This is a genomic window from Streptomyces solitudinis (genome assembly GCF_036323765.1).
Taxonomy (GTDB): Bacteria; Actinomycetota; Actinomycetes; order Streptomycetales; family Streptomycetaceae; genus Streptomyces.
In genome coordinates this window covers 570,905-626,077 of sequence record NZ_JAZDCW010000001.1, presented here as the reverse complement: position 1 = coordinate 626,077, position 55,173 = coordinate 570,905, and the positions used below count along the sequence as shown (strand labels likewise).

Below are 55,173 nucleotides of genomic sequence, written 5' to 3'. Positions count from 1 at the left end.
GACGCACAGGGTGAGTCCGTCCAGACCGGCCGCGCCCCGGCCGGAGCTGAGCAGTTCGTTGCCCGCGACGAGCACGGGCAGGTCGGCCGCGGCGATGTGCCGCAGCGGCGCGGGGCGCGGGGCGGTGCCGGTCATGCGGCGCTCTCCACGCACCGGCCGCTGCCGGCGCGGACCTGGAGGCGGTAGATGCGCAGGTACCCCACGGGTGTCGCGGAGGAGCGGACGATGCGGGCGCTGCCCGGTTCGGCGCCGTGCGCGGCCACCAGTCCGAGGGCCCGCTGCTCGGCCTGCGCCTGCACCTCCTCCAGGCTCTCGGCCGCGCCCACGGGCACGAGCAGGTCCAGCCAGGCGCTCGGCTCGGTGCCCGCCGCGCCGGTGGCGGCGAGGTCGGCCTCGGGGCGCAGCAGCACGGTCGCGCTCCGGGACAGCCGCACGATCTCCTCGGCCACCCGGAGGCCCGGCGCGTCGAGGGCGGCGATGACGTCGGCGGTGTGCCGGGTGCGGGCGGCCAGCAGCGTGGTCCCCGCGGTGCGGGCCGGTGCGGTGGTGAGCACCGGCTGCGGCGCGGCGGTGCGGACCCCGGCGACGCCGGGGAGGTCGGACTCCACGTGCGGCAGGCCCTCGCGGACCTGCCCGGCGGCGACGCGCTCGCCCTCGACGAGGACGACCAGCGCGTCGGCCGTGCCCGCCAGCCGGGCGGCGGCGGCGAGCGCGGTCGCGGGGGTCGCCGCGAGGCCGAGCACGGGCAGCCAGCACAGCCGGCGTCCCGAGACGCGTCCGCCGTCCCCGGTGGCGAACCAGCAGGCGGGGCGGCCCGGCAGGGCGGCGGTGAGCTGCTCGCAGCCGGATATCAGGGTGTCGGCCGGGTCCAGGAGAGCCGCGTTGATGACCGTGGTCGCCTCGCGTTCGAGCAGTCCGAGGCCGCCCGTCTCGTGGGACAGGCACAGCCGCAGTTCCGGGAAGCGCTCCAGCAGCGCGGCGGCGACGGCGACCTCGTGGTCGGCGCGGGCGGTGGCTCCGGTGGCGGTGACGGCCACGGTGGTGAGCCCGGCGGCGATGACGGCCTCGGCGCAGCGCAGGGCGGCGTCCACCCCGGGCGGGGCGAGTTCGGTGCCGAACAGGTCGTGGCCGCCGGGGGCGGTCCCGCGCCAGGCGACGAGCGAGCGGATCAGCCCGGCGGGGTGGGCGCCGGCGGCCGGGACCGCGGGCGGGCGCGGGACCAGGCGCAGCGCGGCCACCGGCCGGGCCCGCGGCACCGTGCCGGACGGCGCCCCGGCGGCGGGCGCGGTGAGCGCCGCCTCCAGGGGGGCGGAGATGTCCCAGGTCACGGAGGTGATGGTGGACGGGGCGGTGGCGGCCGTCCCGCGCAGCACCCGTCCGGCCGCCTCCAGTGTGGCCGCCTCCAGCCCGGCCGCCCGCGGCCCGGACGGCGCGGCGTGCGGGGCGGAGGCGGCGCCGGCGAGACGCGCCCCGTGCAGCAGTGCGGCGTGGACCTCGCGGGTGCCCAGCCGGACCCCGATGCGCATGCTTTCCCTTCGTACAGGTCGTGACGGCGGCGCCCGGCCGCCTCTCAGGACGTCCAGCGGCGGCACAGGTCGTAGGGGTCGTACGGGTCGTGCGGCCCGTCCGGCCCCCGGGCGGCGGACCACTCGTGCGGCCCGGCCGGTGATTCTTCCGGAACCGCCCCCTGCGCGAGGACCCTTCGGTGCCGGCCGGACGGCGCGCGCCGCCGCAGCGACCGGACGCGGCAGAGGGTGTCGTACAGGGCGGGGCCGTCGGTGAGCCGCTGCGGGGTGTCGGGCGGCAGCAGCCAGAAGCGGCCCGAGCAGGGCCGGTAGCCCAGGTCGCTGCCGTCAGGGGCGCCGCAGCGGGTCGTGCGCCGCCGGCACAGGGTGGTGCTCGGCGGCCAGCGCCAGGGACCCTCGTCGGGGGTGATCGGGATGTGCAGGACCTGGTGCACCAGGCAGACGAGCACCGCGCCGACCGGGAGTCCGTGCTGCCGCATGGCCGAGAGGGAGTCCAGGGCGCTGCGGCGCGGGGCCTGCACCACGCCGCCCTGGTGACCGCGCAGTTCGCGCGGGGCTTCCTCGCCGCAGCGGACCAGCCAGGGTAACTCGACGGCACCGGTCATCGGCGGCACCGCCGCGGGTGGGCACGGTCCCTCCCCCGGTAGGGTGACGCCGGGCCTCCCCCGCGGCCGGTCCACTTGTCAGTTGACGGCTCAACCATTCGCTGCATGACTCCCCCCAGGGACGGCGCAGCGGCCGGCCCGGGCGTCGGCCGGCCCGATGCGCTGCTGGTGTGCGGTACGAGGTCCGTGCGGACGCTAGTGGGAGACCGCCCACCACCCCTGTGCGCCGCGCACAGGCGGCGGCGCGCGGGATGTGCCGCACGCCCAGGCGCGCGCTCCGCGGCACGGCGCCGTCGGCGTCGTCGCAGGAAGCACGGGGTGCCCGGCCGCCCGTACGCAACGAGAAGCCTTCTCCACCTTCCGTGACCGCGCCCCGCCGGACCCCGGGAGACGGCCGCTCAGCCGCGCAGCCGGGGTGCCAGGTCCGCCGCGCCGGGAGCGGCCGGGGCCCCGGGCAGCTCCCGGGCGAGCGCCGCCGCCCAGGCGCCGAGCCCCGCCACGTCCACGCCGTGCGGCGGCGCCTCCTCGTACGGCGCGATGGAACCCGCGCCGCGCCGCAGCAGCGTGACGGCGCCCGCGGTGTTCCCGCGCGCCGCGTGCGTCACCCCGACGGCGAGCTGGGCCAGCCCGCGCCACAGCTCCCGTTCCGCCTCCGGGCCGGACTTCCAGGCGTCCTCCAGCACCTCGTGGGCGTGGAAGGGACGTCCCGCGTCCAGCAGCCGCTGCGCCTCGGCCAGCGACTCCCGGGGGGCGCGCACCACCGCCTCGGGCTGGCGCTCGACCCCGCGGTGCCCGTAGGGCAGCGGGCGGCCGAGGCCGTCCCGCGGGCGGGCGTTGCGGGCGCGGCCCTCCTCGTCCCGGTCCCGGGCGCGGCGCCCTCCCGGCTCAGCCATCGGCGCGCCGTCCCGGTCCGGCCGGTGCGGCGCCGCCGGAGGCGTACTGCTGTCCCATGGGCCCGTGTATAGCACAACGTTCCCGGCGCGGGCAGCGGTCCCGCGCCCCTTGCCGGCGCGCCCGTGCGGGCCCGCCGCGTCCGGGTCAGGATGGGAGCATGCTGCTCGCCGACCTCGCCCGGACGTCGAACGCCGTCGCGGCCACCTCCTCCCGGGCCGCCAAGGTCGCCCTGCTGGCGGAGCTGTTCCGCGCCATCGCTCCCGACGAGGCCCCCGTCGCCGTCACCTACCTGGCCGGGCGGCTGCCGCAGCGCCGCATCGGCGTGGGCTGGCGCACGCTCACCGGGCACACCGGGCCGGCCGGCGCGCCGAGCCTGACCGTGTCCCGGGTGGACGCCGCGCTGGCGGCCATCGCCGCCGTGCGCGGCCGGGGCGCCCAGGCGGAGCGGCAGCGGCTGCTGCGGGAGCTCATGGGCGCCGCCACCGAGGAGGAGCAGCACTTCCTGGTCCGGCTGATCACCGGGGAGCTGCGCCAGGGCGCCCTGGACGCCCTGGCGGTGGAGGGCCTCGCGGCGGCGGCGGACGCCGACGCGGCCGGGGTGCGCCGGGCGGTGATGCTGGGCGGTTCGCTCGGCGCGGTGGCGCGGGCCCTGCTCGCCCGCGGCCCCGGGGCGCTGGCGGACTTCCGGCTCACCGTGGGCCGTCCGGTGCAGCCGATGCTGGCCCAGACGGCGCGGGACGTGGACGAGGCGCTGGACCGGCTCGGCCCCTGCGCCGTGGAGGAGAAGCTCGACGGCATCCGGGTCCAGGTGCACCGGGACGGCGCGGAGGTGCGCGTCTACACCCGGACGCTGGACGACATCACCGGCCGGCTGCCCGAGGTCACCGACGCGGCACGGCGGTGGCGCACGGAGCAGGCCGTGCTGGACGGCGAGGTCATCGCGCTCGACGCGGACGGCCGCCCCCGCCCGTTCCAGGACGTCGCGGGCCGGGTCGGCTCCCGCGTCGACGTGGGGGCCGCGCGGCGGGCGCTGCCGCTGTGCGCCGTCTTCTTCGACCTGCTGGCCGTGGAGGGGCGCGACCTGCTCGGCCTGCCCGCGCGCGAGCGGCACGCCGCCCTGGCCGCCACCGTGCCCGAGCCGCTGCGGGTGCGGCGCCTGACCGTTCTGGACCCGGACGGCGCCGCGCACCGGGAGGCGGCCCGGCGCTTCGCCGGGGAGGTGCTCGCCCGCGGGCACGAGGGCGTCGTCGTCAAGGCGCTGGACGCGCCCTACAGCGCGGGTCGGCGCGGCGCCTCCTGGCTGAAGGTGAAGCCGGTGCACACCCTCGACCTGGTGGTCCTGGCGGCCGAGTGGGGCAGCGGGCGCCGCAGCGGCACGCTGTCGAACCTGCACCTGGGCGCGCGGCGGCCCGACGGTTCCTTCGCCATGCTCGGCAAGACGTTCAAGGGGCTCACGGACGCGCTGCTGGCCTGGCAGACCGAGCGGTTGCAGGAGCTGGCGGCCGCCCGGGAGCCGTGGGGCGTGCGGGTGCGGCCCGAACTGGTGGTGGAGATCGCGCTGGACGGCGTGCAGCGCTCGCCCCGCTACCCCGAGGGCCTGGCGCTGCGGTTCGCCCGCGTCGTGCGCTACCGCGAGGACAAGCGCCCCGAGCAGGCGGACACGGTGGACGCCGTGCGCCGCCTGCACACCCGCGCCCCGGTTCCGGAGGACGGCGGGGCGCCCGGGAGTCCCGCCCCCGGCGGCGGGCCGGGCTGAGGCGGCCCGCCGGCCGCCGCGCGGATGAGGCCGCGGCCGGGACGGCGGGCCCGAAGGCCCGGCGCCCCGGCCGCCGCGCTCAGGCGGCCCGGTAGGCGGCGGTCAGCTTGGCGACCGCCCCGGTCAGGTCACCGGTGAGCAGGAGGTGGTCCGCCTCCGCGAACGGCTTGGCGACCGCCGCGGTGACGTCCTGCCCGATCTTCTCCTGGACGAGCACCCGGGCCCTGCCGACCAGGTCCCTGCCGTGCTCGGAGTCGCCGAGACCGGCCGCCTCCAGCACCTTGGCCACCAGGCCGATGGCGCGGAGCGTGACCGCGCCGCCGGCGGGCTTGCGGTCCAGCGTGGTCAGGCCCCAGCCGTAGGGGTACTGCGGGGCGTACTCGGCGTCGCCGACGTTGACCGGGAGCTGCGCCTCGGACTTCGGCCACGTGACGGGGAGCTGCCCGGTGAAGGGGCGCTCGCCGTACAGGACGTCGGCCACGCCGTCGCCCTCGCTGCCCGGCAGCCAGGAGGCGACCAGCGCGTCGATGCCGGGCAGGCGGTCGCCGATGAGCTGCGGGCGCCCGGAGACCACGAGCACCGCGCACTTCATCGCGCCGCAGACCGTGTCGACCGCGGCCTGGTCGGCGTCCGACAGCTCCAGGTCGTGCCCGTTGCCGACGTCGCCGATGCCCTCGGCGTAGGGCGTCTCACCGACGACCACCACACCGACGTCGTACCCGTCGGTGGCCGCGGAGGCGTCCCTGGAGTAGTCGATGTCCGCGTCCGGCGCGGCCTTGCGCATCCCGTCGAGGATGGTCGTGCCGGTGGTGGTGTTCCCGGAGGCCCCCTGCCAGCTGATGGTCCAGCCCCCGGCCTGGTTGCCGATGTCGTCGGCGTTGGACCCGGCGACGTACACCTTCTGCGAACGCTTCAGCGGCAGCACGCCGCCCTCGTTCTTCAGCAGCACCTGGGAGGCGGCGGCGGCCTCGCGGGCCACGGCGCGGTGCCGGGACGAACCGATGGAGTCCAGGTGCGTGGTGTCGGCGTAGGGCTCCTCGAACAGGCCCAGCCGGAACTTCTGCGTCAGGATGCGGGACACGGCGTCGTCGACGCGCTCCTCGCTGACGCGCCCGGCCCCGACCTCGTCCGTGAGGACACTGGTGAAGTTCTGGTAGTCGGTCGGGACCATCACCATGTCCACCCCGGCGTTGACGGAGGTGCGCACGTCGCTCGGGTAGTCCCCGGGGATCTGGTCGATGGCCTGCCAGTCGCTGATCACGAAGCCCTCGAAGCCCATGCGGTCCTTGAGGACGCCGTTGATCATCTCGGCGTGGGCGTGCATCTTCACCGGGCCCTGGCCGTCACCGATGACGTCCAGCGACGAGTAGGACGGCATGACCGTCCCGGCGCCGCGCTCGACCGCCTCGGCGAACGGGGAGAGGTGCACCGCCTCCAGCTCCTCGCGGGTGACCCGCGTGACGCCCTGGTCGATCGTGTACGAACCGGTGGTGGACGAGCCGAACTCGGTGCCGCCGTCGCCGACGAAGTGCTTGGCGCTGGTGAGGACCTTGTCGTTGCGGTCCAGGTCCCTGCCGTCGCGCCTGCCCTGCATGCCGTCGATGACGGTGGCCATGGCGTTGACCAGCGCCGGGTCCTCACCGAACGCCTCGTAGGAGCGTCCCCAGCGCTCGTCGCGGGTGACGCACACACACGGCGCGAAGTTCCACGGGACGCCGGTGGCGCGCACCTCCTTGGCGGTCACCGCCGCCGTCTTCCGCGCGAGCTGCGGGTCGCGCCCCGCGCCGAGGCCGATGTTGTGCGGCATGATCGTCGCCCCGACGACGTTGTTGTGGCCGTGCACCGCGTCCACGCCGTAGACCAGCGGGATCTGGTGGCGGGTCGCCTGGGCGCGCAGCTGGTAGGCGTCGATCATCTCAGCCCACGCCTGCGGCGTGTTGGGCGTGGGCACCGAGCCGCCGCCGGAGAGCAGCGAGCCCAGCGCGTAGCGCGCGATGTCGCCCCCGGAGCGCAGCGCGTTCCGCTCGGCCTGGGTCATCTGGCCGACCTTCTCCTCCAGCGACATGCGGGAGAGCAGGTCGGCGACGCGCTTCTCCACCGGCAGCCTGGCGTCGAGGTACGGCAGGCCGTGGGCGTTCACGACGACCTGCGGGTCCTCGGCCGGGGGCCGGGCGCCGGTCACGGTGAGCCGCAGCGGGATGGTCTCGGCGGCCTCCGCCGAACGGTCCCGGGAGGTGGCGACGGTGACGGTGCGGCTCGCGCCCGAGGGCGTGCCGGCCGGGAAGGTGAGGGTGCCGGAGACGGGCGTGTAGTCCTCGCCGGACGTGGCGGTGCCGCCCTCGGTGGTGTAGCCGACCGTGACGGGGGCGTCGAGCGGGACGGAGCCGGTGGTGGCGACGGAGACGTCCACCCGGGCGGTACCGCCCTCGTCCACCGGGTGGACGGCCGCGCCGGTGCCGACCCGGACGTTGAGGCCCGGGTCGGCCTCCCCGTACAGCTCCACGCCGTCCATGGCGAAGGCGCCGGGTGCCCCGGTCGGCAGCGTCAGGGCGTAGCCCCACATCTCGTCCAGTCCGAGGACCTGGTCGATCCCTCCGACGGGCTGGTAGTCGGCCCGGTAGTGGAAGTCGGCGAAGGGGATCTCGACGAGGTGCCAGCCCTCCCAGTCGTCGGTGAAGGACGTGGTCCACAGCTCCGACGCCCCGCCGCCGGTGCCGCCGTCCTTGATCTCGAAGTGCACCCGCTTGCCCGAACCGGGCGGCAGGGGCGCTGTGTTCTGGCCGTACCACCAGAAGCGGACGCCCTCGTGGGCGCTCCAGTCGTGGGCGGGCTCGTCGGTGGCGAACTCGTGGCTGAAGCCGCCCCAGCCGCTGATGTCGTAGGTGCCCGCGAGGACGCTCTCGCCCTCGGGGGCGTCCTCGCGTGCCTCGAGCTCCAGCGCGGGGTGGTCGTCGGTGTCGCCGCCCCAGGTGAAGAGGGCGTCGGCCGGCGGCTGGCCGAAGGGCACCTCGCCCTCGAACCGGTCGATGGGCACGGGCGCGGGCTCCTCGGCGGCGGCGCTGGGCAGCGCACCGGCGAGCAGCGAGCCGAGCACGGCGGTGGCGGCGGCCACCGCCGTCCCCGCTCTCCTTCTCACACGTGGTCGTGGCATTGCGGCTCCTTGGGGTGGGACCGGGGGCGGGCACGGGAACGCGGGCGACGGCTCGCCGGCGGGGGGCCGCAACGGGCGCGGAGCTTGGCCGGAACCGCCGCCGGAACCGGTTCCGGCAACGCCGGTGAGTCAACCGGCCGGGCCCGCCGCCGTCAATACTTCGCACCGGAATCCGGAACCCGGCGCGCTCCGCGTGCACAGGGTGAAAGCACCACCGTCCGGGGCGGGTTCACCGTGCCCGGCCCGCGGCCCCGTCCTGGCGTGCGCGGCCCGGGCCCGTCGGCCCCGGAGGTCCGTCCCCGGTCCCGGCGCCACCGCCAACCCGCCAGGCGGCGGCTCGTGTTGAAGCCCTGGAGGCACCGGGGTCCGCCCGTCGGCGGGGGCTACCGCTCCTCGTCCGGCGGGATGTCGGCCAGGGCGCCGCGGACCCGGTCCGCGGCCGCCTCGGCGTCGCGGTCGCCGTCGTAGCGGGTGCGGGGCCAGAAGAAACCGCGCAGGCCGTCCTTCGGGTTGCGCGGCACGACGTGCACGTGGAGGTGCGGGACCGACTGGCTGACCCGGTTGTTGGCGGCGACGAACGTGCCGGCCGCCGCCATGCCCCGCTCCACGGCCCCCGCCAGGAGCCGCACCCGGGCGAACAGCGGGCCGACGTCCGCCGGCGGCACGTCGGTCAGGGTGGCGTGGTGGGCGCGCGGGACGACGAGCACGTGCCCGGGGAACAGCGGCCGCACGTCCAGGAACGCGACCGCCACCTCGTCCCCGAAGACCCGGTGCGCCGGTTCCCGTCCGGCGGCGATGGCGCAGAAGAGACAGCTCATGCGGCCAGTCAACCGCTCCCGCGCGGCGGCTGCGTCCGGGCGGCGGTACCGGCCGCGCCCGGACGGGTGGCCGGCGTCGGCCGGTCGGGCGCAGCCGCCGCGTCGCGGGGTCCGGGCCCGGCCGCGGCGGCCATGCTGGGCGGCAGCGGTGGGCGCCTGCCGGCCCGCCGCCTGCCCAAGCCACGAGGAGTGCTGGTCATGGCCGTCTGCGAAGTGTGCAGCAACGACTACGAGATGTCCTTCGAGGTGCACGCCGCCGGGGCCGTCCACGTGTTCGACAGCCTGGAGTGCGCCGCGCAGCGGATGGCCCCCATCTGCGAGAACTGCGCGTGCCGCATCCTGGGCCACGGCGTGGAGTCGGACGGGCGGTTCTTCTGCTGTGCGCACTGCGCGCGCGTCCAGGGGCACGCGCGGCTCGTCGACCACGCCTGAGAGCGCCCGCGCCGGGGGCTAACCGCCGTAGAGGGCCTCAATCTCCGCCTGGTACGCCTGGGCCACGGCGTGCCGCTTGACCTTCAGGGAGGGCGTCAGCAGGCCGTTGTCCTCGGTGAACTCGCCCTCCACGAGGCGGAACGCCCGGATGGACTCGGCGCGGGAGACGGCCTCGTTGGCGTAGGCGACGGCGCTGCCCACGTCGGCCAGCAGTTCGGGGTCCTCGCGCAGCTCGGCGAAGGGGGTGTCCTTCGGACGCTTGCGGACGGCGAGCCAGTGCTCCAGCGCCTCGGGTTCGAGCGTGACCAGCGCGCCGACGAACGGCCGGTTGTCGCCGACCACGATGCACTGGCCCACGGGCGGACGGCTGCGCAGCCGGTCCTCCAGGACGCTCGGGGAGACGTTCTTGCCGCCGGAGGTGACCAGGATGTCCTTCTTGCGGCCGGTGATGAGGAGGTAGCCGTCCTCGTCCAGCCGCCCGAGGTCGCCGGTGGCGAACCACTCGTCCGTCAGCGCGGCCCGGGTGGCCGCTTCGTTGTTCCAATAGGCGCTGGAGACGATGCCGCCCTTGATGAGGACCTCGCCGTCGTCGGCGATGCGCACGGCGGTGCCGGGCACGGGCTGGCCCACGGTGCCCGGGCGCGGGCCGAGCGGGGGGATGACGGTGGCGGCGGCGGTCGTCTCGGTGAGGCCGTAGCCCTCGTAGATGACGATGCCGCAGGCGAGGAAGAACAGGTTGAGCCGCCGGTCCAGCGGGGAGCCGCCGCTGATGGCGTAGCGCAGCCGTCCGCCCAGCTCGGCGCGCACGCGGCGGTAGACGAGCAGGTCGTACAGCTTCCAGGCCAGGGCGAGCCCGGCGCCCGGTTTGCGCCCGGTGCCCAGGAACTCGCCGAGCACCGCCTCGGCGAACCGCACGGCGACGCCGTCGGCGCGGTCGAAGGAGGTGCCCCGGCCCATCCTCTCGGCGGTGGCCCGCCCGGTGTCGTGGATCTTCTCGAACAGGTAGGGCACGCCGACGACGAACGTGGGCCTGAAGCGGCGCAGTTCGGGCCGCAGCTCGTCGGGTTTGATGCTCGGCCAGTGACCGACCTCGATGCGCGCCAGCATGCAGGCGATCTGGATGGTGCGGCCGAGTATGTGGGCGAGCGGCAGGAACAGCAGGGTGGAGGCCGTCTGCCCGGTGACCGCCTCGAAGACGGGGTGCAGCAGTTCGACGGTGTTGGCCGCCTCGGCGTGCAGGTTGGCGTGGGTGATGACGCAGCCCTTGGGCTGGCCCGTGGTGCCGGAGGTGTAGCAGAGCGTGGCGATGGTGTCCGGGGTGAGAGCGGCGCGCCGCTTCGTCACCTCCGCGTCGGGTACGTCCGCTCCCAGCGCGGTGAGTTCGGCCAGTGCCCCGGCCTCGATCTGCCACACCCGCGGCCGCGCGGGGAGCCCCTCGGCCGCGGCGCGGGCGGTGGCGCGGTGGCCGGCGTCCTCCACTACGGCGAACCGGGCGCCGGAGTCGCGCAGGATCCACTCGACCTGGTCGGCTGACGAGGTCGGGTAGACGGGGACGCTCTGGCCCCCCGCGGCCCACACGGCGAAGTCGAGGACGGCCCACTCGTAGCGGGTGCGCGACATCACCGCGACCCGGCCGCCGGGTTCGAGTCCGGCGGCGATCAGGCCCTTGGCCACGTCGGTGACCTCGCGGGCGAACCCGGCCGCGGTGACCGGGAGCCAGGCGTCACCCGACTTGCGCCGCACGACGACGGTGTCCGGGGCCTCCCGCGCGTTGTCGAAGGGGATGTCGGCGGTGCTGCCGGAGACCGGCGGGGTGGCGAGGGGTGCGCTGCGGGCCTCTCGCACCACTCCGTTCTCGCGGATCACTTCCACGCAGACGCGGGCGGCCAGGTCGCCTCGTCGCCGCGCTGTCTTCAGATCCTTGCGTACGCCCATGGGTCGGCTCCTGTTCACGGCTCGCGGCACGGGGAGGGAAGGGCACGGGAAGGCGGGGGTGCCCGGTGGTCGGTGCGGGGGGGGTCAGCGCTCCAGGAGGGCCGTGACGCCCTGGCCCCCGGCGGCGCAGACGGAGATCAGGCCGCGGGCGGTGGCCTGGCCGTCCCGGGCCGGGCCGCCGCGCTCCCGCACCCGCTCGTCGAGCAGTTTGGCGAGCGTGGCGACGATGCGGCCGCCGGTGGCCGCGAAGGGGTGCCCGACGGCGAGGGAGGAGCCGGTGACGTTGAGCCGGTCGCGGTCCACCGGGCCCAGCGGCACCGCCCGGCCCAGGCGCTCCGCGCAGAAGGCCGGGTCCTCCCAGGCGGCGAGGGTGGCGAGCACCTGGGAGGCGAACGCCTCGTGGATCTCGTAGAGGTCCAGGTCGGCCAGGGTGAGCCCGGCCGCGTCCAGCAGGCCGGGCACGGCGTGGACGGGCGCCATGAGCAGGCCGTCGGTTCCGCTGACGAAGTCGACGGCGGCGGTGCGGGAGTGGCTGAACCAGGCGAGGACGGGCAGGCCGCGGGCGGCGGCCCACTCCTCGCTGGCCAGCAGCACGGTGGCGGCGCCGTCGGTCAGCGGGGTGGAGTTGCCCGCGGTCATGGTGGCGCCGGGGTGGTCCGTCCCGAAGACGGGCCGCAGGCGGGCCAGTTTGGCGGGTGTGCTGTCCGGGCGGAGGTTCTGGTCGCGGTCCAGGCCGCGGAAGGGGGTGAGGAGGTCGTCGAAGAAGCCGCGGTCGTAGGCGGCGGACAGGCGCTGGTGGCTGGTGGCGGCCAGGGCGTCCTGATCGGCGCGGGCGATGTCCCACTGCGCCGCGGTACGGGCGGCGTGCTCGCCCATGGACAGGCCGGTGCGCGGCTCGGCGTTGCGCGGGATGTCGGGGACGGCGTGACGGGGGCGCAGCCCGCGGAACGCGCCGATCCGCTGCCTCAGCGTGCGGCCCCGGCGCGCTTCCAGCAGGATGCGGCGCAGGTCGTCGTTGACGCCGAGCGGGGCGTCGCTCGCGGTGTCCACGCCGCCGGCGACGCCGCACTCGATCTGCCCGAGGGCGATCTTGTTGGCGACGAGGATGACGGCCTCCAGCCCGGTGCCGCAGGCCTGCTGGATGTCGTAGGCCGGGGTGCGGTGGTCCAGGGCGCTGCCGAGGACGACCTCGCGGGCGAGGTTGAAGTCCCGGCTGTGCTTGAGGACGGCACCGGCGACGAACTCCCCCAGCCGCTGGCCGGCCAGGCCGTGCCGTTCGACGAGACCGGCCAGCGCCGCGCCCAGCATGTCCTGGTTCCCGGCGGTGGCGTAGGGGCCGTCCGCCCGTGCGAACGGGATGCGGTTGCCTCCGACGACGGCGACGCGGCGCCCGGGAGATGTCATGTCCGGCACTCCTTGTGATCCGCGGACCCACTTCTTACTCTTGGGTAAACTTACTCGTGCGTAAGGAGAAAATCCATGGCCGACCGCTACCAAAGGCTGACGGCCCGGGGGCCGGGCGCCTTCGTTGCCCGGCAGCTCGGACTGCCGCGCCCCGAGCCGCTGGAGCGGCACCGGCCGGGCCGCCCCGTCACCGCGGGCCCCGTCGCGCTCGGCGGCGCCGAGGGCGGGCGCGTGCGGAAACCGCTGCGTGCCGTCCTGGACGGGCTCGGGGCCACCGTTACCGAGGACGGCACCGAGGAGGGCACCGGCGACCGCCCGGCCGCCCTCGTCTTCGACGCCACCGGCATCACCGACAGCGGGCGCCTGCGCGAACTGCACGCCTATCTCCACCCACGCGTCCGCTCCCTGGCGCCCTGCGGACGGCTCGTGGTCCTCGGCACGCCGCCGGAGCAGGCCGGCGGCGTGGCCGAGGCCGCCGCCCAGCGGGCGCTGGAGGGCTTCACGCGGTCGGCGGGCAAGGAGCTGCGGCGCGGGTCGACCGCGCACCTGCTGCTCGTCGGCCACGGCGCCGAGCAGGCACTGGAGTCGACGGTGCGCTTCGTCCTGTCCGCGCGTTCGGCCTACGTCTCCGGGCAGACCCTGCGCGTCACCGGACCGGCCGCGCCGGACGCCGGGCCCGCCGACTGGGAGCGCCCGCTGGACGGCCGGGTGGCCGTGGTGACCGGCGCCTCCCGGGGCATCGGCGCCGTGGTGGCGCAGACCCTGGCCAGGGACGGGGCGCACGTGGTGTGCCTGGACGTCCCCCAGCAGGGCGCGGCGCTGCGCGGTGTGGCGCAGCGCTGCGCCGGCAGCGCGCTGGAGCTGGACGTCACCGCCGCCGACGCGGGGGCCGTGCTGGCCGGGCACCTGCGCGAGCGGCACGGCGGGGTGGACGTGGTGGTGCACAACGCGGGCGTCACCCGGGACAAGACGCTCGGGCGGATGGACGCCGGCCGCTGGGACGCCGTGATGGCGGTCAACCTCACCTCCGTGGAACGGCTGACCGAGGCGCTGCTCGACGGGGACGAGCCGGTCCTGCGCGGGGGCGGGCGCGTCGTGTGCACGTCCTCGATCAGCGGCATCGCCGGGAACGCCGGGCAGACCAACTACGCGGCGAGCAAGGCGGGGCTGATCGGCCTGGTGCAGGCGCTCGCGCCGCGGGTGGCCGCGCGGGGCGTCACCGTCAACGCGGTCGCCCCCGGCTTCATCGAGACGCAGATGACGGCGGCCGTGCCGCTGTTCCTCCGGGAGGCCGGGCGGCGTATGAACAGCCTCGCCCAGGGCGGGCAGCCGGTGGACGTCGCGGAGGCCGTCGCGTACTTCGCCTCACCGGGCAGTTCGGCCGTCAGCGGGCAGGTGCTGCGCGTGTGCGGCCAGTCCCTGCTGGGAGCGTGAGCGGCATGGTGTCCCGGCCCACCTCCCCGGCGCCGCAGCCCGCCGGCCCCCCGCCGCACACCAGGCGGCTCGACGCGGTGCCGCCGCTGGCCCCGCTGTACGCGCGGGCGGTGCTGCCCCGGCGCGGCGGCGGCCCGCTCCCCCGGCGGGAGCTGGTGGTGCGGGCCCGCGCCGACGACCGGCGGCTGCGCCGGTACGCGCAGGTCTGCGGTTTCGCCCGGGGCGGCCCGCTGCCCCTGACCTATCCGCACCTCGTCGCCTTCCCGCTGGCGGTGGCGCTGATGACGCGCCGCGACTTCCCCCACCCGCTGCTGGGCCTGGTCCACGTCGGCAACCGGGTGGAGCGGCTGCGTCCGCTGCGGCCGGACGAGACGCTGACCTACCGGGTGCGCACCGGCGAGGCGGTGCCGCACCCCCGGGGGACGGCGTTCGAGATGGTGGCCGAGGCGTCGGACGGCGACGGCCCGGTGTGGCGGTCGGCGAGCACCTACCTGCGCCGGGGCCCGGCCACCGGGGAGCGGGAGGCCGCCGCGTCCGCGCGGGAGGAGCACCGCGCGGGCGAGGGGCAGCACGGGGGGCGCACCGAGCGGTGGGAGGTGCCCGCCGCCACCGGACGGGCCTACGCCGCCGTCTCCGGGGACCGCAACCCGATCCACCTGCACCCGCTGACCGCCCGGGCGTTCGGCTTCCCCCGCGCCATCGCCCACGGCATGTGGACCAAGGCGCGCTGCCTCGCGGCGCTGGAGGGCGAACTGCCGGACGCCTGCCGGGCGGAGGTCGCCTTCCGCGCGCCGGTGCTGCTGCCCGCGCCGGTGGTGTTCACCTCGGCCGGCGACGCGGACGGGGGGCTGGAGTTCGCCCTGCGCTCCGCGGACGGCGGCCGGGAGCACCTGCGCGGCCGGGTCTCCCCGACAAGCTGACGGCTCACGCCTCCGCCGCGGGCCGCCCCCCGGGCTCCGGGACGGCGCCCCGCGCCCTCGGGGCGGCGCCCCCGGGGGGAGCGTCCTCCGCCTCCGGGGCGGCGTCCGCGTCGGCCGTCCACACCTCGCCCTCCAGCACGTTGCGCATCCCGACCCAGGCCATGTTCATCAGCCGCAGCGTGACGCGTTCGGGGGACTCGTCCGGGTGGGCCTCCAGCCAGTCGGTCAGCGAGTCGGCCGCGCCCACCAGGGCCGAGGCGACGAAGTCGGCGTCCTCGTCGCCGAGTCCGGCCGGGTTGGCGCTCTCGGCGATGCCGTCGCGCACCAGCCCGGCCACCTCGGCCATCACCATGCGCCGCGCGAGCGTCACCTCGGCCGCGATGGCCTCGGTCAGCTCCGACGCCTGCCGGTGCAGCACCACCCAGCTGTCCCGGTGCTCGTGGACGAAGCCGAAGAAGGCGGCCAGCCCGGCCCGCAGCCGCATGTCGGGGGTGGCCTTGCCGCGCACCGCGCCCTGGAAGGCCGCGGCCAGCCGCTCGGCCTCCCGCCGCACGCAGGCGACGAACAGTCCCTCCTTGGAGTCCAGGTAGAGGTACACCATCGGCTTGGAGATCCCGGCCAGCTCGGCGATCTCGTCCACCGAGGCCGCGTGGTAACCGCGCTTGGCGAACACCTGGATGGCCACGTCGATCATCTGCTGCTCCCGGACCTGCCGGGGCACCCGCCGCCTTCGTTTCTCCGTCACCCTTGCCAGCCTACCTACCTTGTCGTAATCTTACCGATCAGTAAACTTACTACGCAGTAAGGAACTGCTGATGACTGACACCGCAGGCGGCAGGCTGGCCGGTCTCGACTTCGCGGCCGTCTCCCCCGAGGAGTTCGCCCAGCTCGTGAAGCAGCTCACCGCCGGAGAGATCGAGGAACTCATGCGCGGCGAGTTCCGCGCCCGGGCCCTCGGCGAGATCTTCGCCCGCATGGAGCGCCAGTTCCGGCCGGAGAGCGCCGGCTCGCTCACCGCGCTCATCCGCTGGAAGATCACCGGTGAGACGGAGGCCGTCTACGAGACGGCCATCGACGCGGGGACGTGCACCGTCCGCGCCGGGCGCACCGAGGCGGAGCCCCGGGTCACCCTCGTCATGGGCGACGCGGAGTTCCTCAGGCTCGTGTCCGGCAACGGCTCTCCCGTCACGATGTTCATGACCCGTAAGCTCAAGGTCGCCGGGGACGTCGGGATGGCCTCCGGGCTCACCCGCCTGTTCGACATACCCAAGGCGTGAGCCGGGTGCAGCGTGACCAGCTCGATCAGGAGGCACAGGCATGAGCGGGTTCTGTCTCGACCTCACCGAGGAACAGCGCGACCTGCGCGACTGGGTCCACGGCTTCGCCGCCGAGGTCGTGCGCCCGGCGGCGGCGGAGTGGGACGAGCGCGAGGAGACCCCCTGGCCCGTCATCCGGGAGGCCGCCAGGATCGGCCTGTACGGGTTCGAGTCGCTGGCCGAGATGTTCGGCGACCCCTCGGGGCTGTCCCTCCAGATCGCCAACGAGGAGCTGTTCTGGGGCGACGCCGGGATCGGCATGGCCCTGTTCGGCACCTCCCTGGCGGTCGCCGGGATCTTCGCCGCCGGCACCCCCGACCAGCTCGCCGAATGGGTGCCGCAGTGCTTCGGCGACGCGGACGACCCCAAGGTGGCGGCCTTCTGCGTCTCGGAGCCCGAGGCGGGCTCGGACGTGTCCGCCATGCGCACCCGGGCCCGCTACGACGAGGCCCGCGACGAGTGGGTGCTCAGCGGACAGAAGGCGTGGATCACCAACGGCGGCATCGCCGACGTGCACGTGGTGGTGGCCTCCGTCGACCGGGAGCTCGGCGCCCGCGGCCAGGCCGCGTTCATCGTCCCGCCCGGCACGAAGGGGCTGGAGGGCAACCGCAAGATCAAGAAGCTGGGCCTGCGCGCCTCGCACACCGCGGACGTCTTCCTGGACGACGTGCGGGTGCCCGGCGGCTGCCTGCTGGGCGGCCGGGAGCGCCTGGAGCGGCGGCTGGCCGGCGCCCGTGAGGGCCGCGCGGCCAAGGGGCAGGCGGCGATGGCGACGTTCGAGGTCAGCCGTCCCACCGTCGGCGCCCAGGCACTCGGCATCGCCCGCGCCGCCTACGAGTACGCCCTGGAGTACGCGGGAGAGCGCGTCGCCTTCGGGCGGCCGATCATCGACAACCAGGCCATCGCGTTCCCCCTGGTCGACGTGCGCACCGAGATCGAGGCCGTGCGGCTGCTGATCTGGCAGGCCGCCTGGATGGCCCGCAACGGGAAGGAGTTCACCGCGGCGCAGGGCTCGATGTCCAAGCTGCGCGCGGGCGAACTCGCCGTCGGTGCGACCGGGAAGGCCGTCCAGGTGCTCGGCGGCGCCGGCTACAGCCGGGAGCACCCGGTGGAGCGCATGTACCGGGACGCCAAGATCTACACCATTTTCGAAGGGACCAGCGAGATCCAGCGACTGGTCATCGCGCGGTCCATCTCCGGCCGCGGCATTCGCTGACCGGCGCGGTGGCGCCGCCCGCCCGGCGGCGCCACCGCACGGCAGAGGTGAGGGGAAGAGCCTTATGCCGATGCAACCGCCGAGCCGCCCAGAGCGTGCCCCACGGGCCGCCGCAGGTGCGCGGGCCACGACAGCGGACGAATCGCTGGGACCGCTCCCAAGAGAACTGGCCGACGCCCTGCGCTCCGAACTCCCCGGTCTCGGGCAGGAGATCGCCGTGGAGATCAAACGCACCATCCCGCACTACGCCGTCTACTTCGACGGCCCCTACGGGCGCGCCGTCAGGCTCGGCGTGGAACTGAGCATCGCCTCCTTCGTGGACAGGGTGTACGCGCCGGGGGCCTCCACCGCGCGCCGGGACGCGCTGTGCCGCCGCATCGCGCGCTTCGAGGCGTACGAGGGCCGGACGCTGGACGACCTCCAGACGGCCTTCCGCGTCGGCGCCCGGGTGGCGCTGCGCCGGGCCCGCGCCCTGGGCCGCAGGCACCGCCTGTCCCCCGCCGTGCTGCTCGCCTTCGCCGACGCGCTGTTCGGCTACGTCGAGGAGCTGATCACGGTCTCCCGGGAGGGCTACGCGGAGGCCAGGGCCGAGATGGGCGGCGGCCAGGAGGGGCTGCGCCGCCGCCTGCTGCGGCTCATCCTGGCCGGGCCCGCCGTGCCGCACGCCCGGCTCAGCCAGCTCGCCGAACTGGCCCGCTGGCCGCTGCCGGACGAGGTGACGCTCGTCGCGCTGAGCCCGCACGCGACCCCGCCGCGGGGCGTCCTCGGCAGCGACGTCCTGGCCGACCTCGCCGACCCGCAGCCGCACGTGCTGGTGCCCGGACCGGTGCACGAGGACCGCAGGGCGGTGCTGGAGGCCGCGCCCACCGACATCCGGGCCGCAGTGGGGCTGACGGTGCCCGTCGCCCAGGCCGCGCAGTCGCTGCGCTGGGCCCGCCAGGCGCTCACCCTGGTGGAGTCCGGCGCCATCCCGAAGAACCCGGTGACCTTCTGCGACGACCACCTGCTCACGCTGTGGCTCACCGCCGACACCGCGCTGACCGACCAGCTCGCCCGGCGCCAGCTCGCCCCGCTCACCGAGCTGTCCGACGCCCGGCGCGAACGGCTGCTGGAGACACTGCGGGCCTGGCTGGCCACCCGGGGCAACGCCGCTCAGATGGCCGAGGTGCTGCACCTGCACCCGCAGACCGTCCGCTACCGGCTGCGGCTGATGGAGCGCGCCTTCGGGCACCGGCTGGGCGACCTGAGCCAGCGCTTCGCCACCGAGAGCGTGCTGCGCGCCCTGGAACTGCGCGGGCAGCCGGCGCTGCCGCAGCAGGGCGGCCCGCGCCCGCACCCCGGGTCCTGACGGAGCCGGGGTGCGGGCACGGGGCCGCGCCCGGGCCGCTCAGCAGCCGCTGGCGGCCGGTCGTCCGGCGAACCGGTCGGCGAGGAACGCCGTGCCCGTCGCGCTGCCCCGGTGGACCGCGGTGATGTGGTCGGTGCCGTACTCCGACCACGTCAGGTCCATGCCCTGGGCGCAGTACGCGTCGCGCAGGGCCGCCGCCTGACGGTAGGCCACCAGCTCGTCCGCCGTGGCGTGGTACTGGTGCACCGGCACCTCGATGGGCGTGCCGCCGAGCTTGTTCTCCTGGACGCGGGCCAGCCACTCCGGCTCCAGGAACGGGCTCTTGCTCAGGTAGGTGCTGGAGCGGTCGCCCGCGTAGTCGAGGAGCAGCTCGACCGTGCAGTCCTCGCGCTCCATGTCCGCGAAGACCGTGCGCCCGGTGTCGTTCAGGTAGGAGTCCAGCTCCAGCTCCGGGTAGGCGTTGTCCAGGCCGATGAGCGAGTAGGCCAGCAGCCCGAAGCCCTGCCTGCCCTCCAGCGGCAGCGCCACCTGGATCAGGTCGGCGGGCACGCCGCCGCCCACCACGCCGACGAGGTCCAGCTCGGGCGCGTACTCCGGCTGGAGCTGACCGGCCCACATCGCGGCGCCGCCGCCCTGGGAGTAGCCGCGGAAGGCGACCTTCGCCCCCTCGGACAGCCCGGCCCCGGGCAGGCGCTGGGCGGCCCGCACCGCGTCGATGAGCGCGGGGCCCATGGCGTGCCCCACCACGTACGTCGTCCGCGTCGCCGGCTGGTAGCCCCCGTAGTCGGTGACCGCCACGGCCCAGCCGCGTTCCAGCATGGCGTTGAGGACGGGCTGCTCGTAGAACATGCTGCCGTCGATCATGCGGGAGGGCGCGCACCGGAAGGCGGGGCCGTGGGTGCCCGGCCCCAGGCCCACGACGGGCATGGCGGCCGGGTCCTGTCCCCTGGGCACCAGCACCGTGCCGGTGACCGCGGCCGGCTCCCCGAGCGCGTCCGTGGACCGGTACATCACCTGCCAGGCGTCGGCGAGACGCTGCGCCGCGGGCGGCCCGGCCTTCGCCGGACGGGCCCGGATCACGTCGCCGGGCTCCCCGGCGGGCAGCGGCGAGGGCGGGACGTAGAAGTCGTCCTCCACCGGTCCGGCCGCCGTCGCCCCGGGCGCCTGCCCGGGTGCGGGGACGGCGGGAGCGGCGGGAGCCGCCAGGGCCTGCCCGGCGGGGGCCAGCAGGGCGAGGGCGGCGGCTGTGGACAGCAGACGGGTCGTGGTGCACCGCATAGGTCAGTCCTTCGGTGGTCGGGCGCGGTCGGGAGGGCCCTGCGGCCGCGCCCGCCATGACGACGGCGCGGGCACGGCGAGGGCCGGGTCGCGGGGTCAGGGGCCCGGGGGCGATCAGGGGCCGGACGGGGTCAGGGGCCGGAGGGGCGGGCGTGCCCGTCCTCGGCCGGGCTCGGCGTCCAGGCGACGGAGTAGCGCCGTCCCGGGGCGCCGGGGGTGCGGCTGGTCACCTCGGCGCAGAGCACGTCCCGGGTCCGGGCGCCGGAGGTGACGGCCGCGTGGTCGCCGTCCGTCGCGGTGACGGCCACCTCGCGGAGCCGGGTGCCCTCGGCGGCGGCCACCGCCTGCCGGGCCGCGCGGAAACGCGCGGCGCGCACGGGCAGGCCCTCCGGCGCCCGCCCGTCGGACAGCAGCTCACGCTCGCCCGGTTCCCAGGCGCCGCGGAACCGGTCGGCCCGCTCGGAGATCTCCTCGACGCCGATGCCGGGGCGCTGCCAGGTCTCAGGGCCGGGGCCCTGGGCGCGCACGAGGGCCACGGCGGCGTCCGCCCGGTGGGCGAGGGCCAGGTGGAGCGCGGGCAGCTCCCGGCCGTGCAGCCCGACGGCGCGGGGCCGCCCGTCCGCGTCCTGCCGGACGCGGATCTCCGCGGGGTAGACGGGGCCCGCGCCGCGCGCCCACAGCCAGTGCCGCACGGCGTCCTTCGCGGCGATGCGGCCCAGCAGCCACTGGCGCCGCCCGTGCGGCGACCGCCGGGCGTACTCCTCCCGCTCGGCGCCGCCGAGCTGGGTGCGGACGATCAGGTCGCGCGAGGCCGGGTCCGGCCAGGCGTCCCGGATGAGCACCCAGCCGCCGGGCTGCGGGCGTGACAGCGCGCTCCGCTCGGGGTAGCCGCCGCCGAGCCGGGTGTCGGGGACAGCCAGGCGCCGCTCCTGCCAGCCGGTGACCTGGGCCCAGACGGCGCCGTTCACCAGGAGGTGGGCGTCGGCGACCACGGAGGTGGCCGTGAGGGTGACGACGGTGATCCGGCACTCGGCGACCGTGCCCGCGCACGGCGGCGGTCCGAACATCCGGATGCCGCGCACCCGTACCGGCACGGACACCGTCCGCCCGCTGCCGGCGGTGAGCAGGAGGCAGCCGATGAGCTGGCTCACCGCCCCCAGCAGCCCGCCCGGGGCCCAGGGCACGGTCACCGCCGCCGCGAGATGGCGCGGCCCGCCGCCCAGCAGCGCCGTGACGCCCGCGTACGCCGGTCCCTGGGTCAGCCAGCGTCCGGCGTACAGCTCGGCCGCCGCGGGCAGCACGTACTCCGGCCGCTGCGCGGGGACGTCCCACGGGTCGGGCGGCGGCGGGTACTGCCCGGCCAGCTCGACCGAGGCGCGGGCGAACGGGCCGAAGGCCACGCCCATCCGGTCGCGCCCCTCGGGGGCGGCGACGACGGTGACCCGGGACTGCGGCACCGCGTCGATCCAGGGATCGGTGAGCAGGTGGCGCACTCCGACGGCGCGGGCCCCCGCGGCGGCCCGCTCGGCGGCGGCCAGCAGGTGCGCGACGACGGTCGCGGCGGGGACGACGGGACGCCGGTCGCCGAGGTCCGGCCAGCCGGAGCGCTGCGGCACCAGGCAGTGGTGCCGCAGGTGCGGCATGGCGGACGTGGACACCTCCAGCACGGTGCGCCGCGTCCGGTGACTGCCGGCCCCGCCGCCGGGTGTGGGGCGGCGGCCGCTTGTGTGGACGCCGCGCGCGGCGGTGCCGGACGAGGGCGCACACAGGGCATTCCGCGAGAACTGCGCTTCGGTCACCGCACGCTCCGGAAACAAGGAAAGGGCTGGACGGCCGGAATTCCCGCAACGTAACGAGCGCGGCAGCGGGAGGTCAAGACCGGAACCGGGGCCGGGGACATTCCCCGGAAAACATCCGTTTTCCTCGTGGGAAAATGAGCACGCCCGCCTGTGCCTTTATCGGGTGCGCGCAGAACCCGGCGCGTTTGGGGGGGCGGAAATCGGCCCGCCGGGCGCCGCCCGCTTCCCCTCCCCCGGCGGCGGGGCGGAACGCGGAAAGGCCGTGGACGCGCGCCGGTCATCCGGAGCGCGCCCACGGCCCATACGTGGGGCGGGTGTCAGGACACCTGGCCCCGCCGGATCAGCCGCGGCAGGTAGCGGTAGGCCGCGAAGCCGCCGGCCATGATGGCAGCGGCGGCGGCCAGCAGGCCCCCGACGCCGCCCGCACCGGTGACCGCGAGCTGCTGCCGGTCATCGCTCACGTCCTTGCCGCCGCCGAGCTGCGCGCCGGGGTCGTTGCCCCCGGCGGCCGCACCGCCGTCACCGGAACCGGAGCCGTCCGAACCACCCGCGGCGGCGGCGCCGTCGCCGGGACCGGCGTCGTCACCGGAACCGCCGTCGCCGCCCGCGCCGCCGTCGCCGGGACCGCCGTCACCGGAGCCCGCGTCGTCCGTGCCGCCGGCGCCGGAACCGGCGTCGTCCCCGCCGCCGTCACCGGAACCGGCGTCGTCGCCCGCACCGCCGTCGTCCCCCGCGCCGCCGTCACCGCCGCCGTCACCGGAACCGCCGTCGTCACCGCCCCCGTCACCGGAGCCCTCACCGGTGATCTCGAAGGTGTGCAGCACGTTGTCCTGGCCCGGGACCAGGGTGCAGGCGGAGTCGAAGGTGCCGAGCCCGGTCTCGCTGCCGTCGGCCGTCCGCGGGCTCAGCGTCAGGTCCAGCTCGTTCACGGTGATCGTCGCGGTGCCGGGCTGCGAGAAGGTCAGCGCCGGGGCCTTGCCCGTGGCGTCGATCGTGAACGCGCCCGAGGCCGGGATGTCCGTCTTCTCCAGCGTGACCGGGACCTTGACGTCCAGCGTGCCCTGCGGGGCGTCCACCGTGGAGGCCGACTCCGCGGAGCCCTCGATGGTCTTCGCACCGACCAGGGTCAGTCCCTGGGTGGCGGTCGGCGGCACGGTCGAGACCGTGTCGATCACGAACTCCGGCGTCGCCTCCCCGACGGCGATCGTCGCGGGCATGTCCGCCGAGATGTCCACCTGCAGCGTCTGCACGCCGATCAGCGGGAAGGGGCAGCTGTACTGGAGCGACAGCTGCGCCGGTACCGCCGCGGCGGGTCCGGCCCCTGCCACGCCGATCGCGCCCGCCGCCGCGACGACCGCGGCGGCCAGGGCCGCCTTGGTCCTGCGTCCTTGCGTTGTGGCTTTCATGAACTCCTCGTCCCGCTCCATCGGATGGGTTTCAGGAGCCGTAAGCTACGCACGGGTAGGACGCCCGGCCAAGCAGTCGGGAGCCCTTGGCGCATTGTTTGTCACGGCGGTGAGCACACGGCCCGCGGGGACTGTCAGCCGCGCACAGCGAACGGCGCCGCCCGGCGCGGGAAGACGTCCGGCGCGCGTTGGTCCGCGGGAGATGAACGGGCCCTCACCCGTGCTCACCCGGGGATAAAAATCCCACCGTGATCGGATTCTCCCGGTGAACCCCTTGCCCGGTCACATACCGATGAGTAGTTTCCGGCCCGTAACACATTGGGATTCGGCCGGTTCCGCCGGAGCCCGGAAAACCCCCACTCCTCTGCGGTGTTCCGGCCGCCTCATCCCCGAGTGACCGCCGGCATTCACGTCCGGCCACCGTCCCCGGTCCACGGGCAGGGAGGTTCCCGTCCTCGCCCTCGGGCGAGCAGCAACTCGTGTCTTTCTTTCTCCGTCAATGCGAGAGGTAGCTCATGCGAGCTAAGAGCAATTCGCGCAAGGTCAGGGCCGCGTGCGTCGCAGCCGCCGTGGCGGCCGGTGGCCTGGTCGCCTTCGCCGGCCCGGGGTCCGCCTCGGCAGTCCCCGTTTCGCTGACCCTCGACTACCAGTGCCCCTTCCCCCTGATCGGGCAGCAGCAGGTCCGGGTCACGATCAACACGGACATGCCCGCGGAGATCCCCGTCGGGGAGTCCACCGGCGCGTTCCAGATCGACACGGTCTCCAGGGTCCCGGAGACGGCGACGCAGGGCCTGAACCTGGTCGGCGCCAAGACCCTCGAAGGCACCGGTGTCGCCAGCTCCGAGGTCGACACGCCGGAGGCCACCCTGCCGGTCAACGTGCCGGTCGACCTGGAGAAGACGGACATCCCGGCGACGGGCGCGTTCGACGTCAACGCCGGCGGCAGCACCCCGCCGCTGACCTTCTCGCAGCCGGGCAGCGCGACCATCACCGTCAACGACCTGCTGCTGACGCTGACGCCGCGCACCGCCGACGGCAGCGAGACCGGGCTCGGCACCTTCGAGTCCCCGTGCGTGCCGGTGGCGGGCCAGAACCAGGTCCTGCACAGCTTCGAGATCACCCCGGCCGGCGGAGGCGACGGCGGGGCGGACGACTCCGGGGCCGACGACTCCGGGGCCGACGACAGCGGCGCCGACGACTCGGGCGCGGACGACTCGGGCGCCGACGACAGCGGGGCTGACGACTCCGGTGCCGACGACTCGGGCGCCGACGACAGCGGGGCTGACGACTCCGGTGCCGACGACAGCGGCACGGACGACGGCGGCGCGGACGACGGGTCCGGTCCCGGCGACCCGATCGAGCTGGCCTACGGCCTGAGCGGCACCACCCACATCAAGGCCGCCAACGGCGACGTCAGCCTGAACGGCGCGATCGACGCCGACTTCGACCTGGCCTCCGGGTCGTACGAGGCCGACCTGTCGCTGGAGGACACCAGCGGCAACTTCACCGCCTTCGGCTTCCTGCCCGCCGCGGCGGACATCAAGTTCTCGCCCGTGGACCGGGTGACCGGCACCCTCTCCAACGCCGGCGCGCTGACGGCGAAGGCCAAGACCGACGTCATCCTGCCCAAGGTGAAGATCTTCGGACTGCCGATCGGCGGCGGTGCGAACTGCAAGACGCAGACCCCGGCCCAGCTCGACCTCACCTCCGAGGGCCGCTTCGACCCGTTCGGCGGCGGTACGCTGACCGGCACCTACACCCTGCCTCCCCTCAAGGGCTGCGGGCTGCTGAACGACATCATCAGCGGCGTCACCGCCGGTCCGGGCAACACCATCAGCCTGAACCTGGCGCTGAAGGACTGATCCACACCCCCGTGTCCGTCCGAGCCGGACACCGGAAGGGCCCCGCCGCACGGCGGGGCCCTTCCTGCGTTCCGTTCCCCGCCACGGCACGACCCGGCGCCGCCCGCTCCCGGGGCACCTGCCGCCGCGCCGACTGGCACGTCACCCGGCCGTGGCGGACGGTGTCCCGGCCGGTGCCTTCCCCTCCGCCGCGCCTGCGTCCTCGTCGGCGTCACCGCCACCCGCGTCAGCCCCGCCACCGCCGCCGCCCGGTGCGGCCCGGCGGCGGCGCAGCGCCACACGGGCGTCCGCCAGGCGGTTCTCACACCAGCGGAAGAAGCCGTGCGGCAGGAAGACGACGTCCACCGCGATCATGGCCAGCGAGAAGAACGGCAGGCCGAGGAGGACGGCGATGCTCAGGTGCTCCCCGATCATGACGACCAGCAGCGCGTTCTTCAGGCGGCGGTGGAAGACCGTGAAGGGGAAGCCCACCTGCACGATGACCGTCAGGTACGTCATCGCCAGGATCAGCAGGGCGTGGCTGGAGACGGCCTCCGTCAGGGCGGGCCAGGGCTTGAAGTGGTCCACCTGGAGCGGGAAGTAGGCACCGGTGCCGTCCTGCCAGCGGCTGCCCTGGATCTTGTACCAGCCGGCCGTCGCGTAGATGAGGCAGACCTCGGCCATGATGACGAGCAGCGCCGCGTTGTGGACGCCGTTGGCCAGCGCGTCGGCGACGGCGCGGGGCTCCCCGGGCGCGTACCGGACAAGCGCCCACCACAGGCCCTGCGCGAGCCACAGGCCCCACAGCAGCAGCGCCCACCCGGGGGTGAGCGGCCCCGAGGTGGCGGCGGCGAGCGCCGCGCCGAGTACGGTCCACAGGACGAGGCCGGTGACGTCGGCGCCCGTGCCCGGCGGGACGCGCCGGGCACGGCGGGAGTCCAGCGACCACACCCGGCCGCAGCGCGTGAGGACGAGGTAGACGGCCATGAGGTGGATGACGTTGTCCCCGCCGTTGCCGAGGTAGACGCTGCGGTTCTGGAGGGACAGCACGCCGATCATGAACAGTACGGACGCGGTCCGGGTGCGCCAGCCCAGCAGCAGGGCCGCGCCGGTGAGGATGCCGAAGTGGTAGCACGCCTCGAACCACCAGGTGCTGTCCGACCAGAGCAGCACGGTGAAGGCGCCGCTGGCGTGCGTCAGCCGCTCGGCCAGCTCGAAGCTCCACGGCCCGTCGGGGCCGTACAGCTCGGCGCGGTTCGGCCACTCGCGCAGCAGGAAGAACAGCCAGGTGCCCGCGATGCCGATGCGGACGGCGGCGCTCTGGTGCCGCCCGAACGCGGTGCGGGTCACCCGGCGTGCGAAGGGGACGGGCGCGGGGGCCGGCGGGGTGGTGGCGGATGTCGTCACGGTCGGCTGCCCTCCGGGAGGTCGGCGCCCGCCACCGGCCACCAGGGCAGTTCGTCGTAGCGGGTCGTGGTGGCGCTCCGGTCCGCCTCCCACGGCGGCGCCGGGACGGGGGTGGCGGCCGAGCGCAGCTGGAACTGCTCGATGTCGGCGTGGTGGGTGAGGTCGGCGAGCCGTTCCAGCGCGATGCGCTCCAGGTAGGCGCGCATCAGGTATCCGCGCGGGCCGACGGGACGGTGGCGCTCGTCGTGGGAGTCGCTGAACACCCCCCAGCCCTTGCGCAGGTGGTGCCGGGTGTGGCTGGGCAGCGGATGGCCCCGGGTGGCGGCGATGTCCTGGGCGGACAGGTCGTACCAGCCCGTCGTGGTGAGGGTGCCGTCGTCCTCCCGCACGCGCGCCCGTGCGTGGACGCGGACGGTCTGGTGCAGCGGTTCGGGAGCGAACAGCTTCCAGTTCTGGTCGAGTTCGGGGTGGATCCACGCGTCGATCACGTCGTCGTGCTCCCGGCTGACGACGTTGGGCGGGGCGACGTGGAAGAAGACCATGCCCAGGTGCACCGCGGCCACGGCCCCGGTGAGCCAGGCACCGGCGGCCACGACGACCCGGGCGGGAAGGGAGAGTCCGCCCGGGCCGGCCGGGCCCGCGGACTCGTCGGCCCGGTCCATGGGGCTCCTCTCAGCCGGCGGACGGCGCCGGTGACGCGTCCTGGTCCAGTTCCCGGCATGCGGGCGCCTCCTCGAAGGCGGCGTTCAGCCCGGGGTCCTTCCTCAAGTCCTCGGCCGGTCCCTCGTAGGCGGCGGCCCGGCCCATGCTCCTGCCCGCCTCGGCGAAGGCGTCCTGGAGCGACTCGGGGTCCTCGACCTCGGTCTGGCTCAGGGTCGTGTGGGCGCTCTCGACGGACTTCCGGGTCTCCGCGAGCGCCTTCATGGCCGCGTCGTAGGTGTCCTCGGCCGAGGACACCGGCGGCGGTCCCTCCTTCCGGAGGTTCTCCGCGAGGGTGCCGAGCTGCCCGGAGAGCGCGTCCAGGAAGGACGCGGCGCTGTCGCGGGCGGCGGGCGCGTCGCCCGGGTCGACCTCGGGCATGGTGAGCTGCCGGCCGCCGTCGTGGAGGTGCCCGCAGACGTCGCCCGCCCACGTGACGAGTTCGCCGGCGGGTCCGGCTCCGCCGCCTCCGCCGCCCTCGGAGGAGGAGCAGCCGGCGGCGCTGAGGACGGCTGCGGCGGCCAGCGCGACGGCGCTGGTGATGCGTCGGTTCATGTGCGTTTCTCCGGTCTCGTCGGGGTGGGCGGTCTCTTTCCGGGACGCCCGGCGGCGGTGGCGGTCAGCGGGCGAAGGTGTCGATCTGCGCGATCTTCCAGGTGCCGCCGGTGTGCAGCGCCTCGACGGCGAACATGGCCGCGGCGTAGGTGCTCTCGCCGTCCTGGCCGGTGCGCGTGCTCTGCTGGTCGGCGAAGACGAGCACCCGGGCCCGGTCGTCCTCGATCAGCTCCACGCCGCTGTGCGTGACGGTGGTGGTCAGCAGCAGCTTCTGCTCCGGGCCCTGCTCCCTGACCTGGGCGAGCAGGGTCCGGTGCTGTTCCACGGCCCGGCCGGTCAGCACCTGGCGGGCGGCGGTGTCGGTGGCGCCGGGCTGGGTGTGGTCGTAGGAGAAGACGTCCGCGACGGCCTGGCTCACCTTGCCCTTGACCTCGCTGGTGCGGGCCGTGTCGGTGAGGGCGGTGTTGCGGGCGGCCGCGGTGGCGCGCAGGGCGGACGCCTCGGTGTGCGCGTACACCGCGAAGCCGCCGAGCAGCACGGTGAGGACGGCCAGCACGAGGGGCAGCCGCCACCGGGCACGGGGCGGGGTGGCGGCGTCTGCCGGGCCGTCGCCTCCGGCGCGGCGGACGGGCCGGACGCGGATGCGCGCGGGCGCCGGTTCGGTGCGCGGGCGCGGGCGCCGCGGCCCGTCCGCGGTGGCCTGGTCGGCGAGCGTGGCGCGGGCGGCGGTCTGCCCGGGGGCACCCGCGGCCGCGCGGCGGCGCCGGTTCACCAGGTGGCGGGTGGTGGACATGTGCGGTCCTTCCTCGCGTCGTCCGACGCCTCGGTCACTGGCCGGCGCTCTCGCCCAGCGACGCCTGGCTGAGGCCGCTGAGTTTCCAGCCCTGCGGGGTGCGGGTCAGCTCGCCGAGCATGCGGCTCTCCTTGACGGCGGGCTCCTGTTCGGGCGCGGTCACGGTGATGCGCAGCGCCACCATGACGGCGGCCCGTCCGGCGCGGTCGTCCAGCTCGGTCACGGCGGTGGAGAGCACCCGGGCCGTGGTGACCGTGCGCGCCTCGCGCACCCGTTCGGTGAACTGCCCCCGTCCGTCGGTGAGCTGCTCGTGCAGCTCACCGGTGGTGGAGTCCTCCCAGGTGTCGTAGCCCGCGGTCAGCTCGCGGTGGTCGAGGGTGTTGAGGTTCTGCACGGCCTGGGCACCGGCGGCGGCGACGTCGTCGCGGCCCCGCGCGAAGGCGAGGGCGTCGTCGTGCGCGGCGGCGTACCAGTTCCAGCCTGTCAGGCCCGCGCCGCCGAGCGCGAGGACGGCGGTGGCCGCCGCCGCGGCCAGCGGGGGGTTTCGGGTGAACCGGGCCATGGGGTCCTCCTCGGCGCCTAGCGCGGGGTCATGTCGGTGATGCGCCACCGGTCGCCGCGCAGTTCGGCGACGACGGTGAGCTGGGCGCCGGTGGCCGAGGGTTCCTGGCCCGGGCGGCTGGCGGTCTGGTCGAGGAAGGCCAGCAGCGTGGCGCGGTCGTCGGTCAGTTCGCTGACACCGACGCGCACCACCCGGGTGACCAGGCTCAGTTCCTGTTCCGCGACGCGTTCCTCGACCTGGGCGAACAGTGCCCGGTACTCCCTGGCGGCGGTGCCCGCGAGCGTCTCGTCGGCCGCCTGCCCGGTCCGGTCGAGGGTGCCGGGGCCGTAGGAGAAGACCCGGGTGAGCGCGTCGCTCACCTCGCCGGTGACCCGGTCGGTGGCGGCGGTCCGGGTCAGCGCCCCGTTGCCGGCCGCGGGTGAGCCCGTCAGGGCGCGGGCGTGCAGCCACAGCGCGCTGCCCGCCCCGAGGAGGGCGAGGAGCACGATGACGGCGACCGGACGGCGCAGGCGGCGCGGGCGGCCGGAGCGGCCGTGCCCTGCGGGGGGCGGGGCGCCCGGCGTCCCGTCGTCCCGCCGCTCGCCATCGTCCCCGCTGCCGCCGTCGTGCGGGGTGCCGCCGGCGGAGTCCGTGCCGGTGCCGGTGCCGGACGCGGGGGTCCGCGCGGTGCTGGGCATGGGGGTTCCTCCCTTCCGCGTTCAGCCGGCCGCGACGGGCACGGCGGTGAGTGTGGTGAGCTTCCAGCCGTCGGCGGTGCGGGTCAGCGTGGCCTCGCAGCGCTTGCGGTCGGTGGTGGGCTCCTGGCCCCGCGGGGTCAGTTCGACCCGTACCGAGGCGATGACCTCGGCGGTCCCGGTGCGGGTGTCCAGCGCGGTGACGGCGGCGTCCGTGACGGTGCCGCGCGCGGTGGTGCCCTCCTGTTCCAGGACCGCCCCGCTCTCGCCCCCGGTGCGCTTCAGCTCCTCGTGCAGCGGCCCGGTGGTGGCGGCCAGCCAGCCCGCGAGGCCCGCCTCGACGTCGCGGCCGTCCAGGGTGTGCAGCCGGGCGATGTGCCGGCGCCCGTCGGCGAGGGCCGCGTCGCGGGCGCGGGCGTGGGCGAGGTCGTCGTCGGCGCGGGCCCGCCAGTCGGTCCAGCCCGCGACGGCGCAGAAGGCGAGGGCGAGGAGGAGGGCGAGCGGCATGAGGAGCCGCCGGGCCCTCATCGGCCGTCTCCCAGACCGAGCAGGCCGCCGAGGTCGCGGGGGGACTCGCCGGTGCGCGGCCCGCCGCCGCCCGGCCCGCCGCCGCTGCCGCTGTCGTCGCGGGAGGCCAGGGCGCCGGGGATCGCGGGTTCCGGCAGCGGGCCGCCGCTGGGGGCGTTGGCCGAGCCGCGCACGTTCTGGCCGCTGCCGGGCGGCGCGGTGCAGCGGGCGGCGGTGTTCAGCGGGGGCGCCTTCGAGGTGTCCAGGCCGTTGCGGTACACGGTGCCGCCGTATCCGTCGGTGCAGGGCAGCGGGGCGAAGAAGGTGACGGTCATGCCCAGGCGCAGCCCGTCGCCGTCCACGGCGGTGGCCGCGGCCGCGACGGCCCTCGGCGCCTGCACCAGCAGCTCCTCGACTCCGCGCTGCCGGGTGAGCAGCACCTCGGAGGTGGTGGTCAGGTTGGCGAGGACGACGCTGAGGTGCGGGTCCACGTCCCGCAGGAGCGCGCTGACCTGGGTGACGGCGCCGGGTGTCCGGTCGATCAGCCGTCTCAGGTCGGGGTCGGACTCCTTGAGCTGCGCCGCCAGTTCGCGGGTGCCGCGCGCGAAGGCCCGCAGCGACTCCCCCTCCTCGCTCTGGGTGCGCAGGACGGACTCGGCGTCGGTGATCAGCGCGGTGGTGGCGGGCAGGGCCTCGTGCGCGGAGTCCAGGAAGGCGCTGGAGGTGTCGAGGAGGATCTGGAGGTCCTCGCCGCGCCCGGCGAACGTCTGGCCCAGTTCGTCGACGACCGTGCGCAGCGCGTCCAGGTTCACCGAGGCCGCCAGGTCGTCCAGGCTGCTGATCGCGTCGGTGACCGGCGGCGGCGTGCTGGTGGCGGCCCGGGGGATGACGGAGCCGTCGGTGAGGTAGGGGCCGGTGGCGCTGGTGGGCCGGAGGTCGAGGTACTGCTCGCCGACCGCGGAGAGGGAGGCGACCTCGGCGGTGAGGTCGGCGGGCACCCGCGGGGCGTCGTCCTCGATGTGCAGTTCGGCCTCGACCCCGGTGCCGGTCAGCTCGATCCCGGCGACCCGGCCCACGGACACGCCCCGGTAGGTGACCTTGGCGCCGGTGAACAGTCCGCCGGTCTCCGCCAGTTCGGCGCGCACCCGGTAGTGGTCGCGCAGTCCGACGTAGCGGCCGAGGTCGGCGTAGGTGGTGGCCATGTACGCCATGACGACGGCGCCGAGCACCAGGAACCCCACGATCCGGAGCTTGATTGCGGTGGTCAGCATCGCTGCTCACTCCCCCTCGGTGGTGGTGGCGGGGCCGCTGACGGCGGGCAGCGGCAGCAGGGCCGCGGTCGCCTCGGCCGGGTCGGCCCCGTCATCGCCGCCGCCCCCGCCGGGTGGGGCGGCCGGGTCCAGCGCCGGGATGATCCGGGTGTCCGGCTGGGCGGTGACGTCGAGGTAGACGTTCAGGTAGTCCCCCTTGACGCCCCGCAGCACCTCGTCGGTGAAGGGGAAGGTGGCCAGCGCCTGGAGCGAGTCGGGCAGGTCCTGCCCGGCGTCGGCGAGGTTGCGCAGCGTGGGGGCCAGTGCCCTGAGGTCCGCGACGATGTCGTCCTTGCCGGCGTCCAGCGTCTCGACGGCGACGCCCGAGAGCGTGTCGAGTCCGCGGAGCATGGTGACGAGGGAGCCGCGCTGGTCCCGCAGCGTGTCCAGACCGGGGCTGAGTCCGGTGACGGCCGTGCCGATCCCGTCCTTGCGCGTGGCGAGCCGCGCGGAGAGCCGGTCGACGCTGTCGAGCGCCTGGGTGATGTCGCTCTTGTGCTCGTCCAGGTTGCCGGTGAGCGTCGCCAGGCGGCGCAGCGTCGAGCGGATCTGCGGCTCGTTGCCGTCCAGCGCGGCGTTCAGCTCCTGGCTGATGGTGCGGATCTGCTGCACGCCGCCGCCGTTGAGCACGAGGGACAGCGCGCCGAAGACCTCCTCGACCTCCGGGTTGCGGTTGGTGCGTGCGAGCGGGATGGCCGACCCGTCGCGCAGCACGCCGCGGGCCCGGCCCTCGGCGGGGGCGGCCAGCTGCACGTACTTCTCGCCCAGCAGACTGGACTGCTCCAGGCGGGCGTAGGAGTTCGCGGGGAGCTCGACGTCGCCGTTGACCTCCATGGTGACGGTGGCCGTCCAGCCGTCGTCGGCGAGCGCGATGCCGGTGACGCGGCCCACGGGCACGTCGTTCACCTTGACCGAGGAGTGCGGGAACAAGCTGAGCACGTCGGCGAACTCGGCGGTGACCGTGTACGGGTCGCCGCCGAGGTCGGCGCCGCCGGGCAGCGGCAGGTCCGCCAGCCCCTCGTAGCGCGGCACGGAGCATCCGGCCGCGCCGAGCCCGATGACGGCGGCGAGCGCGACGGCGGCGGACAGCGTGGTCCTCGCGGCGGTGGACCGTTTCACGGCTTCGCCTCCGCCTCGCGGTAGAGCTCGCCGACGGCCGGGAGCGGCAGCGGCGGCGCGGAGCCCGTGTCGGCCTGCGGGACGGGCTCCAGCAGCGGGCGGGTCCCTGGGCCCATGCTCAGTTCGTTGAGGTTGACCCGCCCGTCGATGGTGCCGGTCTGCGGGTTGTAGGCGCGGACGGCGTTCCCGGCGGCCAGCGGCGCGGTGTCCAGGGCGTCCGCCAGGTTGCGGCGCTGCTCGACGAGGGTCCGGGTGAGGCTGGTGAGGCGTTCGACGTTCTCCCCGATCTGCACCCGGTGGCCGGAGATGAAGCCCCGCACGTCGCCGAGCGCGGTGCTCAGTTCCCGCAGCGCGCTGCCGAGGTCCTCCTTGTCCTCGGCGAGGAAACCGGCCACGTCGCCGAGCTGGCGGGTGGCCTCGCGGACCTGTCCGTCGTTCTTCTTCAGCATGGCGGTGAACTTCTGGAGGTTCTTGATGGTGGAGACGACGTCCTCGCTGCTGCCGTCCAGGACGCGGGAGGCCGCGCCGAGCCGGGCGATCGTGTCCCCCATCGACTTGCCGTTGCCCTTCAGGTTCTCGGCGCCGGCCTCCAGCAGGCCGGTGAGCGCGCCGTCCTCGTTGACGCCGTCGGGCCCGAGCGCGTCACTGAGCGTCGTCAGGGTGGAGAGCAGTTCGTCGATCTCCATCGGGGTGAGGGTGCGCTCGACGGGGATGACGTCGCCCTCGGCCAGCAGCGGTCCCTCGGTGTAGGGCGGGGTGAGCTGGATGAACCGCCCGGAGACGACGCTGGGGGCGACGACGACGGCGCGGGCGGCGGCCGGCACCTCGACTCCCTCGTCCACGGCCAGCGTGACGCGCACCCGGGTGCCCTCGGGGGTGATGTCCTCCACCCGGCCCGCGGTGACGCCGAGGATGCGCAGGTCGGCTCCCTCGTACACGCCGACGGTCCGGGCGAAGTAGGCGGTGACGCGCATGCTGTCGTCGGTCAGCCAGGTGACGGCCACCGCCGTGGCCGTCACGAGGACGGCGGTGGCCGTGGCCAGCGCGGCCAGGCGCCGGCCGCCCGGTGGGCGCGGGCGGCGGCGGAGCCGGTGGCGGGTGGGCTCGCGTTTCATCGGCCACCTCCTTCGGGCTTGGGCGGCACGCAGCCGGCCTCGGGCCGGGTGCCGGCCGGCAGGTAGCGGTCGGGGATGACGCCGCAGGCGTAGCTGTCCAGCCAGCGGCCGTTGCCCGCGGTGTTGCCGAGCAGCCGGTAGTAGGGGGCGGCGGCTTCGAGGGTGTCGCCGAGGTGCTCCTGGTTCTCCTCCAGCACCGTGGTGACGCGCTCCAGGGAGCGCAGCGTCGGGCCGAGCTGCCGCTCGTTGTCGGCGACCATCCCGCTCAGCTGCTCGCCCAGGTCGCGGGTGCCGGTGAGGAGCGCGCGGATGGCGTTGCGCCGTTTGCGGATCTCCCCCAGGAGCAGGTTGCCGTCCTCCAGCAGCGACTCGAAGCGGGCGCTCTGGTCGTCGAGCGTCTGCGTGATGGCGCTGGAGCCGGTGAACAGTTCGGCCAGTTCGGTGTCCCGGTCCGCGATGGTGCGGGAGAGGTCGGAGAGCCCGGTGACCGCGTCCCGGACGTCGGGGGGCGTGTCCTTGAAGGTGTCGGCGAGGGTGTCGAAGCTGTCGGCGATCTTCCCGGTGTCCAGTTCGCCGACGGTGTCGCCGAGGTCGGTGAACGCCTGCATGACGTCGTAGGGGGACGTGGTGCGGGCGAGCGGGATGCGCGCGCCCGGGTCCTGTTCCCGGGAGCCGAGCGGGTCCAGGACGAGGTACTTGGCGCCCAGCAGGGTCTTGATGCCGATGCCGACGGTACTGGCGTCGCCGACCCAGGTGCCGGAGACGGTGAAGGTGACCTTCACCCGGGCGCGGTCCAGGGTGACGCCGTCCACCTCGCCGACGCGCACCCCGGCGACGCGTACCTCGTCCCCGGCGTTCAGCCCGGCGGAGTCGGTGAACTCGGCGGTGTAGGTGGTGCCGCCGGCGAAGGCGTCGGCGTTGTAGGCGACCAGACCGGCCAGGGTGCACAGCAGCAGGCCGGTCACCCCGGCGAGGGCGGGACGGCGGCGGCGCGGGGGCCGCGCGGGACGGCGGCCCGCGGGGCGGCGCAGACGGGGCAGGAGTCTCATGCCGTGCACCTCGCTTCCGTGACCGGCAGGCCGGTGGGCGCCTCGCCGCCGCCGTCGGCGGTGACGCCGCGCAGTTCGACCCCGCACAGGTAGAGGTTGAGCCAGGAGCCGTAGGAGGTCAGGCGGGTCAGGGCGCGCATCTTCTCGGGGGTCTTCTCCAGGAAGTTCTCGACCAGGGGTGTGTTGTCGGCGAGGGTGTCGCTGAGCCGGCCCAGTTCCCGGATGTCGGTCCTGAGCGGGGCGCGGCCCTCCTGGAGCAGGTCCGCGGTGCTGACGGCCAGCTCCGACATGCCCTCGACGGCCTCGCCGATGGGCTCGCGGTCGTCGGCGAACCCGCTCACCAGTCCCTCCAGGGTGGTGACGAGCTCGGTGAAGTCCTCCTCCCGGTCGTTGACGGTCTTCAGCACGGTGTTGAGGTTCTCGACGATCCGCCCGATCACCTGGTCCTTGGTGGCGAGCGTGGTGGTCAGCGAGCCGACCGTGCGCACGAGCTGGGTGACGGTGCCGCCCTCGCCCTGGAGGACCTGCACCAGGGAGGCGGCCAGCGCGTTGGTGTCCTGGGGCGAGAGCCCCTGGAACAGTGGCTGGAAGCCGTTGAACAGCTGGGTGAGGTCGAGCGCCGGTGTGGTGCGGTCCAGCGGGATCAGGGCGCCCGCCGGGAGCGTCGCGCCGACCGGCCCCGTGCCCTGCCGCAGGTCGATGTAGCGCTGGCCGACCATGTTGAGGTACTTGATGGACGCCGTGGCGGAGGCCGGCACGGCGCGGTCCTCGGCCACGGAGAAGCTGACTTCGGCGAAGCGCCGGTCGACGACCCGGATGCCGGTGACCCTGCCGACCTCCACCCCGGCGATCCGGACGCTGTCACCCTCGATGAGCCCGGTGGTGTCGGTGAAGCGGGCCCGGTAGGTGTCGGCGGAGCCGGTGTCGCGTCCGGAGATGCTGAGGGCCAGCAGCGCGGTGGCCAGGACGGTGACGCACACGAACAGGGCCGACTTGACCAGGGGCCGGGTGAGGCTGGTGCGTGCGCTCATTTCAGGTGCACCTCCGTGCCCCGCAGGACGGGTCCGGCCAGCAGGGTGGACCACTCGGGGAGCGCCGCGGGTGACTGTGCGGCCGGCGCGGCCAGGAGTTCGGTGACAAGGGCGTTCTCCTGCGGTGAGTTGGCCAGGCCCAGGCCGTCGGGCACGCCGTTCAGGGCCTGGGGCGCCGCGCCGCCCTGCGGCGCCGCGGTCCCCGTCCCCTCCCGGGCGGAGGTGAGCGGCACGGAGTAGCACCGCGGTCCGTCGCCGCCCTCGTAGCGGGGGGTGTCGGCGCCGGGCTGGTAGGCGCCCCGGGAGGGGACGACCTCGACGTCCACGCGCAGGCCCGGGCGGTCGGTCCCCTTGCCCAGCGCCTTGTCCATGGCCGGGACGAAGTCGGCGAGGGTGCGCAGGGTGCAGGGGAAGGACGGCGCGTAGCGGCCCAGGGTCTCCAGGGTCGGCCGGCTGGCCGCCGCGAGCCGGATCAGGTTCTCCTGGTTCTGCCGCAGGAAGGTGGTGAGGTCCTGCGAGCCGGTGGTGACCGAGGCGTACACCGAGTTGAGGCGGGAGCGCCGCTCGGCGAGGGTGGCGGTCGTGGTGGTGAGGTCGGCGAGCGCGTCGACGATGTCGGGCGCCGCGTCCGCGTAGAGGTTGCCGGCCTTCACCAGTTCTCTGAGGTCCCGGTTGAGGGCCGGCAGGTGCGGGTTCAGCTCGCTCAGGTACGCGTCGAGCCGCACGAGCGTCTCGCCGAGCTGTTCGCCGCGCCCGTCGAGCGCCGTCGCGACGGCGGTCAGGGTGGCGGACAGTTTCTCCGGTTTGACGGCGGTGAACAGCGGCAGCAGGTTGTCCAGCGCCTGTTCGAGTTCGATGGCGTTCTCGCTGCGGTCCTGCGGGATGACGGCGCCCGCGCGCAACGGCTCCCCGGCCGGGTCGGCGGGCGGGACGAGGGCGACGTAGCGCAGCCCGAAGAGCGTCGTGGGCAGGAGCTGCGCCCGGACGTTGGCGGGGACGCGCTCCAGGCTGCCGGGTTCCATGGCGAGGGTGAGCCGGGCGCCGTCGCCGTCGGTGGTGATCTGCTCGACCTGGCCGACGACCACGCCGCGCAGTTTCACCTCGGCGCGCGGGTGCATCTCCTTGCCGACGGTCGTGGTCTCCACGACGACGGTGTCGGAGGGGGTGAACGCCTGCTGGTGGACGGCCACCGACAGGGCGGCCAGCAGCACGGGCACCAGCAGGAAGACGACGCCAGCGAGCCTGCGGCGCACCGCGCGGGCGCGGTCCCGCCGGCGGGCGGCGGCGAGGCCGTCGGCCGCCGGGCGGGCGGGCAGGGGCCTGGTGGTCTGCGTCGCGGTCATCCGGCCACCTTCACCGTCGTCGTGGCGCCCCAGAACGCCAGGCTGAGGAAGAAGTCGCTGACGCTGATCAGCACGATCGCGGTGCGGACCGAGCGGCCCACCGCGACGCCCACCCCGGCCGGCCCTCCGGCGGCGCGGAAGCCGTAGTAGCAGTGCGCACAGATCACCAGCACCGAGAAGATCAGCACCTTCAGGAAGGACAGCAGCACGTCGTCCGGGGAGAGGAACAGCTCGAAGTAGTGGTCGTAGGTGCCCGTCGACTGGTCGTTGAAGGCGATGGTCACCAGCCGCGAGGCGGCGTAGGAGCCGAGCAGCCCGATCGCGTACAGCGGGACGATGGCGAGGGCCCCGGCCAGGATGCGGGTGCTGACGAGGTAGGGCATGCTGCGGATGCCCATGGCCTCCAGCGCGTCGACCTCCTCGTTGATGCGCATCGCGCCGAGCTGCGCGGTGAAGCCGGCGCCCACGGTCGTGGACAGGGCGAGGGCCGCGACCAGGGGGGCGATCTCGCGGGTGTTGAAGTACGCCGAGACGAAGCCGGTGAAGGCGTCGGTGCCGATCTGGCTGAGGGCCGCGTAGCCCTGGAGGCCGACGACGGTGCCGGTGAAGACGGTGATGCCGATCATCACGCCGACCGTGCCGCCGACGACGCCGAGCCCGCCGCTGCCGAAGGAGACCTCCGACAGCAGCCGCAGCAGCTCCTTGCGGTAGCTGCGCACCGCCTTGGGGACGCCGAGGAGCGCGCGCACGTAGAACAGCAGTTCGTCGCCCGGACGGTCGAGCCAGGCCAGCCGGCTGCGGGTGCGGCGGACCGGCCTGCGCGAGAGCTTCCGGGCCGGTGCGCCACCTCCCGCGGCGCGCCGCTGCGTCGAGGCCATCGTCAGATTCCCTTCGAGGGGACGAGCTGGAGGTAGATGGCCGTGATCACCATGTTGACGAAGAACAGGATGAGGAAGGTGAAGACGACCGACTGGTTCACCGCGTCGCCCACGCCCTTGGGGCCGCCGCGCGGGTTGAGGCCGCGGTGGGCGGCGACGATGCCCGCGATGAAGCCGAACAGCAGGGCCTTCAGCTCGCTGATGTAGAGGTCGGGCAGCTGGGCGAGGGCGGAGAAGCTGGCGACGTACGCGCCGGGGGTGCCGTTCTGCATGACGACGTTGAAGAAGTAGCCGCCGAGCGTGCCGACCACCGACACCATTCCGTTGAGCAGCACGGCGACCAGCGTCACCGCGAGCACCCGGGGCACGACCAGGCGCTGGATGGGCGAGACGCCCATGACGCGCATCGCGTCCAGCTCCTCGCGGATCGTGCGCGATCCCAGGTCCGCGCAGATGGCCGAGCACGCGACGCCGGAGACGAGCAGCGAGACGATGAGCGGGCTGGCCTGCTGGATGAGGACGAGGACGCTGGCCCCGCCGGTGAACGACTGGGCGCCGAACTGCTGGATGAGCGAACCGACCTGGAGCGCGATGACCGCGCCGAAGGGGATCGTCACGAGGATGGCGGGCAGGATGGTGACGCTGGCGATGAACCAGAACTGCTCGATGAACTCCCGGAGCTGGAAGGGGCGCCGGAACGACTCGCGGATGACGGTGACCGCGAGGGAGAACAGCTCGCCGACCTGGCGCAGCGCTCCGGCGCCCGGCAGCGGGCGGCCCGGCGGGGCGGGTGCGCTCACCGGGCGCCTCCGGCCTGCGGACGGGGCAGCGGGGCGGTGCCGTTGGGTCCCCTGCCCACGTCCTCGCCGGCGTACCCGGCGCGGATGGCCGCCTGGGCGGACGGGGAGAGCTGGTCCAGCATGGCCAGCACCCGCCGCTGGCGGCGCAGGGCGGCACCGCGCGCGGGCATGCCCGCCGAGGGCTGGAGCTGCGGCTGGACGGTGCGCGGCACGTTGCGGTAGTCGGCGGCGCCGGAGAGCTGCTCCCGCTCGACGGTGGCCTGGTCCTTCTCCTCGGACATCCCGATGGGGCCGGCCATGTGTCCGCCGAGGAACTGCCTCACCACGGGTTCCTCGCTGGTCAGCAGGGCTTCGCGCGGTCCGAAGGTGACGAGCCTGCGGCGGAAGAGCATGCCCATGTTGTCCGGCACGGTGCAGGCGATGTCGAGGTTGTGGGTGACGATCAGCATCGTGGTGTCGAGCTGCGCGTTCAGGTCGATGAGGAGCTGCGAGAGGTAGGAGGTGCGCACCGGGTCCAGTCCGGAGTCCGGCTCGTCGCACAGGATGATCTGCGGGTCGAGCACGAGGGCGCGGGCGAGCCCGGCGCGCTTGCGCATGCCGCCGGATATCTCGCCGGGCAGTTTGTCCTGCGCTCCGGTGAGGCCGACCATCTCCATCCGGTCCAGCACGATGCGCCGGATCTCGGACTCCTTCTTGCGGGTGTGCTCCCGCAGCGGGAACGCGATGTTGTCGTACAGGTTCATCGAGCCGAACAGGGCGCCGTCCTGGAACATCAGGCCGAACAGCTTCCGCGTTTCGTAGATGTCCCGTTCGGGGGCGTTCACCATGTCCACGCCGTTGATCAGGACCCGGCCCGTTTCTGGTTTGAGCAGGCCGATGACGGATTTCAGGAACACCGTCTTGCCGGTGCCCGAGGGGCCCAGCAGCACGCTGACCTCACCGGGGGGCAGGGTGAACGTCACGTCCTGCCAGATCTCCTGGCTGCCGAAGTGTTTGCTCAGTCCCTCGACGACGACTTCGACTCCCATGGGCACCTCCCGGCTGTTTACGCGTCAACAATTTCGGTGTCACCGCTCGGGCAGTTCCGGCAGCACGACTTCCTCGCACGGGTTCTTCTGGCACAACGGCCCCTGGTTGAGCTTCAGGTAGTTGTCCGGGCCCGAGATGGCCGCCGTGAACAGCGGGTCCAGGTCCTCTCCCGCACCGCATCCGGTGAAGGCCGGGATGTCGATCGCCCCTTCGAGCAGGCCGCCCTGGAGGATGTCGTAGTGCGGCGACCCGCCCCTCAGCCGCACGTCGATGGGCTCGGCCGTCCGGCACTGCGAACCGACCGGCAGGGGAGTGCCGTTGACCTTCGCCTCGGCCACCCGCAGGGCGAGCTGGTAGCCCACCGTCGCCTTCAGCCGCTCGCCGGTGCGCGGGACGACGGTGACGATGGTGGCCGGGGTCAGCGAGGTCAGTTCGACCGTGGCCGTGACCGGCATGAAGTCGAAGCCGAGGAACGTGCTCGTCGCCGGGGGCATGTCGATGGCGCCCACGTGGTTGGCCTCGATGTAGCCGTCCGGGCCGGACACGGACCGGACGAAGATGCGCAGGGAGGAGAGCCGGGGTGCGGCCTGCGGGTCGTTGAGGACCATCGCCCCGCGCTGCTTCTTCACGTTGGAGTAGCCCACGGGGAAGGTGCAGCTGGGGCTGCCCTCGCTCTCCAGCACGTTCGCCCCGGGCGGCGGCTCGGGCAGCAGCCCGCGGTCCAGTCCGTCCGCGGGCGGCATCCCGGGGCAGCCGTCCACGGGAACCGTGACCGGCTCCTGCGGCGCCGCGGGGCTCTCCTGCGCGCGGGGTCCGGCGCCGTCGGCCTCCCCGCGGGCCTCGGGGCTCGCGGAGCCGGAGGGGCCGGGCGGACGGCCGCCGGGCGTCGCGGACGGCGGCGGCCCGGCGGTGACGCGGACGGCGGCCAGCGCGGGCACCTGCCCGTCGCGCGGCGTGCACGTGGCCGCGGGTGCCCGCGTCCCCGGCTCCGCCGCCGGGCTCTCCGCGGCGCCGCCGGGAGCGGACTCCGTGCCGCCGGACGCGGGACCGGCGGCGCCGGGTCCGGGGGTGCTGTCCGGGGAGGTCTCCGGCCCGGCTCCGGGCGCCTCCGCGTCCCCGCGGACGTCGAGGTGCAGGGCGCCCGGGGTGAAGAGAACCTCCCCCGCGTCCGGCAGCGTCACCGGCTCCGCCTGCCCGCGGTGCTCCAGCACCAGCGGCTCGCCCTCGACCACCGGCGTCGCCGGCGCGGTGACCTCGGCCTCCCAGGCGGCGACGGGATCACCGCCGCGCGTCACCCCGGCGCTGAGCGTCGCGGCGCTGGTCACCGAGTCGACGTCCGCCTCCCCCGCGTCCGGCAGGTCGGCCGCCGCGGCGGCGGGCAGCGCCGTGCGCACGCTGAGCTTCTCCGCCTGGACCGGCTCGCCCGGCGCCACGGTGGCCGGGAAGGACGCGGACACGGTGACCTCGGCGTCGTAGGTGCCCGAGGGGAACGCGCAGGTGTAGGCGGCGGTGATCTGCACCGGCTCCGTCGACCGGGCCGGAAGGCGCAGATCGCGTGCGGCCGGGCCGGTCCCGACGGGCAGCCCGGCGAGCAGCGCGGCCGAGGCGATGGCCGTCGCGCGGAGCGAGCGCCGTGCGTTCATCGCGTGCCTTCCTTCGGGGTTCGCGGAGGGGGGAACGGGGCGGCTGAGCGGGGAAAGGGAGCGGACCCGGTGCGTCGCTTGCGGGAATACCGCTGCTCCACCGCCGGAATGAGATGTTCCGCGCCGTGGTCTTCCGGGTGGGGGCGGCGGTGCGGATGGCACGTTACGTACGGGTAACCCGACCGTGCAATGGTGATCACGAAAATTCCCCGGCACTGCCGTGAAATGCGCTTCCCCTTGTGCCCCGGGCATCACGGACGCGCCGCCGTTCATCACCAGGTGAGCAATTCCGCGCCCGCGGCTTGACGTCCGGGCCGCAAAGCGCAGGAGTCTGCGCTATGCGCGTTCTCCTGTCGCCGATGCAGCAGTTCCCGCCCGAATCCCGCACGAAGGTGAGTACGGTGAGCCGATCGCCTTGACGGGGGCGGGTGTGCACGGAGCCACTGGAGCGGCCCGCGCCGTGTGCGCGGAACCACCACGACGTCAGGTGGCGGGCCGCGCGGGGGATTGGCCTGCCGTGCCCACCCTGCCACCGAGACCGCCCCCGCGTCATACCGCACCAGTCGTCGGACCCTGACCGCGTTCGTCCACCGGCGCGCGACCGCTGCCGCGTCCGCCCCGCGGCGGCCCCCGGTGGAGTGAGGAAGAGATGTATGACGAGTGCCATCCCCCCGGCGGGCCTGGACGAGCCGCAGGGACCGCTGCCCAAGGAGCTGGCCGCCGTCATGCGGCCGGAACTGCCCAGCCTGCTCCATGAGATCGGCGCCGAGATCAGACGGGCCATACCCGAGTACGGGCCGCTGCTGGACGGGCCCTACGGCCCCGTCATCCAGGGCGGCGTCGAGCAGAACCTCGTGACCTTCGTCGACCGGATCGCCGCCCCGAGCGCGCCCACCACCCGCCGTGACCAGCTCTGCCGCAAGCTCGGCCGCTACGAGGCGTACCGCGGCCGGACGCTGGACAACCTCCAGGCGGCCTTCCGCATCGGCGCCCGCGTCGCCCTGCGCCGGGCCAAGAAGCTCGGCAAGCGCTACAGCCTCTCCCCCGCCGTCATGCTGTCGTTCGCCGACGCCCTCTTCGGCTACGTCGACGAGCTGATCGAGGTCTCCCGGGAGGGCTACCAGGCCGCCCAGGCGGAACTGGGCGGCGGCCAGGAGGAGTACCGCAGGATGCTGCTCCAGCTCATCCTCGCCGGAGCCTCCGTGCCGCGCTCCTCCCTGGCCGGACACGCCGAGCGGGCCCGCTGGCCGCTGCCGTCGGAGGTGACCCTCGTGGCCATCAGCCCGGACAGCAGGCCGCCCCGGGGCAGCCTGGGCGACGACGTCCTGGCCGCGCCCGGCGACCCGCAGCCGCACGCCCTCCTGCCCGGCCCCGTCGAGGAGAACCGCCGTCTGCTGCTGGACGCCGCGCCGCGGGAGGTCCGGATCGCCGTGGGGCTGACGGTGCCGCTGGCCCAGGCCGCGGAGTCGCTGCGCTGGGCGCGGCAGGCGCTGGCGCTGGTGGAGGCGGGCGTCATCCCGGCCGCGCCCGTCACCTACTGCGACGACCACCTGCTCACCCTGTGGCTGTGCGCCGACTCCGCGCTCACCGAGCAGCTCGCGCGCCGCCAGCTCGCCCCGCTGGCCGACCTCACCCGCAACCAGCGCGAGCGGCTGGTCGAGACGCTCCAGGCGTGGCTGGACACCCGGGGCAACGCCGTGCAGATGGCGGAGCTGCTGCACCTGCACCCGCAGACCGTCCGCTACCGGCTGCGGAACCTCGACCGGGCCTTCGGCGCGCGGCTCTCCGACCTCGACGACCGGTTCGCCACCGAGGTCGTGCTGCGCTCCCTGCGGCTGCGGCGCCAGGCCAGCCGTCCGGCGGTGGAGGGGCGCCGCCCTTGATACGCTCGCCGCGAGCCGTGACTGGCGCGACGAAATGGGACGGACCATTGGGGAGCGGCTCCATCATCGGTGATGTGCTGCCGCGCGCCTGGGCCACCGGAGCACATGCACCCTCCTGGAGGTTCCCGTGGCCGCCGAACCCGCGCCGCAGCCCGCCGGGGCGTCGCCGACGCCCGAGACGACCGCCTACCGCGCCGCGCTGGAGGTGATCCGGGGCGTCGAACCCCGGGTCGCCGACGCGGTCGGCGCCGAACTGGCCGACCAGCGCGAGTCGCTCAAGCTGATCGCCAGCGAGAACTACGCCTCCCCCGCCGTGCTGCTGACCATGGGGAACTGGTTCAGCGACAAGTACGCCGAGGGCACCGCCGGGCGCCGCTTCTACGCCGGGTGCCGCAACGTGGACACCGTCGAGGCGCTGGCCGCCGAGCATGCCCGCGAACTGTTCGGCGCCCGGCACGCCTACGTCCAGCCGCACTCGGGCATCGACGCGAACCTCGTCGCCTTCTGGGCGGTGCTCGCCCGGCGCGTGGAGGCCCCCGCGCTGGACCGGGCCGGGGTCCGGCACGTCGGCGACCTCGGCGAGGCGGACTGGGAGCGGCTGCGCGCGGCGTTCGGCGACCAGCGGATGCTCGGCATGTCCCTGGACGCCGGCGGCCACCTCACCCACGGCTTCCGCCCCAACATCTCGGGGAAGATGTTCCGGCAGCGCAGCTACGGCACCGACCCGCGCACCGGGCTGCTCGACTACGACGCCGTACGCGCCGCCGCCCGCGCGTTCCGGCCGCTCATCCTCATCGCCGGGTACTCGGCCTACCCGCGCCTGGTGGACTTCGCCCGCATGCGGGAGATCGCCGAGGAGGTGGGCGCGACGCTGATGGTGGACATGGCCCACTTCGCGGGCCTGGTGGCGGGCGGGGTCCTCACCGGCGACTTCGACCCGGTGCCGCATGCGAACATCGTCACCACGACCACGCACAAGTCGCTGCGCGGCCCGCGCGGCGGCATGGTGCTGTGCGACGACACCCTGGCCGAGCAGGTGGACCGGGGCTGCCCCATGGTCCTCGGCGGTCCGCTGCCGCACGTCATGGCCGCGAAGGCCGTGGCCCTCGCCGAGGCCCGGCAGCCGCAGTTCCGCGACTACGCCCGGCGTGTGGTGGACAACGCGCGGGCCCTCGCCGAGGGGCTGCTGCGGCGCGGCACCCGCCTGGTGACCGGCGGCACCGACAACCACCTGGTGCTGCTGGACGTCTCCGGGCACGGCCTGACGGGCCGCCAGGCGGAGGCGGCGCTGCTGGACGCGGGCATCGTCACCAACCGCAACGCCGTCCCGCAGGACCCCAACGGCGCCTGGTACACCTCCGGCGTCCGCGTGGGCACCCCCGCGCTGACCACGCGCGGCTTCGGCACCGCGGAGATGGACGAGGTGGCCGGACTCATCCACACCGTGCTCACCTCCACCACACCCGGTGCCGCCGCTTCCGGCGCTCCCTCCAGGGCCCGCTACACCCTGGCGGAGGACACCGCCGGGCGGGTCAGGTCCCGGGCGGCCGAACTCCTGGGCAGGCACCCGCTCTACCCCGGCATCGACCTGGGCTGACCTCGCGCGGACCCGCCCGCTCGGCCCCCGACGCCCCGCCGGCGCCGGGTCTACAGTGCCCGTATGGACGGCAGCGGACCGGGCCGCGCGGCGGCCGTCGGCGGGTTCTTCGCCCTGCGGACCGGCGGCGGACCGCCGGGCGGGGCCGCGCCGCTGGCCCGCCTCTACGCAGGGGACACCGCGCCGCTGGCGGCGCGTACCGCCGCCGTGGGGGCGCGGCTGGGCACCGGCGAGGCGCGGGTCGCCGCGTCCGTCGCCTTCCTCGGGCTGGCCTCCCGGCTGTGGTCGGTCGCGCTGGCCCCGGCCGTGCTGGACGGGGAGCTGCCGGACCTCGCCCCGGAGCTGCTGCACTGGGACCCCGGGCCGTCCGCGCCCGGGGAGCTGTGGCTGGCCCCGGGGACGCGGCGGCCGCTGCCCGCGCAGGCGGCGGACGCGCTGGACGCCCTCGTCCTGGACGCCCATCTGGTGCCGCTGGTGCGGGCGACGCGGACGGTGGCCCGCGTCTCGGAGCGGCTGCTGTGGGGCAACGCGGCGTCCGCGCTGGCCGGTGCCGCGGACCAGCTCGCGCGGTGGTGCCTGCGGCACGGGGACGCGGCCGGGGCGGCGCGCACGCGCGCGGCCGCCGCCACCGTGCTGGCCGCGCCCCTGCTGCGCACCGGCGGCACGCTCACCCCCGGCGGGTACCGGCGGCGCACGTGCTGCCTGTACTACCGCGTCCCCGCGGGCGGGCTGTGCGGGGACTGCTGCTTCACCTCGCCACCGGGCCGCTGACAGTGCGGCGGCGTACGGTCGGTGGCATGTGCCGAAGCATCAGGACCCTGCGCCCGCCCTACACCGAGACGGTCACCGAGGACGACGTGCGCGCGGCCGCCCTCCAGTACGTGCGCAAGGTGTCCGGTTTTCGCCGTCCCGCCGCGCACAACGCCGAGGCGTTCGAACGGGCCGTCGAGGACGTCGCCGCCGCCACGCAGGCGCTGCTGTCCCGGCTGACGGTGCGGGGCGGCGCCCCGGACGCCGGGCGCTGAGCCCCGGCGCACGGGATCAGCCGAAGGCGCGCACGGCCTGGTAGTACGTCCAGGCCGTGGCGTCGCAGGAGCTTCTGAGGGCGCCGCTGTACCGGGTGCACACCCGTCTGAGGTCGGCGTGGAAGGCGTCGTCCAGACGTGCCTTGTTGGCACTGAAGGAGCCGGCGGCCTTGTAGTTGCGGTAGCCGAAGTCGTGCCGGGCGCACGAGAGTTTGAAGGGGAACCCGAAGGGGTTGTCCGGCGAGGTCGAGCAGAAGTCCGTGGACCAGTTGAACCCGTAGGCCGACCAGGCGCCCTTGTTCCCGTAGGCGGCGTACCAGGCGCTGTAGCTGCTCGCGCTGGTCTGCGTCCAGCTGGAGAGCACCCGGGGTTTGTCGGCGGGAGCCGCGGCGGCCGGAGCGGCCAGGGCGACGGCGGTGGTGAGGGAGAGGGCGGAGGTGGCCAGGGCGGCCGGGAGCCTGGTGCGCATGCGGCGTCCTTCCGTGGACCGAGAGCGGTCCACGGAGCGTGACGAGCGTCGCTACAGAGCGGCTCGACCGGCGGTGCCTCTCTCACACGAGCCACCCGGACCGCAGAAGTCAGCCAATCCGTACACACACGGTGAAGTCACCCCGCTACTTTGGGTATCCACAAGAGGAGAGGGCGGACACGAGTTCCGGGAGGCGCCCGATGACCCATTCGGCACAGAGCGCGGGCGGGCCCGCGCCGGGTGAACACCTGGCGCTGCTGCTCGCCCGTGCCCGCAATCCGTTCGAGATCAGCGACACGCTGGCGCGGCTGCTGAGAGGCGCCGTCCGCTGCGACGTCCAGCTGCGGGTGTGGCGGCAGCACGCGAGCCCGCCGCCGGGTCTGCGCTGTTCCACCTACCAGCACACCTTCACGCTCGCCGACCACTCGGTGGTGGTGCTGTGGGAGCTGCGCCACGACACCGAGTCCGACGGCCAGATCGCCCATGAGATCTACCCCGACTTCGCCGCCCTCCAGGAGGCGGAGAACCGGGTGCACCAGCGCATGGGCGGCGGGGTCCCCGTGGAGGCCGAGCGGGCCTCGGCGCTGACGCCGCGTCTGCTGGCCGAGCTGGGACTGCCGGTGCCGGGACCGGGCCACCACAGTTTCCCCGAGCGCGAGTCACCGGACCACGCCCGGCGGCTGCTGCGCCGGGCGAGCAACGCGGACCGGCCGGGCGAGGACGTGCTGCGGCTGCTGGCCACCGCACGGCGGCACGACATCACGCGCGTCAGCCAGCCCTTCGGGCCCGCGGGCCCGCGGGCGTTCTGTTCGGTCTACGAGCACGCGTTCCTGCTCGCGGACGGGCGGGAGACGAGCCTGTTCGAGCTGGAGCACGACTTCACGCCCGACGGCAACCTGGTCTGCGAGGTCTACACGGACGAGACGACGGCCTCACGGGCCGCCGAACGGCATGTGCTCGCGCACGGGAGCGGACGCGGCGACTGACGCGGGAGCGGCCAAAACCACGGAACCGCTTGCCCGGTCAGGTGGCGCGCCTCTACGTTTGATCCGCTCATAACTCCCGTGACCGGGGAGCCCGTTGGAGCGCCTGTCGGCGCAGGTTGGGGAGGGGCCCATGGCCACCCGTGGACGGCACCGTCGTTACCGGCCCAGCCCGGTGTCCCGAGCTTCACTCACCGTCACCGCGGGCGGTGCGGGCATCGCCCTGCCGCTCATCGGTGTCGGGCACGTGCAGGCGGCTCCCGTGGACACCTGGGAGAAGGTGGCGGCCTGCGAGAGCAGCGGCCGCTGGCACGTCAACACCGGCAACGGACATTTCGGCGGGCTCCAGTTCAAGCAGTCCACGTGGGAGAGCTACGGCGGCGCCGCCTACGCGGCGCGGGCCGACCAGGCGACGAAGGCCGAGCAGATCGCCGTGGCCGAGAAGGTGCTGGCCGGGCAGGGTCCGGGCGCCTGGCCCGCCTGTTCGCCCCGCGCCGGGCTGACCCGCGACATGGCGCAGCCGCACGCCGAGGGCTCCGGTGCGGCCCGGCCGCTCTCGCAGCGGGCCACCATCCGGCAGCCGGCCACCGCTCGTCCCCCCGCCCAGGCGGAGCCGGGCGGGCAGGAGCACGAGCGGGGCAGTCAGACGCACGACGTGGCGCGCGGTGACAGCCTCTCCTCCATCGCCACGGACCACGGTGTCCGGGGCGGCTGGCAGGCGCTGTACGAGCGCAACCGCCCGACCGTCGGCGAGGACCCGAACCTGATCTTCCCCGGCCAGCGGCTGCACCTGACCGGCACGGCACCGCGGGGCGAGGCGGCCCCGGAGCGGACCGGCGGCACGCAGGGCGAGGCGGCCCCGGAGCGGACCGGCGGCACGCGGGGCGAGGCGGCCCCGGAGCGGACGGAGAAGAAGGCCGCGCCGGAGAAGAGCGCGGAGAAGAGCGCGCCCGAGGCCGAGCCCAGACCGGCCGAGGCCAACGCCGCGCCCGCGAAGCCCGCCAAACCCGGCAAGGCCAAGGAGCAGCGGGCGGAAGCGGCCGGGCAGCAGGCGGACCGCAAGGCGGCCGACCGGCGCAAGAGCGCGCCGTCCTACACCGCCCCGGTCTCGGGCGCCGGTCCGGGCACCGCCTACCGCAAGGCGGGCGGTGCCTGGTCCTCCGGCTACCACACGGGCGTCGACTTCGCCGTGGCGACGGGCACCAAGGTGCAGGCCGTCACCAGCGCCACCGTCGCCTCGGCCGGCTGGGCCGGGGCCTACGGGTACCAGGTGGTGCTGCGCCACCACGACGGGCGCTTCAGCCAGTACGCCCACCTCTCGGCGATCTCGGTACGCCCGGGACAGCGGGTGAACACCGGGCAGACGGTGGGGCGTTCGGGCAACACCGGCAACTCCACCGGTCCGCACCTGCACTTCGAGATCCGCACCGGCCCCGGCTACGGCTCGGACATGGACCCGCTGGCCTACCTGCGGCAGCACGGCGTCACCATCTAGTGCCGCGTCGGTCAGGGTTCGCCCGTCAGGGAGCGGCGTCCGGTGCGGTGCGTCGCAAGGCGCCGGATCGGCCTCGTAGTGGGCCCACTCGGTCGATTCGGCAACGCCGCGAGGCGCCGTGCCGGGCGTCGCGCCGGGGCAGACCCCGGCTGACGCGGCGCTAGGACGGACCGCGGGGGTCACAGCTCCTCGTCGGCGGGGTTCTCCTCCGGGTCGGGCGGCGGGGCCCCCACCTCGTCCAGTTCCTCCACGTGGACGGCCGTCTCCTCCGGCGCGGCCCCCGGCGTCGCGGCGGCCTCCTGACCGACGAGGTGGTCGCCCCCGGGCCGTCCGGGCAGCGGCTCGTCGCTGAGCTGGCCGGCCTCCGGGTCCTCGGGCCCGGTAGCCCCGCTCTCGCCCACGTCGGGCTCCTCCTGGGCGAGCCGCTCGTCCAGCGGCTCCCCCTCCCGCTGCTCGTTGAAGGTGGTGCCGAACTGGTCGGCGGCCACCGGGCGCTCGCCGGGCACCGGCATCTGCTGCGGGTCCTCGGCCTGCTGGGCCTCGGGCGTCCCGTCCTGGAGATCGGGGATGCCCTCCTCCTCGGGGTTCCTTCCGGGGTCGTTCGACTCGGGCATGACCGGCCTCCCTTTCGTGCGGGGTCGGGGTGCGGCGCCCCTCGCGTACCCGTGATCGAAACCGGAAAACACCGGTCACGGGGCTGCGGCCCGCGCACGCGTGGGGAAGGCCGGTACCGGGTACCCGCCGTCTGCGCGGGCACGGCCGCCGCGCGGCACGACGAGTGAACCACCCCCGAGCAGACCCAAGGAGGCCGCATGAAGGCCCTCGTATGGCACGGCACCCGCGACGTGCGGGTGGAACAGGTCCCCGACCCGCAACTGGTGGCACCGACCGACGCGATCGTGCGCGTCACCTCCAGCGGACTGTGCGGCTCGGACCTGCACCTGTACGAGGTGCTGTCGCCCTTCATGACCCCCGGCGACATCCTCGGTCACGAGCCGATGGGCATCGTGGAGGAGGTCGGCAACGCCGTGACCGGTATCGCCCCGGGCGACCGCGTGGTGGTGCCGTTCCAGATCTCCTGCGGCGCCTGCTTCATGTGCGAGCGCGGGCTCCAGACCCAGTGTGAGACGACGCAGGTCAAGGAGCGCGGCATGGGTGCCGCGCTGTTCGGCTACACCAGCCTGTACGGCGCGGTGCCCGGCGGCCAGGCCGAGTACCTGCGGGTGCCGCAGGCCCACTACGGGCCCGTCAAGGTGCCCGAGGGGCCGCCGGACGACCGGTTCCTGTACCTGTCGGACGTGCTGCCGACCGCCTGGCAGGCGGTGGCCTACGCCGACGTGCCCCGGGGCGGCAGCCTGGTGGTGCTGGGCCTGGGGCCCATCGGGGACATGGCGTGCCGGGTCGCCGCCCACCAGGGCGTCGGGCAGGTGATCGGCGTGGACCTGGTGCCCGAGCGGCTGGAGCGGGCCAGGGCGCGCGGTGTGCAGGTGCTGGACCTGAACGACTTCGACAGCCGCGAGGACATCGTCGGCGCGGTGCGGGAACTGACCGGCGGGCGCGGCGCCGACTCGGTGGTCGACGCGGTCGGCATGGAGGCGCACGGCGGCGCGGGGACGACGGCCGCCAAGGCGATGCAGTCGGCCGCCGGGATGCTGCCGCGCAAGCTGGCGAGCCGGATGATGGAGAAGACCGGGGTGGACCGGCTGGCGGCGCTGTACCTGGCCGTCGACATGGTCCGGCGCGGCGGCACGGTCTCGCTGTCCGGCGTCTACGGCGGGATGAGCGATCCGCTGCCGATGCTGACGCTGTTCGACAAGCAGGTGCAGATGCGGATGGGCCAGGCGAACGTGCGGCGCTGGCTGCCCGACATCCTGCCGCTGGTGAGCGACGGGGACCCGCTGGGCCTGGAGGACTTCGCCACGCACCACGTGCCGCTCGACGAGGGGCCCGAGGCGTACGCCATGTTCCAGAAGAAGGCCGACGGCGCCGTGAAGGTGCTCTTCCGGCCCTGAACCGGCCGGTCAGGCCCGGAACCGGTACGGCGTGCGTGAGGGCGGGCGGGCGGCGGGATGTTCCCGCCGCCCGCCCGCCCTCACCCCAGAACGCCCGCACACGCGGCACGGCACCGGCGCCCTGGCTTGCGCCACGTGCGCCGGTGCCGGCCCGGGCCGCGGGTCAGACCTGGCCGCGCCAGGCGCCCGTCTCGGCGCCGCGGCTCTCGATGAAGGTCTTGAAGCGCTCCAGGTCGCCCTTGGCCTTGCGGCGGACGATGCCCATGGCGTCGCCGACGGCCTCGGTGAACACCTCGGGCGCGTACTCCAGTTGCAGCATGACCTTGGAGTGCGTGTCGTCCAGCCGGTGGAAGGTCACGACGCCCGCCTGCTTGGGCCCGTTGCGGCTGGTCCAGGCGACCCGCTCGTCGGGCACCTGCTCGGTGATGTCCGCGTCGAACTCCCGCTCCACACCGGCGATCTTGGTGACCCAGTGGGTCGAGGTGTCGGTCACCTGGTCGACGCGCTCCACGCCGTCCATGAAGTGCGGGAAGTCCTCGAACTGCGTCCACTGGTTGTACGCGGTGGTCACCGGGACGTCGAGCGCGATGGATTCCTCGATGTGCGACATGGCACCTCCTGATCGTTGGTGTTCGGTGACACGCCCTGCCGCGTACCCGGCCGTACGGCCTTCACGCCCCGTCGATCCGCAGCCGCCCGGGCGCCCCGGGCAGCGGGGCGGGCAGCCGCAGCGGCCGGGAGCCGGGCGTCACGGAGCCCAGGAGCGCCGGGCCGCGCGCGCCCGTGGCGGCGGGGACGTTGCCGGGCAGGCCGTGCACGGTGAGGTAGCCCAGCAGGGCGAACAGGTACGCCTCCTTCGCCTGCGCGGGCAGCCCGGCCGCGGTGCTCTCGACGACACGCGTGGGGGCGCTGAGCGCCGCGATGCGGGACATGAGCCACGGGTTGCGGGTGCCGCCGCCGGAGACGGTGAGGGAGGTCAGGCGGTGGTCGCGGCAGGCTCCGGCGACCAGCGTGGCGGTCAGCTCCGTGACGGTGGCCACCACGTCGTCCGGTGCGGGCACGGGGCCGGGGCCGGCCGCGTCGCCGGCCAGGCGGGCCCGCAGGTAACCCGCGTGGAAGTGCTCCTTGCCGGTCGACTTCGGCGGCGGCAGCCGGTAGTACGGGTCGGCCAGGAGGGCCGCCAGCAGGGGCGCGCGGACGGTGCCGCGCGCCGCGCGCACGCCGTCTTCGTCCATGCGCTCCGCGCCGCCGCTGGCCCGTTCGGCGGCCGCGTCGATGAGGGCGCCCGCGGGCCCGAGGTCGTAGGCGGTGACGGTGCCGGGGCGCTCGCGGGCGGTGAGGTTGGCGATGCCGCCCAGGTTGAGGGCGCCGTGGCCGGGGGCGTCCGGCAGCAGCAGCGCATCCAGGGTGGCCGCCAGCGGGGCGCCGTGCCCGCCGCGTGCGACGTCCCGCGTGCGCAGCCCCGAGACGACGGGCAGCCCGGTGGCCTCGGCGATCCAGGCGGGCTCCCCCAGTTGCAGGGTGCCCAGCGCGGCGGCCCCCTGCGTCCAGTGGAAGCAGGTCTGCCCGTGCGAGACGACGAGTTCGGCGGTGCCGCCCGCCAGTTCGGCGTCGGCCCGGGCCGCCACGGAGCCGAAGAGGCGGCCCAGTGCGGTGTCGATGCGGCAGACGTCCTGCCAGGTGGGGTCGGCCGGGGGCAGGCAGCGGGCCAGGTCGGCGCGCAGGGGTTCGGGAAAGGGCACGCTGAGCAGGCCGCCGCAGCGCAGCCGCAGGTCGCCGCCGTCCCAGGTGAGGTCCGCCAGCGCGGCGTCCACCGCGTCGCGAGAGGTGCCGCTGAGCATGCCGATGACGCGCATGACGGCATTGTGGTGCAGCTCCCCGCGCCGGCGGGGCGGCTCGCCGCGCGGTCGCGGGGCGCGCTCAGCGGCGGGCGCGGCGGCCCCGGCGGATGCGGCGCTGGACGATGACCAGGTCGACGAGGGCCAGCACGGCCAGGACCGTGGAGATCCAGGCCAGCGTGCGCAGCGATCCGGCCGTGGGGGCGTCCTGCGGTCCGGAGGTGGAGGCCCAGGCCCAGAAGAGTACGGCTCCGGCGATGAACAGCGGGGTGAACAGCAGCGCCAGCAGCAGCCGCAGCCGCAGGGGGCTGCGGGCGGTGACCGGCTCGGTGCCGGTGCTCGGGCGGATGCGCCCGAGGAGCCCCTCGCGTTCGGGGTCCCGGTCGTCGCCGGGCTGACGGTCCTGCATCGTGGTCCTCGCCTTCGGGTAGGGCCTCGGCTGCCGCCTCGGCACGCGGGTCCGGGCACGCTCCGGGCGGATCGGGGGGCGGCCGTGCGGTGACGACGAGGACGGCGCGGTGGCGGGGGCGTGGGGCCCCCTTCCGTGCGGGGTCCCTTCCGTACGGGCCGTCGCGTACCCGTGGGGCGGGTGGGAAAACCCGTCCGGGTTACTCCCGCGGCGAGCGGGTACCCGCTGCGGCGCTTAGCCGAGGCGGGAGCGGGTCCAGGGAGAGGGGCGTGAGGAACGTGAGCGCAGACGTGAGCGGGGACGCGGGCGGGGAGGGCCGCCTGCGGGTCGTGGTGACGGGGGCCAGCGGCAACGTGGGGACGAGCGTGCTGGAGGCCCTGGCGGCGCACCCGCGCGTCGGCTCGGTCCTCGGGATCGCGCGGCGCACACCGCGGTGGAGCCCGGCCAGGACCGAGTGGGCGCGGGCCGACCTGGGGCAGGAGGGCGCCACCGCGGACCTGACCGGCCTGTTCGAGGGCGCCGACGCCGTGGTGCACCTGGCCTGGCTGATCCAGCCCACCCACGCGCCGCTCACCACGTGGCGCACCAACGTGCTGGGCACCGAGCGGGTCCTGCGCGCCATGGCGGCGGCGGGCGTGCCCGCGCTCGTCTACTCCTCGTCGGTGGGCGCCTACGCGCCGGGGCCGACGGCCCCGGGCTCCGGCCCCGTGGACGAGTCCTGGCCGACGCACGGCTGGCCGCAGGCCGCGTACACCCGGGAGAAGGCGTACGTGGAGCGGCTGCTGGACACCTTCGAGCGGGACCACCCGGGCATCCGGGTGGTGCGGATGCGGCCGTCGTTCATGTTCAAGGAGCACTCGGCGATGGAGCAGCGACGGCTGTTCATGGGGCCGCTGCTGCCGCACCGGCTGGTGCGGCCGGGGGTGGTGCCCGTGGTGCCGGACCTGCCCGGGCTGACGTTCCAGGCCCTGCACACCGACGACGCCGCCGACGCGTTCACCCGGGCCGTCGTGGGGGACGCCGCCGGTGCGTTCAACCTGGCCGCGGGGCCGCCCGTCGACGCGGCGACGCTGGCCGGGCTGCTGTCCGCGCGCGTCGTGAGGGTGCCCCGCCCGGCGGTGCGGACGGCGCTCGCGGTGGCCTGGCGGCTGCGGGCGGTGCCCGCCTCCCCCTACCTGTTCGACGCGTTCGTACGGCTGCCGCTCATGGACACCGGGCGGGCGCGGCGGGAGCTGGACTGGACGCCGCGCCGGACGGGTCCCGAGACGCTGGCGGAGTTCCTGCGGGGGCTGCGCGAGGGCCGGGGCATGGACACCCCGACGCTCACCGGGCGGCTGCCCGGCGGACGGCTGCGGGAGGCCGCGACGAACCTGGCCGGCCGCCCCTGAACTTGCCGCCCGGCCCTGTCCCGCCCGGCCCTGTCCTGCCCGGCGCCGGGCAGGACAGGGCCGGGCGGGACAGGGCCGGGAGCGGCGTCAGCCCGGCACGGGGGCGTGCAGCGCGCGGGCGAGCGCGGTGGCCAGCCCCTCGTCGCCGCTGTCCTGGAAGGCGCGGCGGGCCTGCCGGGCCGCGGTGCGTCCGGTCGTCAGGCACCAGTGCCACCAGTGGTCCAGCTCCGCGGTGCTCAGGCGTTCCGCGGCGACCACGGCGGGCCACCGGCAGGCGCGGGCCTGCGCGGTGACCTTGGCGCCGCCCTCGACCGGGTCCACCGCGAGCGCGGGCACCCCGGCCCGCAGGGCGAGCACCAGGCCGTGCAGCCGGTCGGTGACGACCACGTCCAGCCGGGAGACCACCGACTCGAACTGCGCGGAGGTCGCGCACAGCCGCCAGTCCCCGGTGGCGAGCCGGGTGTCCAGTTCCACGCGGGCG

The 55,173-nt window shown here is 75.0% G+C and carries 51 protein-coding genes and 1 riboswitch (2 of these 52 only partly in view); of the genes, 16 read left to right on the top strand and 35 right to left on the bottom strand.

The window, feature by feature from the left end:
* The 4 genes from V1J52_RS02580 to V1J52_RS02565 all read right to left on the bottom strand — a co-directional run.
* Positions 1-135: the start of an S-methyl thiohydantoin desulfurase family protein gene (locus tag V1J52_RS02580; protein ID WP_330137864.1), read on the bottom strand. The gene continues 984 nt to the left of window position 1, outside the view; the window shows 135 of its 1,119 coding nt (coding positions 1-135); the start codon lies at positions 133-135; its stop codon lies off the left edge, out of view.
* The gene (locus V1J52_RS02575; RefSeq protein WP_330137863.1) at positions 132-1,526 is read right to left on the bottom strand and encodes a hypothetical protein; all 1,395 of its coding nucleotides are present in this window, start codon (positions 1,524-1,526) and stop codon (positions 132-134) included. Before V1J52_RS02575 ends, V1J52_RS02580 begins: the two co-directional genes overlap by 4 nt.
* 44 nt (positions 1,527-1,570) lie before the next feature.
* Positions 1,571-2,131 carry a hypothetical protein gene (locus V1J52_RS02570; RefSeq protein WP_330137862.1) on the bottom strand — a complete coding sequence of 187 codons (561 nt, stop codon included), beginning with the start codon at positions 2,129-2,131 and terminating at the stop codon, positions 1,571-1,573.
* A 398-nt stretch (positions 2,132-2,529) separates the two neighbouring features.
* On the bottom strand, positions 2,530-3,024 hold the full coding sequence (locus V1J52_RS02565; protein ID WP_330137861.1) for a DUF309 domain-containing protein: 495 nt from the start codon (positions 3,022-3,024) through the stop codon (positions 2,530-2,532).
* A gap of 158 nt (positions 3,025-3,182) precedes the next feature.
* Between V1J52_RS02565 and V1J52_RS02560 the strand changes: the two genes are divergently transcribed.
* A complete protein-coding gene (locus tag V1J52_RS02560) occupies positions 3,183-4,781 on the top strand; it encodes an ATP-dependent DNA ligase (protein WP_330137860.1) in 1,599 nt (532 codons plus the stop codon).
* Positions 4,782-4,860: 79 nt separating this feature from the next.
* Here the strand turns inward: V1J52_RS02560 and V1J52_RS02555 are convergent, their stop codons facing one another.
* Together V1J52_RS02555 and V1J52_RS02550 are read right to left on the bottom strand one after the other, a co-directional pair.
* Positions 4,861-7,932 carry a glycoside hydrolase family 3 N-terminal domain-containing protein gene (locus V1J52_RS02555; protein ID WP_330137859.1) on the bottom strand — a complete coding sequence of 1,024 codons (3,072 nt, stop codon included), beginning with the start codon at positions 7,930-7,932 and terminating at the stop codon, positions 4,861-4,863.
* Between the two features lie 383 nt (positions 7,933-8,315).
* Positions 8,316-8,750 carry an HIT family protein gene (locus tag V1J52_RS02550; RefSeq protein WP_330137858.1) on the bottom strand — a complete coding sequence of 145 codons (435 nt, stop codon included), beginning with the start codon at positions 8,748-8,750 and terminating at the stop codon, positions 8,316-8,318.
* A 198-nt stretch (positions 8,751-8,948) separates the two neighbouring features.
* Here V1J52_RS02550 and V1J52_RS02545 point away from each other — a divergent pair, with 198 nt between their 5' ends.
* The gene (locus V1J52_RS02545; protein WP_330137857.1) at positions 8,949-9,182 is read left to right on the top strand and encodes a metallothionein; all 234 of its coding nucleotides are present in this window, start codon (positions 8,949-8,951) and stop codon (positions 9,180-9,182) included.
* Positions 9,183-9,200: 18 nt separating this feature from the next.
* On the opposite strand, the gene V1J52_RS02540 is transcribed toward V1J52_RS02545, so the two are convergent.
* Complete coding sequence (locus V1J52_RS02540) at positions 9,201-11,117, bottom strand: AMP-dependent synthetase/ligase (RefSeq protein ID WP_330137856.1); 1,917 nt, start codon at positions 11,115-11,117, stop codon at positions 9,201-9,203.
* 84 nt (positions 11,118-11,201) lie between these two features.
* Entirely contained in the window at positions 11,202-12,521 is a 1,320-nt protein-coding gene (locus tag V1J52_RS02535; RefSeq protein ID WP_330137855.1) for an acetyl-CoA C-acetyltransferase, read from the bottom strand.
* Between the two features lie 75 nt (positions 12,522-12,596).
* Between V1J52_RS02535 and V1J52_RS02530 the strand changes: the two genes are divergently transcribed.
* Both V1J52_RS02530 and V1J52_RS02525 read left to right on the top strand, forming a co-directional pair.
* Positions 12,597-13,955 carry a 3-oxoacyl-ACP reductase gene (locus V1J52_RS02530; protein WP_330137854.1) on the top strand — a complete coding sequence of 453 codons (1,359 nt, stop codon included), beginning with the start codon at positions 12,597-12,599 and terminating at the stop codon, positions 13,953-13,955.
* 5 nt (positions 13,956-13,960) lie between these two features.
* Positions 13,961-14,875 (top strand): MaoC family dehydratase, encoded by a 915-nt coding sequence (locus V1J52_RS02525; RefSeq protein WP_330137853.1) that lies wholly within the window; start codon positions 13,961-13,963, stop codon positions 14,873-14,875.
* 4 nt (positions 14,876-14,879) lie between these two features.
* Here V1J52_RS02525 and V1J52_RS02520 read toward each other — a convergent pair whose 3' ends face one another.
* A complete protein-coding gene (locus V1J52_RS02520; protein ID WP_330137852.1) occupies positions 14,880-15,620 on the bottom strand; it encodes a TetR/AcrR family transcriptional regulator in 741 nt (246 codons plus the stop codon).
* Between the two features lie 70 nt (positions 15,621-15,690).
* Between V1J52_RS02520 and V1J52_RS02515 the strand changes: the two genes are divergently transcribed.
* The 3 genes from V1J52_RS02515 to V1J52_RS02505 all read left to right on the top strand — a co-directional run bounded on the left by V1J52_RS02515 (position 15,691) and on the right by V1J52_RS02505 (position 18,755).
* Positions 15,691-16,152, top strand: coding sequence for an SCP2 sterol-binding domain-containing protein (locus V1J52_RS02515; protein ID WP_330137851.1), 462 nt, complete (start codon positions 15,691-15,693; stop codon positions 16,150-16,152).
* Positions 16,153-16,192: 40 nt separating this feature from the next.
* Positions 16,193-17,407, top strand: a complete 1,215-nt coding sequence (locus tag V1J52_RS02510) for an acyl-CoA dehydrogenase family protein (protein WP_330137850.1) — start codon at positions 16,193-16,195, stop codon at positions 17,405-17,407.
* A 70-nt stretch (positions 17,408-17,477) separates the two neighbouring features.
* Entirely contained in the window at positions 17,478-18,755 is a 1,278-nt protein-coding gene (locus tag V1J52_RS02505; RefSeq protein ID WP_330137849.1) for a PucR family transcriptional regulator, read from the top strand.
* Between the two features lie 39 nt (positions 18,756-18,794).
* Here the strand turns inward: V1J52_RS02505 and V1J52_RS02500 are convergent, their stop codons facing one another.
* The 3 genes from V1J52_RS02500 to V1J52_RS02490 form a co-directional block, all read right to left on the bottom strand.
* Positions 18,795-20,033 (bottom strand): lipase family protein, encoded by a 1,239-nt coding sequence (locus V1J52_RS02500; protein ID WP_330137848.1) that lies wholly within the window; start codon positions 20,031-20,033, stop codon positions 18,795-18,797.
* Between the two features lie 131 nt (positions 20,034-20,164).
* Positions 20,165-21,691, bottom strand: a complete 1,527-nt coding sequence (locus V1J52_RS02495; protein WP_330137847.1) for a hypothetical protein — start codon at positions 21,689-21,691, stop codon at positions 20,165-20,167.
* A 458-nt stretch (positions 21,692-22,149) separates the two neighbouring features.
* Entirely contained in the window at positions 22,150-23,238 is a 1,089-nt protein-coding gene (locus V1J52_RS02490; RefSeq protein WP_330137846.1) for a DUF6801 domain-containing protein, read from the bottom strand.
* Between the two features lie 515 nt (positions 23,239-23,753).
* On the opposite strand from V1J52_RS02490, the gene V1J52_RS02485 reads away from it, so the two are divergent.
* Positions 23,754-25,100 (top strand): DUF6801 domain-containing protein, encoded by a 1,347-nt coding sequence (locus tag V1J52_RS02485; protein WP_330137845.1) that lies wholly within the window; start codon positions 23,754-23,756, stop codon positions 25,098-25,100.
* Positions 25,101-25,241: 141 nt separating this feature from the next.
* On the opposite strand, the gene V1J52_RS02480 is transcribed toward V1J52_RS02485, so the two are convergent.
* From V1J52_RS02480 to V1J52_RS02400, 17 genes are all read right to left on the bottom strand, one after another.
* Complete coding sequence (locus V1J52_RS02480) at positions 25,242-26,486, bottom strand: HTTM domain-containing protein (RefSeq protein ID WP_330137844.1); 1,245 nt, start codon at positions 26,484-26,486, stop codon at positions 25,242-25,244.
* The gene (locus V1J52_RS02475) at positions 26,483-27,148 is read right to left on the bottom strand and encodes a DUF5819 family protein (protein WP_330137843.1); all 666 of its coding nucleotides are present in this window, start codon (positions 27,146-27,148) and stop codon (positions 26,483-26,485) included. Before V1J52_RS02475 ends, V1J52_RS02480 begins: the two co-directional genes overlap by 4 nt.
* 10 nt (positions 27,149-27,158) lie before the next feature.
* Positions 27,159-27,740: a hypothetical protein gene (locus V1J52_RS02470; protein WP_330137842.1), complete on the bottom strand. Its 582-nt coding sequence runs from the start codon at positions 27,738-27,740 to the stop codon at positions 27,159-27,161.
* A 64-nt stretch (positions 27,741-27,804) separates the two neighbouring features.
* Positions 27,805-28,533, bottom strand: a complete 729-nt coding sequence (locus V1J52_RS02465) for a hypothetical protein (RefSeq protein ID WP_330137841.1) — start codon at positions 28,531-28,533, stop codon at positions 27,805-27,807.
* Between the two features lie 34 nt (positions 28,534-28,567).
* Positions 28,568-29,095, bottom strand: coding sequence for an Rv1363c family protein (locus V1J52_RS02460; protein ID WP_330137840.1), 528 nt, complete (start codon positions 29,093-29,095; stop codon positions 28,568-28,570).
* 17 nt (positions 29,096-29,112) lie between these two features.
* On the bottom strand, positions 29,113-29,772 hold the full coding sequence (locus tag V1J52_RS02455; protein ID WP_330137839.1) for a hypothetical protein: 660 nt from the start codon (positions 29,770-29,772) through the stop codon (positions 29,113-29,115).
* Between the two features lie 21 nt (positions 29,773-29,793).
* Positions 29,794-30,297: an Rv1363c family protein gene (locus V1J52_RS02450; protein WP_330137838.1), complete on the bottom strand. Its 504-nt coding sequence runs from the start codon at positions 30,295-30,297 to the stop codon at positions 29,794-29,796.
* On the bottom strand, positions 30,294-31,547 hold the full coding sequence (locus V1J52_RS02445; RefSeq protein WP_330137837.1) for an MCE family protein: 1,254 nt from the start codon (positions 31,545-31,547) through the stop codon (positions 30,294-30,296). The genes V1J52_RS02450 and V1J52_RS02445 overlap by 4 nt, the downstream gene beginning before the upstream one ends.
* A gap of 6 nt (positions 31,548-31,553) precedes the next feature.
* On the bottom strand, positions 31,554-32,705 hold the full coding sequence (locus V1J52_RS02440; RefSeq protein WP_443075690.1) for an MCE family protein: 1,152 nt from the start codon (positions 32,703-32,705) through the stop codon (positions 31,554-31,556).
* A complete protein-coding gene (locus V1J52_RS02435; RefSeq protein WP_330137836.1) occupies positions 32,702-33,820 on the bottom strand; it encodes an MCE family protein in 1,119 nt (372 codons plus the stop codon). Before V1J52_RS02435 ends, V1J52_RS02440 begins: the two co-directional genes overlap by 4 nt.
* Positions 33,817-34,869, bottom strand: coding sequence for an MCE family protein (locus V1J52_RS02430; RefSeq protein WP_330137835.1), 1,053 nt, complete (start codon positions 34,867-34,869; stop codon positions 33,817-33,819). The genes V1J52_RS02435 and V1J52_RS02430 overlap by 4 nt, the downstream gene beginning before the upstream one ends.
* Entirely contained in the window at positions 34,866-35,900 is a 1,035-nt protein-coding gene (locus V1J52_RS02425; protein ID WP_330137834.1) for an MCE family protein, read from the bottom strand. Before V1J52_RS02425 ends, V1J52_RS02430 begins: the two co-directional genes overlap by 4 nt.
* Entirely contained in the window at positions 35,897-37,243 is a 1,347-nt protein-coding gene (locus V1J52_RS02420) for an MCE family protein (RefSeq protein WP_330137833.1), read from the bottom strand. The genes V1J52_RS02425 and V1J52_RS02420 overlap by 4 nt, the downstream gene beginning before the upstream one ends.
* A complete protein-coding gene (locus V1J52_RS02415; protein WP_330137832.1) occupies positions 37,240-38,121 on the bottom strand; it encodes an MlaE family ABC transporter permease in 882 nt (293 codons plus the stop codon). Before V1J52_RS02415 ends, V1J52_RS02420 begins: the two co-directional genes overlap by 4 nt.
* A gap of 2 nt (positions 38,122-38,123) precedes the next feature.
* On the bottom strand, positions 38,124-38,921 hold the full coding sequence (locus V1J52_RS02410; RefSeq protein ID WP_330137831.1) for an MlaE family ABC transporter permease: 798 nt from the start codon (positions 38,919-38,921) through the stop codon (positions 38,124-38,126).
* Positions 38,918-39,949, bottom strand: a complete 1,032-nt coding sequence (locus tag V1J52_RS02405; protein WP_330137830.1) for an ABC transporter ATP-binding protein — start codon at positions 39,947-39,949, stop codon at positions 38,918-38,920. The genes V1J52_RS02410 and V1J52_RS02405 overlap by 4 nt, the downstream gene beginning before the upstream one ends.
* Before the next feature lie 39 nt (positions 39,950-39,988).
* Positions 39,989-41,593: a DUF6801 domain-containing protein gene (locus V1J52_RS02400; RefSeq protein ID WP_330137829.1), complete on the bottom strand. Its 1,605-nt coding sequence runs from the start codon at positions 41,591-41,593 to the stop codon at positions 39,989-39,991.
* Between the two features lie 653 nt (positions 41,594-42,246).
* Between V1J52_RS02400 and V1J52_RS02395 the strand changes: the two genes are divergently transcribed.
* The 4 genes from V1J52_RS02395 to V1J52_RS02380 all read left to right on the top strand — a co-directional run bounded on the left by V1J52_RS02395 (position 42,247) and on the right by V1J52_RS02380 (position 46,098).
* The gene (locus V1J52_RS02395) at positions 42,247-43,476 is read left to right on the top strand and encodes a PucR family transcriptional regulator (RefSeq protein ID WP_330137828.1); all 1,230 of its coding nucleotides are present in this window, start codon (positions 42,247-42,249) and stop codon (positions 43,474-43,476) included.
* Positions 43,477-43,483: 7 nt separating this feature from the next.
* A riboswitch (ZMP/ZTP riboswitch) is annotated at positions 43,484-43,577 on the top strand.
* Positions 43,578-43,603: 26 nt separating this feature from the next.
* Positions 43,604-45,073 carry a glycine hydroxymethyltransferase gene (locus V1J52_RS02390; RefSeq protein ID WP_330137826.1) on the top strand — a complete coding sequence of 490 codons (1,470 nt, stop codon included), beginning with the start codon at positions 43,604-43,606 and terminating at the stop codon, positions 45,071-45,073.
* Between the two features lie 63 nt (positions 45,074-45,136).
* Positions 45,137-45,844, top strand: a complete 708-nt coding sequence (locus V1J52_RS02385) for a (2Fe-2S)-binding protein (RefSeq protein ID WP_330137825.1) — start codon at positions 45,137-45,139, stop codon at positions 45,842-45,844.
* Positions 45,845-45,870: 26 nt separating this feature from the next.
* A complete protein-coding gene (locus tag V1J52_RS02380) occupies positions 45,871-46,098 on the top strand; it encodes a DUF2277 domain-containing protein (RefSeq protein WP_330137824.1) in 228 nt (75 codons plus the stop codon).
* A 16-nt stretch (positions 46,099-46,114) separates the two neighbouring features.
* Here V1J52_RS02380 and V1J52_RS02375 read toward each other — a convergent pair whose 3' ends face one another.
* Entirely contained in the window at positions 46,115-46,567 is a 453-nt protein-coding gene (locus V1J52_RS02375; RefSeq protein ID WP_330137823.1) for a phospholipase, read from the bottom strand.
* A 200-nt stretch (positions 46,568-46,767) separates the two neighbouring features.
* Here V1J52_RS02375 and V1J52_RS02370 point away from each other — a divergent pair, with 200 nt between their 5' ends.
* A complete protein-coding gene (locus tag V1J52_RS02370) occupies positions 46,768-47,553 on the top strand; it encodes a DUF6227 family protein (protein ID WP_330137822.1) in 786 nt (261 codons plus the stop codon).
* Between the two features lie 130 nt (positions 47,554-47,683).
* Positions 47,684-49,045: a transglycosylase family protein gene (locus tag V1J52_RS02365; protein ID WP_330137821.1), complete on the top strand. Its 1,362-nt coding sequence runs from the start codon at positions 47,684-47,686 to the stop codon at positions 49,043-49,045.
* Between the two features lie 179 nt (positions 49,046-49,224).
* Here V1J52_RS02365 and V1J52_RS02360 read toward each other — a convergent pair whose 3' ends face one another.
* Positions 49,225-49,659 carry a hypothetical protein gene (locus V1J52_RS02360; RefSeq protein WP_330137820.1) on the bottom strand — a complete coding sequence of 145 codons (435 nt, stop codon included), beginning with the start codon at positions 49,657-49,659 and terminating at the stop codon, positions 49,225-49,227.
* 198 nt (positions 49,660-49,857) lie between these two features.
* Between V1J52_RS02360 and V1J52_RS02355 the strand changes: the two genes are divergently transcribed.
* A complete protein-coding gene (locus tag V1J52_RS02355; RefSeq protein ID WP_330137819.1) occupies positions 49,858-51,057 on the top strand; it encodes a zinc-dependent alcohol dehydrogenase in 1,200 nt (399 codons plus the stop codon).
* Between the two features lie 163 nt (positions 51,058-51,220).
* On the opposite strand, the gene V1J52_RS02350 is transcribed toward V1J52_RS02355, so the two are convergent.
* The 3 genes from V1J52_RS02350 to V1J52_RS02340 all read right to left on the bottom strand — a co-directional run bounded on the left by V1J52_RS02350 (position 51,221) and on the right by V1J52_RS02340 (position 53,304).
* Complete coding sequence (locus V1J52_RS02350) at positions 51,221-51,667, bottom strand: SRPBCC family protein (RefSeq protein WP_330137818.1); 447 nt, start codon at positions 51,665-51,667, stop codon at positions 51,221-51,223.
* A gap of 61 nt (positions 51,668-51,728) precedes the next feature.
* Positions 51,729-52,913 (bottom strand): anhydro-N-acetylmuramic acid kinase, encoded by a 1,185-nt coding sequence (locus V1J52_RS02345; protein ID WP_330137817.1) that lies wholly within the window; start codon positions 52,911-52,913, stop codon positions 51,729-51,731.
* Between the two features lie 64 nt (positions 52,914-52,977).
* Positions 52,978-53,304: a DUF6343 family protein gene (locus V1J52_RS02340; RefSeq protein ID WP_330137816.1), complete on the bottom strand. Its 327-nt coding sequence runs from the start codon at positions 53,302-53,304 to the stop codon at positions 52,978-52,980.
* A 278-nt stretch (positions 53,305-53,582) separates the two neighbouring features.
* Between V1J52_RS02340 and V1J52_RS02335 the strand changes: the two genes are divergently transcribed.
* Positions 53,583-54,692 (top strand): NAD-dependent epimerase/dehydratase family protein, encoded by a 1,110-nt coding sequence (locus V1J52_RS02335; RefSeq protein WP_330137815.1) that lies wholly within the window; start codon positions 53,583-53,585, stop codon positions 54,690-54,692.
* Positions 54,693-54,779: 87 nt separating this feature from the next.
* Here the strand turns inward: V1J52_RS02335 and V1J52_RS02330 are convergent, their stop codons facing one another.
* A protein-coding gene (locus V1J52_RS02330; protein ID WP_330137814.1) for a polysaccharide pyruvyl transferase family protein crosses the window boundary here: on the bottom strand, positions 54,780-55,173 show its 3' end. 515 nt of this gene lie beyond the right edge of the window; only the last 394 of its 909 coding nucleotides appear in the window; its start codon lies beyond the right edge, outside the window — the gene reads right to left on this strand; its stop codon occupies positions 54,780-54,782.

Bases quoted from the DNA above. Each gene is read 5' to 3' on its own strand.
- V1J52_RS02535 (WP_330137855.1), bottom strand. From the start codon at position 12,521: ATGACATCTCCCGGGCGCCGCGTCGCCGTCGTCGGAGGCAACCGCATC.
- V1J52_RS02565 (WP_330137861.1), bottom strand. From the start codon at position 3,024: ATGGCTGAGCCGGGAGGGCGCCGCGCCCGGGACCGGGACGAGGAGGGC.
- V1J52_RS02435 (WP_330137836.1), bottom strand. From the start codon at position 33,820: ATGAAACGCGAGCCCACCCGCCACCGGCTCCGCCGCCGCCCGCGCCCA.
- V1J52_RS02360 (WP_330137820.1), bottom strand. From the start codon at position 49,659: ATGCCCGAGTCGAACGACCCCGGAAGGAACCCCGAGGAGGAGGGCATC.
- V1J52_RS02375 (WP_330137823.1), bottom strand. From the start codon at position 46,567: ATGCGCACCAGGCTCCCGGCCGCCCTGGCCACCTCCGCCCTCTCCCTC.
- V1J52_RS02570 (WP_330137862.1), bottom strand. From the start codon at position 2,131: ATGACCGGTGCCGTCGAGTTACCCTGGCTGGTCCGCTGCGGCGAGGAA.
- V1J52_RS02500 (WP_330137848.1), bottom strand. From the start codon at position 20,033: ATGCGGTGCACCACGACCCGTCTGCTGTCCACAGCCGCCGCCCTCGCC.
- V1J52_RS02515 (WP_330137851.1), top strand. From the start codon at position 15,691: ATGACTGACACCGCAGGCGGCAGGCTGGCCGGTCTCGACTTCGCGGCC.
- V1J52_RS02470 (WP_330137842.1), bottom strand. From the start codon at position 27,740: ATGAACCGACGCATCACCAGCGCCGTCGCGCTGGCCGCCGCAGCCGTC.
- V1J52_RS02450 (WP_330137838.1), bottom strand. From the start codon at position 30,297: ATGAGGGCCCGGCGGCTCCTCATGCCGCTCGCCCTCCTCCTCGCCCTC.
- V1J52_RS02400 (WP_330137829.1), bottom strand. From the start codon at position 41,593: ATGAACGCACGGCGCTCGCTCCGCGCGACGGCCATCGCCTCGGCCGCG.
- V1J52_RS02545 (WP_330137857.1), top strand. From the start codon at position 8,949: ATGGCCGTCTGCGAAGTGTGCAGCAACGACTACGAGATGTCCTTCGAG.
- V1J52_RS02555 (WP_330137859.1), bottom strand. From the start codon at position 7,932: ATGCCACGACCACGTGTGAGAAGGAGAGCGGGGACGGCGGTGGCCGCC.
- V1J52_RS02525 (WP_330137853.1), top strand. From the start codon at position 13,961: ATGGTGTCCCGGCCCACCTCCCCGGCGCCGCAGCCCGCCGGCCCCCCG.
- V1J52_RS02340 (WP_330137816.1), bottom strand. From the start codon at position 53,304: ATGCAGGACCGTCAGCCCGGCGACGACCGGGACCCCGAACGCGAGGGG.
- V1J52_RS02420 (WP_330137833.1), bottom strand. From the start codon at position 37,243: ATGACCGCGACGCAGACCACCAGGCCCCTGCCCGCCCGCCCGGCGGCC.
- V1J52_RS02575 (WP_330137863.1), bottom strand. From the start codon at position 1,526: ATGCGCATCGGGGTCCGGCTGGGCACCCGCGAGGTCCACGCCGCACTG.
- V1J52_RS02540 (WP_330137856.1), bottom strand. From the start codon at position 11,117: ATGGGCGTACGCAAGGATCTGAAGACAGCGCGGCGACGAGGCGACCTG.
- V1J52_RS02355 (WP_330137819.1), top strand. From the start codon at position 49,858: ATGAAGGCCCTCGTATGGCACGGCACCCGCGACGTGCGGGTGGAACAG.
- V1J52_RS02550 (WP_330137858.1), bottom strand. From the start codon at position 8,750: ATGAGCTGTCTCTTCTGCGCCATCGCCGCCGGACGGGAACCGGCGCAC.
- V1J52_RS02465 (WP_330137841.1), bottom strand. From the start codon at position 28,533: ATGTCCACCACCCGCCACCTGGTGAACCGGCGCCGCCGCGCGGCCGCG.
- V1J52_RS02350 (WP_330137818.1), bottom strand. From the start codon at position 51,667: ATGTCGCACATCGAGGAATCCATCGCGCTCGACGTCCCGGTGACCACC.
- V1J52_RS02405 (WP_330137830.1), bottom strand. From the start codon at position 39,949: ATGGGAGTCGAAGTCGTCGTCGAGGGACTGAGCAAACACTTCGGCAGC.
- V1J52_RS02415 (WP_330137832.1), bottom strand. From the start codon at position 38,121: ATGGCCTCGACGCAGCGGCGCGCCGCGGGAGGTGGCGCACCGGCCCGG.
- V1J52_RS02490 (WP_330137846.1), bottom strand. From the start codon at position 23,238: ATGAAAGCCACAACGCAAGGACGCAGGACCAAGGCGGCCCTGGCCGCC.
- V1J52_RS02505 (WP_330137849.1), top strand. From the start codon at position 17,478: ATGCAACCGCCGAGCCGCCCAGAGCGTGCCCCACGGGCCGCCGCAGGT.
- V1J52_RS02510 (WP_330137850.1), top strand. From the start codon at position 16,193: ATGAGCGGGTTCTGTCTCGACCTCACCGAGGAACAGCGCGACCTGCGC.
- V1J52_RS02345 (WP_330137817.1), bottom strand. From the start codon at position 52,913: ATGCGCGTCATCGGCATGCTCAGCGGCACCTCTCGCGACGCGGTGGAC.
- V1J52_RS02560 (WP_330137860.1), top strand. From the start codon at position 3,183: ATGCTGCTCGCCGACCTCGCCCGGACGTCGAACGCCGTCGCGGCCACC.
- V1J52_RS02425 (WP_330137834.1), bottom strand. From the start codon at position 35,900: ATGAGCGCACGCACCAGCCTCACCCGGCCCCTGGTCAAGTCGGCCCTG.
- V1J52_RS02395 (WP_330137828.1), top strand. From the start codon at position 42,247: ATGACGAGTGCCATCCCCCCGGCGGGCCTGGACGAGCCGCAGGGACCG.
- V1J52_RS02485 (WP_330137845.1), top strand. From the start codon at position 23,754: ATGCGAGCTAAGAGCAATTCGCGCAAGGTCAGGGCCGCGTGCGTCGCA.
- V1J52_RS02460 (WP_330137840.1), bottom strand. From the start codon at position 29,095: ATGGCCCGGTTCACCCGAAACCCCCCGCTGGCCGCGGCGGCGGCCACC.
- V1J52_RS02430 (WP_330137835.1), bottom strand. From the start codon at position 34,869: ATGAGACTCCTGCCCCGTCTGCGCCGCCCCGCGGGCCGCCGTCCCGCG.
- V1J52_RS02530 (WP_330137854.1), top strand. From the start codon at position 12,597: ATGGCCGACCGCTACCAAAGGCTGACGGCCCGGGGGCCGGGCGCCTTC.
- V1J52_RS02475 (WP_330137843.1), bottom strand. From the start codon at position 27,148: ATGGACCGGGCCGACGAGTCCGCGGGCCCGGCCGGCCCGGGCGGACTC.
- V1J52_RS02380 (WP_330137824.1), top strand. From the start codon at position 45,871: ATGTGCCGAAGCATCAGGACCCTGCGCCCGCCCTACACCGAGACGGTC.
- V1J52_RS02455 (WP_330137839.1), bottom strand. From the start codon at position 29,772: ATGCCCAGCACCGCGCGGACCCCCGCGTCCGGCACCGGCACCGGCACG.
- V1J52_RS02370 (WP_330137822.1), top strand. From the start codon at position 46,768: ATGACCCATTCGGCACAGAGCGCGGGCGGGCCCGCGCCGGGTGAACAC.
- V1J52_RS02445 (WP_330137837.1), bottom strand. From the start codon at position 31,547: ATGCTGACCACCGCAATCAAGCTCCGGATCGTGGGGTTCCTGGTGCTC.
- V1J52_RS02365 (WP_330137821.1), top strand. From the start codon at position 47,684: ATGGCCACCCGTGGACGGCACCGTCGTTACCGGCCCAGCCCGGTGTCC.
- V1J52_RS02385 (WP_330137825.1), top strand. From the start codon at position 45,137: ATGGACGGCAGCGGACCGGGCCGCGCGGCGGCCGTCGGCGGGTTCTTC.